This is a genomic window from Pseudoalteromonas sp. NZS100_1, assembly GCF_015864285.1.
GTDB classification, from domain to species: Bacteria; Pseudomonadota; Gammaproteobacteria; order Enterobacterales; family Alteromonadaceae; genus Pseudoalteromonas; species Pseudoalteromonas arctica.
On record NZ_JADYXN010000032.1, the window covers coordinates 1 to 51,550 of the forward strand.

A 51,550-nucleotide genomic window follows, 5' to 3' on the forward strand; every position below is an offset into this window, starting at 1 on the left:
GCGGTACACGAGGCTCGAACTCGTGACCTCGACCTTGGCAAGGTCGCGCTCTACCAACTGAGCTAGTACCGCATTTTATTTATCAGTTATTTGAATTAACACATGATGATTTATGTGAACATTCAGGTAACTGATTAATTACCGTTTTGTTTATCTCGGGGGCTATGCCCTCTCAACACGGACGCATTCTACAGAGATTATTAAACGCGTCAATACAAAAAATGCTAGTTTTGAACTGTTTGCTTGTTTTTTATCTAAAACGGTGCGTTATTATACATTTAGAGTTAATTTTTAGTCAATTCACCCCATGCTGCACGTAAATATTGCATCATAGAACTCAAGGTTAAAAAGGTCGCAATGTACAGTAGTCCAAAACTTAAATAGTTCATCCACGTATCATATTGCCAAATCAAACCGATAATGGCTAACATTTGTGCAGCCGTCTTTATTTTACCCATATTTGATACAGCTACATTACCACGCTTACCCTGCTCTGCCATCCATTCACGAAGTGCAGATATGATAATTTCACGGCTTATTATAATAAGAGCAGGTATTGTCATATACATTGACTGGTACTGATCAGATAACGCTACAAGTGCAGCACATACCATTACTTTGTCAGCAACAGGATCTAAAAAAGCACCAAAAGGAGTTGATTGCTCAAGCTTTCTTGCCAAATAACCGTCTAATATATCGGTGATCGATGCAAGCCAAAAAATAAAGGCGGCAGCAAAAAAAGCCCAGCTATAAGGCAAATAAAATATCACCAAAAAAACGGGGATAAGAAAAAGTCTAAATGTTGTGAGTGTGTTTGGAATATTCCACATAACTACTTGGATATGTCTTTTTTGCTATATTCGCATGTAGGGCTAGCCCTTATCATGCAAATGGTTAAATATCTTCTCAGCCATGTCAGGGCTGATCCCAGGAACTTTCTTTAACTGTTCTATATTAGCAGCTTTTACACCCTGCATGCCCCCTAAATATTTTAATAATGTTTGGCGACGCTTAGAACCTACTCCATTTATTTCTTCTAGTAGTGATTGTGTACGTTGTTTTTGTCGTTTATTACGATGCCCTGCAATAGCAAAACGGTGAGACTCATCACGTATATGCTGAATCAAATGAAGCGCAGGCGCATCTGAATCCATCGGAATGGTTTTGCGTCCACCGTCAATCAATAGTGTTTCAAGACCGGGTTTACGACTCGTTCCTTTTGCAACACCGACTAATAAAGGCATTTTAGTGTGCGGCCAATTAGAAAAGTACTGCTCAGCGCGTCCTAACTGCCCCTTACCGCCATCAATAAAGATAACGTCTGGAATTTTGTCTTCGTCTACTAACTTGTTATAGCGCTTGTTAAGTGCAAATTCCATTGCAGCATAATCATCGCCACCTGTAATACCTGTTACGTTGTAGCGCCTATACTCTTTTGTATTTGGGCCTTGTGAGTCAAATACAACACAACTTGCAACGGTGTTCTCCCCCATGGTGTGGCTTATATCAAAACACTCCATTCGGGTAATATCGTCAAGTCGCAGTGTTGCTTTTAATTGTGCATAACGTTTATTAATAGAGTCTTGGGTACTTTGTTTAACCGCAATACTGTTTAATGCATTTTTATTGGCCAGTTGTAAGTATTGCGCACGCTCACCACGAGTGACCACTTTAAGGATTACTTTGCGCTCACTTATTTGTGTAAGCGCTTCGCCGAGTGCCCCGCTCTCTTCTATTTCAAACGGTAATATGATTTCTTTTGCAATACGCCCTGTTGCTCCTGGCGCTAAATAGTACTGTCCTAAAAATGAAGTCAATATTTCTTGCTCACTCGAATCTTTAGGTACTTTTGGAAAATAGGTTTTACTACCCAGTACTTTATGATCGCGGATCATTAATAAATGAATGCCGTTTAACCCGTTTAAATGCGCAAAACCGACAACATCCATTTCTGCAAAGTTACCAGAAATAGACTGTTGCTCCTGCATTTTACGAAGTAGCATTATTTGGTCGCGAACTTTTGCCGCCAATTCAAAGTTTAATTGCAGGCTGGCTGCTTCCATTTTTTTTATTAAATCAGCAATAACTTCGTGAGATTTACCCGTTAAAAATTTACGAACATAGTCAACTTGCTCACTGTAATCATCATCAGTTACTTTATTTACACATGGAGCTGAGCAACGTTTAAGTTGATATTGCAGACACGGGCGACTTCTTGCGCGGTAATAAGCATCTTCACATTGACGAACAGGAAATATTTTTTGCATTAACCGCAAGCTTTCAGATACCGCTCCTGCGCTTGGGAAAGGCCCAAAGTACTCACCTTTAATTTTACGACTGCCACGATGAAATGCTAAACGAGGGTGTTTATGGCTAGTGAGTAAAATATAGGGGTACGACTTATCGTCGCGTAATAATATGTTGTACCGAGGCTGATATTTTTTTATTAGATTATTTTCTAGCAGCAGCGCTTCGGTTTCAGTATTGGTGAGGGTGACTTCAATGTTACAAATATTACTCACTAAAACGCGTGTTTTGCTATCGGTAATGTTACTTCTAAAGTAACTGCTCACACGCTTTTTTAGATGCTTTGCTTTACCAACATAAATAACTTGGTTGTCACTATCAAGCATGCGGTATACGCCCGGCTCACTTGATAGCGTTTTGAGAAAATGTACGTGATCGAATTCAGACATAAATTATAGTTAGTACGAAACGTCTATATCAATCATTTTATGACGAATAGCTAAATGGGTAAGCTCAACATCACCACCTACATTTAACTTTTCAAACATACGGTAACGATAGCTATTTACTGTTTTAGAGCTTAGATTTAAGCGTTCAGCTATATTTTGTGCTTTTTCACCTTTGGTGATCATAAGCATAATTTGCAGTTCGCGCTCAGATAAACTCTGAAAAGGGTTTTCATCTGTGCGGCCTGTCACTTGTGCAAGCGCTATCTGCTGTGCAATTTCAGGTGCAATGTAACGCTGACCAGCATGAACACAACGAATGGCACGAACCATTTCATCAGAACCTGCACCTTTAGTTAAAAAGCCATGTGCACCAATTTGCATTACCTTGCTCGGAAACGGGTCTTCACAATTAACAGTAAGCACAATAATTTTTACATCTGGGCAGTAACGACAAATCTTTTTAGTCGCTTCTAATCCGCCCATGCCTGGCATATTCATATCCATTAATACTATGTTTGGCGCATGCTGACGACAAAACTGTACAGCCTCTTCGCCAGTTTTAGCTTCGCCAATTACTTTAAACCCTCGTACGTCATCAAGAATACGCTTGATTCCTGTTCGTACAAGTTCATGGTCATCAACTAAAAGTACATTAATCAATGGAACATCCTCACTTACCTAACAACATGCAATTTAATTAAATTAATTTGCCACAGTAACATACATAAAGCGAAACAATAATTAATATTATTGCCTCGCTCTAATAGTTTAAGATGACGATTTTTCGCTAAATCTGTCAACCCATAACGCAATGATACCATCACCCGTTACATTACACGCAGTACCAAAGCTATCTTGTGCTAAATAAAGTGCAATCATTAATGCAACAGCACCTTCATTAAACCCAAGCATGCTTGTTAATAAACCAAGCGCCGACATGACTGCACCACCTGGCGCACCCGGTGCTGCAATCATTACTACACCTAACATCATAATAAACGGTAGCATACCCATTAATGAAGGAACTTCCATGCTTGGCGATAAAAACATAACAGCCATTGCACAGGTTACTATAGTGATAGTTGAGCCAGATAAGTGAATAGTCGCGCAAAGTGGCACTGTAAAGTTAGCTACATCTTCTTTAACGTTATTTGCTTTACTTGATTGAAGCGATACTGGAATCGTTGCTGCACTTGACATAGTACCTAACGCTGTAAAGTAAGCTGGTAGCATATTTTTAACTAATTCGATTGGATTACGTTTTAACAATATACCTGTCGCTATATATAAAACGCTTAACCATAACCAATGCATAACAAGCGCTGCAATTAGTACTACACCAAATGTTTGCAACGTATCTACCACAGTGCCTGCCACCGTCATTTCGGCAAATACGCCAGCAATGTAAAATGGTAAAGCTGGAATAATTACTTTCGATAATAACCCGTCCACTACATCACGACCCTGATCAGACACCTTTTTAAGCGTATCAAGTTCTAGTTGGCTCATGCCTATACCAAATACAAAAGCAGTCACTAATGCGGTCATTACACCCATCAGAGGTGGTATTTCTAAATCAATAAAACTACCTATTTCAGTAGCAACTTCTGTTTCAAATGTAATGCCACCACTTAAAAAAGGTATAACAGCACTTACTAATAAAAATGCAAGCGTACCTGCAATAATGGTAGAGCTGTAAGCAAACCCTACTGTTTTACCAAGTAAGTGACCAGACCCTTTTGGTAGGCCAGCAATACCCGATGCAATAAAAAATAAAATGATAAGAGGGATGGTAAAGGAGATAATTTGACCAATCAGCTCTTTTACTGTAAATAAAAGTTCAACACCAGTTATAGGTACATACAGTCCGACTAAGATACCGGCCACAATACCGGCAATTAATTTTAAGATTAACTTCATTGTGATTGCTTAATTGAATTTAGATACGTGTTTTTATCATGTTTTAGACGCATTGTGTGATAAAACTATTCAAGTTACATTCATATGCACAAATAACGAACAAATACAGCTTGATCCAATGCTCTTTCGAACATTTTTTGACTAAACGAGTTTTTACTCTTTAAATTTCAAATTAAGCCCGCACCTATAATAACTAAAGCACCGTTAATAATTGATTTTTATTTCGGCTGGTTATAAGCCCAATAGATATATGTTATAGCCAAACTTTACTTTAGTTTTTTTAAACTCACAGTAAAGTGTGTTTATATAGTTAGTAGCAAAGGCTATTAACACGTTGATCAGATTGCATCCAAAGGAACATTATGTCTACTATTTTTGAAGATAACTCACTAAGCATCGGTAATACACCGCTGGTAAAACTTAACCGTGTTACAGGTGGGAATGTATACGCTAAAGTTGAATCTCGTAATCCAAGCTTTAGTATCAAATGCCGCATTGGTGCATCGATGATTTGGGAAGCTGAAAAATCAGGTCAGCTTGTTGAAGGTAAAGAACTTATAGAACCAACATCGGGGAACACCGGTATTGCACTTGCATTTGTTGCAGCAGCACGTGGTTACAAGTTAACACTTACTATGCCAAACACCATGAGCCTAGAACGTCGCAAGCTATTAAAAGCATTAGGTGCAAATCTAGTGCTTACCGACGGTGCTAAAGGTATGAATGGCGCAATTGAGAAAGCAAAAGAAATTCAAGCAACAGCACCTGATAAGTATATTTTATTACAACAATTCGAAAACCCTGCAAACCCAAAAATTCACTTTGAAACAACAGGCCCTGAAATTTACGATGCGCTTGACGGCAAAGTAGACTTTTTTGTAGCAGGTGTAGGTACTGGTGGTACTATTACAGGTGTTAGCCGCTACCTTAAAACAGAAAAAGGTTTAAACGTTAAGTCTATTGCTGTTGAGCCAACTAACTCTCCTGTTATTAGCCAAACGCTTGCCGGTGAAGAAATTAAACCTGGCCCTCATAAAATCCAAGGTATTGGTGCAGGCTTTATCCCTGGCAACTTAGATATGGACTTAATTGATGGTGCCGAGCTTGTATCTAACGAAGACGCAATTGCAATGGCGCATCAGTTAATGAAAAAAGAAGGTATTTTAGTCGGTATTTCGTCAGGTGCTGCGGTTGTTGCAGCTAAGCGAATTGCTGAAAAACCTGAAAACGCAGATAAAAATATTGTTGTTATCCTACCTAGTGCAACTGAGCGTTACTTATCAAGCCCAATGTTTGATGAAGAATTTAGTGAGCAAGAGTTAGTACAATAAGTAATTTTAAGATTTTTAAAAGGATGCTTTAGGCATCCTTTTTTATTATTTATTATCCAATTTTCTATTTATTGCCCCCCATACCTTTACATCTTCCTAGATAAACCACACACTTTAAAAAAACTAATTAATAATAACTAATATGAAAAAAATCACGAGTTTATTAAGTTTGGTTATCTGTTTATTTTTATCAGCCTGTGGAGACGATACCAAAACACTTGGCGACACTCCTGGCGATACAGCAACCGCTTATTTTGATGCGCTTTATAACCAACAAGACCTTCAAAAAGCCAGCACCATGGCAACACCCAATCTTACGCGCATCATGAAATCCTACGGCACTGCAAAACAGTTTTCCCGTAACTTAGTAAATATGCAATATGATGAAGTAACCATTGAAGTTGATATGACCAATATGAGCATCCGTGAACAATACGGTGATAACGCCAAAATAAACCTTATTTTTACCGGCTATTTAAATGGTGATAAAATTGACGAAATGCGCAGTGTAAAAATGCTTCGTAAAAAGGGCAAATGGTACATAGATAAAATAGTTGCCGACCCTTACGCTCGTTAAAATAAATGAATTAAACATAAAAAGGCCTTACATTTGTAAGGCCTTTTTCGCTTTAGTTAGTATTTAAAGTACTGCGCTACAGCTCACCTGGTTGAAAATTATCAACTGCGATGGCTTTCTTTCGTAACTTATTAGCGTGATGCATTGCATCTGCATCAGTTTGCTCTAATAACTTATTTTCAAGCGCATAATTTATAGCACCTTCAATATCAAGCGTTGCAGGCACACTGCCCTTACGCTGCCATTGTTTTAGATCTTTAAACTGCGCTTGCATATCATGCATAGCTAAAAATGCGCTTTCCATGACCCCTGTACCTGCATTTTCATCTACATAACATAAATGCGTTAAGCGGTTTCTAAATACACCCGGTTGAGTCATACGCTCACAAATACTTTGTGCAATTTCATCACTTGGTCTGTGGTAATGGTTTCCAAGCGGGAATACGATACGTTTAAGGGTAAAATTAACAACCGGATTTGAAAAGTTTTTAAAGAAGCCATTAAACGCTTGGCCAATTTCAAATAATGAGTTCTCAATAGCATATTTTACAAATGGTAAATCAGCTTGTTGGCGCCCTTCGTCTTCATAACGTTTTAAAACAGTTGATGCTAAGTACAAATGACTTAATACATCACCCAAACGTGCCGATATCATTTCTTTTCGTTTAAGCTCACCGCCAAGCATTAACATAGCCACGTCTGTGCAAATAGCTAAGCCTCGGCTCATTCTGCTCAGCTGCTTATAATAAACAGCCGTTTCACCACCTACAGGCGCTTTAGCAAAATAACTACGTGTTAAGCCATGCACAAATGCCATACCTGCATTACTTGCTGCAAATATTATATGGTTCATTAATAAACCATCAAATTGTTCAAGTGCTGCGTCGTCATCTTCCATTGCAGCGGCTTCCATTTCTTTTAAAACAAATGGATGACAGCGTGTTGCACCTTGGCCAAATATCATTAAGTTACGCGTTAAAATATTCGCGCCTTCAACCGTAATTGATACTGGGATACCCATATAGCCATGTGCCAAATAGTTATTAGGCCCTACTTGAATTCCTTTACCTGAATGAATATCCATTGCATCATTCATTACCGTACGACCCATTTCAGTCATATGGTATTTAGCAATCGCTGTTACAACCGACGGGCTTAATTTTAAATCAATCGCACCTGCGGTCATTAATCTGCACGACTCAAGTGTGTAAGTTAAACCACCAATACGTGCAAGTGCCTCTTGCACACCTTCAAACTGCCCTATTGATACACCAAACTGCTGGCGTACCATGGCGTATGCCGATGTCATTTTTGAAGCTAAATGTCCAGTTGCTGCACTTAATGCCGGTAGTGATATACCACGCCCTGCACTTAAACACTCAACAAGCATTCTCCAGCCACGCCCTGCACACTCTTGCCCACCAATGATCCAGTCCAGTGGTATAAATACATCTTTACCGTAAGTGGTACCATTCATAAAGGCCATATTAAGCGGATAATGACGCTCACCCGTTTCGACACCCGGATGATCGGTTGGTATTAGAGCACATGTAATGCCTAGCTCTTTCTTATCACCTAATAAAGTATCAGGGTCATACATTTTAAATGCTAAGCCGAGTACAGTAGCCACTGGTGCAAGTGTAATGTAACGCTTTGACCAATTTAAACGCAGGCCCATTACTTGCTCTCCATTGTGCTCACCCATACACACCACGCCCGAATCAGGAATGCTGCCAGCATCAGAGCCCGCCTCTGGTCCCGTTAATGCAAAACAAGGAACATCTGTACCATTAGCTAAACTTGGCAGCCAACGATCTTGCTGCTCTTTAGTACCATAGTGAAGAAGTAACTCGCCCGGACCTAAGCTATTAGGCACCATAACAGTGACTGCGGCTGTTAAGCTTTTAGTCGAAATTTTTGATACTATCGTTGAATTAGCAATTGCCGAGAACTCACGACCGCCAAATTTTTCAGGAATGATCAGCGCAAAAAAACCTTCTTTTTTTAGGTAATCCCACACTTCTTTTGGTAAGTCTTTGTCTTTTTGTACAATTTGATAATCATCAAGCATCGCCAATAAGGTTTCTACTTGGTTAGCCATAAATGCGTTTTCTTTATCGCTAAGCTCTGGTTTAGGAAAGCGGTGCAGTTTTTGCCAGTCTGGGTTACCACTAAATAACTCACCATCCCACCAAACATCACCTGCTTCCATCGCCTCTCGCTCTGTTTGCGATAATGGCGGAAGCACCTTTTTGAACATTTTAAACGTAGGACGACTAATCAAGTTTAGGCGAATATCTTTAACCGCAAAAATAACCACCACCACGACCAGCAATATTATAAATATTAACATGCGCACATTCCTTACACATTGAATGAAAATAGTAACTTAATTATGACCCATCTTAATTTAAATACAATCATTGAACGACGAGTCGAGAGCCTTAACGCATTCATTTTATTGTTTTAAACATCACTGCTATTATCAACGTTTTAATAACAATAAATTAAAGGAATAGCATGACCCCCTTTCGATTTAAACTAAGTATGAGCGCCTTAATGGTAGCAAGTACTCTTGCTTTAACGGCCTGCGATGCAGAAGTAACTATAGACACTACCGATTCAGCACACACTAAAAAAGCTGTAACAGCTAAAGATGCAAAAACATTTATAACAAACACAGAAAAAGAACTAAGTGCACTTTATTTAGAATCGAGCCGTGCAGAGTGGATTTACGCAAACTTTATTACTCATGATACGTCGGCTCTATCGGCTGAAGTTAACCGTAAAATGACAGAAACAGTCGTGCGTTTAGCAAATGAAGCTGCAAAATACGACGAACTAGAGCTTGATTACGATGCTCGCCGTAAGCTTGATAAACTAAAACTAGCACTTACACTTCCTGCCCCACAAGACGCTGATAAAACAGCACAACTTTCACAAATTGTCGCAGAGCTTGGCGGGCTATATGGTAAAGGTAAATACTGTAAAGAAGACGGCACCTGTTTAAGCCTTGGCGACATGACTTCAAAAATGGCCACCAGCCGAGATTACAACGAACTACTTGATTTATGGCAAGGCTGGCGTGAAATATCAAAACCCATGCGCCCACTTTACGAGCAACAAGTAGCACTTACCAACGAAGGTGCAAAGGAGCTTGGTTATGCCGATACGGGCGCTATGTGGCGCAGTAAATACGATATGCCTGCTGATGACTTCACCACTGAGCTTGACCGTATTTGGGGCCAAGTTAAACCACTGTATAACTCGCTACACTGCCATGTTCGCGCAAAGTTAGGTGAAAAGTACGGCACCGACAAAGTACCTCAAGATCAGCCAATACCAGCGCACTTACTTGGTAATATGTGGGCGCAAGCATGGGGTAATATTTACGATGTAGTTGCACCAGAAAACGCCGATCCGGGTTACGACGTAACCGAGTTATTAGCTCAAAATAATTACGACGAACTTAAAATGGTAAAAGGGGCTGAAAACTTTTTTACCTCAATGGGTTTTGACGCACTACCAGAGACATTTTACGAGCGTTCACTGTTTGTAAAACCAAAAGACAGAGATGTGCAGTGTCATGCATCAGCATGGAATATCGATAGCAAAGACGATTTACGCATTAAAATGTGTATTCAGCGCACAGGCGAAGAGTTTTCAGTTATTCACCATGAATTAGGTCATAATTTTTATCAACGCGCATACAACAAGCAGCCTTTATTTTATCAAGAAAGTGCAAACGATGGTTTTCATGAAGCCATTGGTGACACCATTGCCTTATCGGTTACACCGGGTTACTTAAAAGAAATCGGCTTACTTGAACAAGTACCTGATGAATCTAAAGATATTGGTTTATTAATGAAAATGGCACTTGATAAAGTCGCCTTTGTGCCGTTTAGCTTAATGGTTGATCAGTGGCGCTGGCAGGTATTTTCAGGGGAAGTAGCACCGGAAAATTACAATAAAGCATGGTGGGAACTACGTGAAAAATACCAAGGAGTGCAAGCGCCTATCGCACGTAGCGAAAATGATTTTGATCCGGGTGCTAAGTACCACGTTCCGGGTAACACGCCTTATACACGTTACTTTTTAGCGCATATTTTGCAATTTGAGTTTCATCGCAGCTTATGTGAAATTGCCGGTAACGATAAAGCCATTCATCGCTGCTCTATTTATAACTCAAAAGAAGCAGGGGATAAGCTAAACGCTATGCTTGAAATGGGTTCGTCTCGCCCTTGGCAAGAGGCGCTTGAAACTGTAACAGGTAAGCCGCAAATGGATGCAACAGCAATGCTCGATTACTTTGCACCATTACAAACTTATTTAGATAAACAAAACGAAGGCCGCAACTGCGGCTGGTAAATAGCGCTGAATAAAAAGCCCGCTCAAATGAGCGGGCTTTTTATTCATATTCTAATTTTCTGTTAAATTAGAACTGTAAGCTTACATTTGCAAAGTAGGCATCATAATCAGAATCATCCCAGTTATTGCCGTAACCTGCTTTTAAACCAACATTGTTGTTGAAAAAGTGTTGAGCACCAAGAGTGTAATCATCATTTTTATTAACTGTAACAAAAACCGATGTTGCTTTGCTGAAATAGTAGTTAGATGCTAATTCCCAGTTACTTGAACCGCCATCAACATCTTCAAATTTACCTTCAACAGTCAAGTAGTTACCTTGCTGTAAATCAACAAAGTACTTAGCTGCTACTGCACGGTAATCAAACTCATCATCTGCTGTTACTGTAAAGCCAATATAATCAGTGCTGTTTAACTGGTGGTTATATGCCAAATCAAACACAAACTGATTGTCAGCATCTTCTACATCAACAAACGTAGCTTTTAATACAAGGTTTGGATTAAAGAAGTAACCCGCTGAAAGTTCAATTACATCCGTGCTTGAGCCAAAATCACTATCGAAATTATTGTACTGTGCACCTAATACAAAATCTTCTACAAAATACTCACCGCCAACGCTAGTAACATCTCCAAGATCATTATCACTGTATGCACCATAAACATTTGTTTGCTTATTGATGTATTCAAATTGATCATAAGGACCTAAAGTCGCTTTTGGAGAAAAATAATATGTTGAGTCAACACTTACTGTGTCATCACCATCTACGTCCACATATCCTACATGGCTGATTGATTGGTAAGTATCTGCAGCTATTGCAGTGGTTGCAGCACTTGATAATAAAATGCTCGAAATGATAACGGCTAATTTTTTCATTTTAAATTCCCTATAAATATTACTTTTTATGCCTCAGCTGTCTAGCCAAAGTCGGGGCGCATCCTAACGCCAAAAAAATGAACAAAAACTGAATAAAAGGTCAGATTAAACCCAGTGGAGTTGTAATAATTTATACGTAAATGTAAATACAAAGTATCTTCCAAATCTACAAGACAATATCATGTCATCATTTAAATTTAAAAAGTAACAAATACGGTACAAACTGTCGCTAAATTGAACACAACTTAATTATTCGATAAACCTCATCAATATAATTTCCTCTCACTAAATTTTTTTAATTTCTCAAAAAAATTACTCTGTTTAATTCATTATTTCTGTATTTATAATGAAAAATAGGTTTGTATCAGTGCATATTTTTATCTGTTTTTTTCCAATAACCATTGTTTACTAGCAAAAACAACTCCAATACTTACTATTTTATAGCTATTATCATCGACCGCACTTAATGACTTTAATAACAATTTAGCCATTCATGGCGACTCTATTTATAACTCAAAGGAGTTATTTAGATGAGCATAATAAAGGCCGTAATTATGACTGGTAAAAGTTTATAGTTAAAAGCTCAAACGTTTAAAAACGACAAAGCCCGCTAAATTTAGCGGGCTTTTTAATATTACTTTTGTATTAACTAAGTACGGGACTTAATTAAAACTGAAAACGCATGTTAGCAAAGTACGCATCGTTATCAGAATCATCAGCGTTGTTTTCGTAACCCACCTTTACACCAATATTTTTATTGATGAAGTGTTGAGCACCAAAGCTATAAGTATCTTGCTTATTGTAGTTAGCAAATACAGATGTAGCTTTTGAGAAGTAGTAGTTAGTTTCTGCTACCCATTGGTTTTCTGCATCATCAATGCTTTCGTATTTACCTTCAAAAGTAAGGTAGTTACCTTGCTGTAAATCAATAAAGTATTTAGCAGCTACTGCACGGTAATCAAAATCGTCGTCTGATGTAAGTGTAACACCTACGTAATCAGTGCTGTTTAGCATGTAGTTGTAAGCTAAATCAAATAATGCGTAATCATCGCCGTCTTTGTTTTCAACTAGTGTTACTTTTGCAAGTAAATCAGGGTTGAAAAAGTAACCACCCGTCAGTTTATAAAGCTCACTGTTAGAACCTGAATCTGGGTCTAGGTTTTCGTAAGATGCGCCAACAACAAATTCATTAATGAAGTATTCACCACCAACTGATGTTAAATCGCCAAAGTCGTCATCAGCGTAGCCACCATATACGTTAGTTTGTTTATTGATGTATTCAAACTGATCGTACGGACCTAACGTTTTTTTAGGAGATAAGTAGTAAATAGAATCTACAGCAACGGTGTCGTTGTTATCGCTATTTTTATAGCTTAGGTTACTAATTGAATTATAGCTGTCTGCAGCAGCCGCAGTGCTAGATAATAAAATGCTCGAAATAATAACTGCTAATTTTTTCATTGTAAGACTTCCCTATGTACATTGCTTTTTATGCTCTAGCTGTATTGCTAAAGTCGAGGCACATGCTAACGTTAGGAAACTGAATGAAAACTTAACTAACCAGTTGTATTTATTAAGTTAATTGTAAGGAAGTGTTGTAAACTGTAAAATTAAAGTAGTTGCAACATCTAGTCAACAACTACTTAAAACATGTACCGTATTAAAGCGCGTGTTGGCTAATAATACGATAAACATCGTTAATATTATCGCCAGACTTAAACTCTTTACTAATTGGTGTTGGATCTGAGCCAACCCATATTTTTAGCTCGGCATCTAAGTCAAAATGGCCTGCACTTTCTTTACTAAACTTGGTAATTTTAGAGTAAGCAATACTCACCATTTCCATTTTAGAGCCGGTCATACCTTGCTTATCAATTAAGATTAAGCGCTTATTAGTAAAAATAAACATATCACGTACTACTTTATATGCCTTTTCCACTTGCTCGCCGTCAATTAATGTATTGGCGAGGATTTTCTCTAAATCAGAATCGTCAACTTCGCTTGCATTACCCATAAGTCCGCTAAGTAAACCCATTATACTTTCTCCTGTTTAAATATTTGATTCTCTAATGTGTGACCATTAACTAACTGCCTGTACTGCCAGTGTTGTTGATGACAAAAATTCAGTAGTGCAATATCAAGTGGATCGCTCGTTGGTTGATACTCAACAACATATTCTTTATGCTGGCTCATATACACTCGGCTCACCCCTGCAATTGCTTGAAGCTGTTGCTCAACATTTTGATAAGCTTCGCTTAGCATTAATGTATAAAAGTGTTTATCAGTATTATTTGTTTTTGTTTGATGCTCGCTTAGTACGCCTTTATCTAAATGAAGCACCTGTGAGCATAGTCGTTCAAGCTCAGTTAAATCGTGAGAGCTTAAAATAAACGTAGCCTGTTCACTTAATTCAGATACTAGCTCGCGTACTTCTCTGGCATGAATCGGATCAAGCCCTGCGGTTGCTTCATCAAGCATTACAATTTGTGGCGCGCCAATAAGTGCTTGCGCTATCGTAACGCGCTTGCGCATACCGTGCGATAAATCCCCTGCACGCTGCTTTGCAATTTCTTTTAAGCCAACCAAGTCAAGTACACGTAGCGCCTCAGTTTGGCTTTGCTTAGCGCCCATACCTTGCAGTTTTGCATAAAAGGCGAGTTGCTTATCTATATTAAAACGAGGGTCAAGTTGTGCGTCTTGCGGTAATGCACTTACTTTATTAAATAAAGCAGCGCTCCCTGGCTTATGCCCTAATATTTCAAGGCTGCCTTTACTTGGCGCTATATAGCCGCACAACAAACTAAATAAGGTGGTTTTACCCGCACCATTTGGCCCAACAAGCGCCACTGGCGCGCCTTTATTAATCTCAAAGTCCACATTATTAAGCGCAAGTTTTGCACCATACGATTTACTCAAACCGCTGGCTGTAATTAATGGTCTCATAGTGAGCTCCTTGCAAAAATACATTGAGCAACGCTTAGTAACACCGCAGTTTGCACAAGGGGAATAGCCACAGCGCTTAATAATGGTAAATTTTGCCCCGCTAATAACTCTATTTGCACACCCGGAAATAAATAATCAAGCAAGCCTAATGCGGGTATTTGCCATTGCAATATACCAACTACAATACCGCCTGCTGCAAAATATAAAATTGCCAATACAATAGATAAACGCGATGAGCGAGCAAAGGTATTTATTAACGTCATAAGTGCTACAAATGGACACAGAGTAATCACTAATATTAAAAATATAGAAAGCGCACGGGCAAAACCACCAGCCAGTAAACTTGGATCTCTAAACCCTAGTACAGCAAGCGTAGCCACAAGAGTAATGCCCACTAAGCAGGCTAATACCGCTAATTGCCCTAAAAAACGACCAAACAGTATTTCAAAGCGAGTGGAGCGCAGTGATAAAAACCTTAGTGTGCCGCGCTCTCTATCGCCTACCGTTTGGTCGCTACAAATAAATAAACCAAAAACGGGAAAGCTATACAGGGCTATTAACCAGTACATAGCAAATTCGGCCTCAGGCCAATCCAATAATTTACTTAAACCAATAGAACCTGATATATCACGGGCTATTTGCTCAAAATCGGGCGCACTTACAATGCCTACTGCCTGCCCTATTGGGTAGCGCAGTATTATTAGCCACACCAATGCAAAGGCAGCTAATGCAATAAGTCCACGTTTAGTTAAAAACATACGTACAAGCTCAAATCCCGCTATTTGCGTTAATCGCCCTACGTTTATCGGTAATGGTGTTGCCATTGACTATCCTTAATGACTTTTTATTTTCTGTGTATTTATCCACACTAAGTGTAAACACCTTGAATTACCAGCAAAAAAAAGCTCACCTATAGTGAGCTTTGTAACAATACATTTAAATGTAACAGCATAAATTGCGATATAAATTATAAATGCTGCTTATAAACCTCAAGTGCTTGGCTTAAATCGCTAATTAAATCTTCAACATCTTCAAGGCCAATATGCAGGCGAATAACCGGGCCTAAATCCCAACCTGTATTTGAACGCAGCCCTTTCATAGTTAAATTAGCCGTTACTAAACTTTCAAAACCGCCCCACGAAAAGCCCATTTTAATATGCTCAAGGCTATCTAAAAATGCATCAATCGCTTTTTGATTACCGGTTTTCATCACAAATGAAAACAACCCATTACTGCCATCAAAATCACGTTTAAAAAACTCATGCCCTGGGCAGGTTTCAAATGCAGGGTGGCGAATATGATCAACAAGCTCATGTTGTTCAAGCCATTTAGCTACTTCTATTGCTGCTTTTTCATGTTGATTCAAACGCACACCCATTGTACGCAGGCCTCTAAGCGCTAAATACGCATCATCGGCACTGGTACATTGCCCTAGTAAGTACGAGTTTTCGCGCAAGGTTGGCCAGTACTTTTTATTAGCAACAGCCACACCCATCATCACGTCTGAATGGCCGACAATATACTTCGTTGCAGCCTGAATACTAATATCAACACCGTGCTCTAGCGGACGATAATGCAAACCGTTGCCGTAGGTATTATCAAGTATGGTCATTACGCTATGCTCATTGGCTACTTTTACCATAGCAGGCACATCTTGCACTTCCATCGTAATAGAACCTGGAGATTCTAAAAACAATACTTTGGTATTTGGCTGAATGTAGTCTTTAATGCCTGCGCCAATGGTTGGCGGGTAGTAGGTTGTTGTAATGCCCAGCCCCACTAAAATTTTATCGCAAAAATCGCGAGTTGGTTCGTACACGTTATCAACCATTAAAATATGATCACCGGTTTTTAAAAACGATAAAAATACTTGGCTAATCGCCGCCGCGCCACAAGGGTATAGTGCACACCCTTCGCCGCCTTCAAGTTCTGTAATCGCTTCTTGTAGCGCAAAGTGTGTTGTTGTTCCCCGGCGCCCATAAAATAACGTTTTATCGCCACGGGTTTTAGCAGCTTCTTTTAAATCTGCTACAGTATCAAATACAATGGTAGATGCACGCTGTACAACGGGATTTACTACGCCATGTGTATAGGCTTTTTTGCGCCCTGATGATACCAGCTGAGTGTTTTTATTACTTTTACTCGACATTGTTAATCCTTAAGGGTTTGTGCGCCAATGCTCAATTAAATAACGAGAGATAGAGTCGGTTCTAGGCAGCTTTAAATGCTCCCCTTCTTCGTGCCAATTACCAAATTGCTCTAAGTCTTCACGACTAAACCATTTTGCATCGTCTAGCTCTTCTTTATCTACGTTAATTTCCTCAGATGTCGCCTCTGCAAAAAAACCAAGCATAATGGACGATGGGAACGGCCATGGCTGAGATGCAACATAACGTACGTTATCAACCTCTATACCTGCCTCTTCTTTAACTTCACGCGCAACCGCTTGTTCTAGTGTTTCACCTGGGTCAACAAATCCAGCAAGCGACGAATACATACCAATAGGCCACGCGGCTTGGCGACCTAATAAACAGCGTTCTACTCCGTCAGCAAAGACTTTAGTAACGACCATAATTACCGCAGGATCGGTACGCGGGAATGTAGGATGCTTACAGTTTTCGTTTTCACATACACGAGAATGCCCTGCTTCCACTGAACGGTTTTTACTACCGCAGCGCCCACAAAAACGGTGCGTGGCATGCCAATAACATAACCCTCTCGCAAGGGCGGCTATTGAGGCATATTTAATGGTTACTTGAGGCCCATATTGGCGAATATCAAAAAATTGAGCGCCCTCTATTAAAGGCGTAAGTACGCTTTCATCCAGATCAGATACATCCAATGCAAACACACCATGTTTAGCATTATTTAAACCAACAAAAATAGCACTCGTTAAATCTAAATGCGCCACTTGTTGATACGTTAAATAGCTTACTTTAGGGGTATCTTTAATAAATAGGGTTTGATTATTTTTAACTAAAACCCATTTACTTTGCGCCGACATTTGCGCTTTAAGCCACGATGGGTCTTTACGAAAATTTGAGCCTCTGTCTAGTGGCATGTTGCTATAATGAAGCATGTAAGTCCTTGGTAACTCGTTATGCTTTAAAATTACCATAATCATTTAGCAAACCCAATTGATTACAGTAATAAAAAAAGCCTATATAAGGCTTAATTCATCTATTACGGCTTTGTATTAAAAACTCTCATGTTGCAGGCACTTAGCTTGCACTTTTTTAACTATTTTTTACTGTTAAAGTAGCAAAGTATTATCAATTAAATGAAATTGCTCTGCGCTTTGTTTTAATACCTCAGCGGTTAACCGGTCAGCACCGTATACATCGCACGGTACATTATATTGATTTTTTAAATGCCCAAGTAACAAAGCAAAGTCACCATCGCCAGAGAGCAAAATAACCTTATCAAGGCTTTTACCCTGCTCTAACATGTCTATTGTTATACCTACATCCCAATCGCCTTTAGCACTTCCATCACGGCGTTGAATAAATGGCTTTAGCTTTACGTCAAAACCAATCGCACGCAAAATATTTTGAAACTGATTTTGCTTTTCATCACCTCGATAAATAGCGTACGCAAAAGCACACTCAATATTGTATTGCGCCTGCATTACCCGCCAAAACGCATTGTAGTCAAAGTTTTTTCCGTAACTCTCGCGGCACGTGTAATAAATATTTTGCACATCAACAAAAATACCTACGCGTGGTTTCGTGCTTTGCTGCTCGTTTTGTAAAGTCATTTAGTGTCCTAGTGAGGATTAATAGCAATAAAAGTAACGTTATAAAATAAGTGTACCTTGCAATTTATATTTAAGTAACCTAAATTAGTTACATACCCTTATGTAACCAATATTGGTTACATATTAAAAAGTAACCATTTTGAGATTTTTATGATTGGTGTGATCAGCGGCGATATTATTAAATCGCAAACAATCCCTAAGCAGCAATACGATGCCATGCTTTATCAACTAGAGCAAAGTTTGCGAAACATTTCGGGGGAGCAAACACTTTGGAATATATACCGAGGCGATGCCTTTCAGTTACAAGTTAATAATCCTGAGCTCCTTTTTAAAAATGCCATACTTGTATATTTACACCTTAAATCGTCAGGTTATGAGCTACGGCAAAGCTTGGCACTTGGGCAAATAGATAACCCACGCAGCGATATAAAAACAGCAACCGGTTCTGCTTTTACCCTTTCGGGGCAAGGCCTTGATAAAATAGGTAATCAACGCTTTGTTTTTAATATTAATGAGCAGCAGCTTGATGAAAGCTTAAATCTTAATTTAGCCTTTGCCGACGTATTACTCACTAAAATCACGCAAAAACAAGCAAATGCCCTGTATGTCTATTTAACATCATCAGACAACAGCCACGCGGCACTGGCTAAAGAGCTTAAAACAAGTCGCGAAAATGTAACAAAACTACTAAATTTAGCGCACTACCAACTTATAGAACGCTTTATTAAGCACACACAACACGTTATAAAAAATATAATTAAAGGAGGTGAATAATGGAGTTTTCACTTTTACTGGTCGCGCTTATTATTGGCCACTTACTCGCTGATTTTTACTGGCAACCTATGAGTTGGGTAAACGACAGAAACACCCGTCACTTTAAAGCCAGTAAGCTTTATTTTCATGTACTTGTGCATGGTGTAACAAGTGCACTCATTATTACCGTGTGGGAATACACATTCGGGTGGCAACAACTAAGCAGTGTTTTAATTGCCACGGCGAGCATTATGTTGAGCCATTACTTTATTGATATAGCTAAATCGTATTCTAATAAAGGCGTGGTGCCTTTTTTACTTGATCAAATAGCGCACATACTCGTTATTATTGCGCTCAGTATTTGGCTAACTGATAACAATAGTTTTATGGCTGCAATTAATAATATGCTCACTGATCCCAAAATACTGTGGGTGGTATGCGGTTATTTAATTATTTTAAGTCCTAGCGCCGTATTTATAAGAATGATGTTAGAGCGTTTAACAAGTAACTTTTCAAGTACTGGTAGCTTACCACTTGCAGGGCAAAGCATAGGTATGCTTGAGCGCGTACTTATGCTGAGCTTTATATTGCTTGACCAATTTGCAGGGCTTGGCTTTTTACTTGCGGCAAAGTCGGTATTTAGGTTTGGCGATTTAAGTGCAAGCAAAGATAAAAAACTTACCGAGTACGTTATGCTCGGCACACTACTTAGCGTAAGTGTTACTTTATTTGTCGGCTTGGGTATTAACTATTTAATCAGGTAGGCAATACAGTAAGTACAAATTACAGGCAATAAAAAACGCGCTGCTTCTATTTATTCAAAAGAAGAGAGCGCGTTTTTTGTATCAGCCTTTAACCAAGTTCTAAATTAATTAAACGCCAATATGATCATTAATCGTTATTTGTGCGACGACGGCGTTGGCCACTACCGCCAACAGATTCACGCTTTGCCCATGGGTTTTGCGCGCTGTCATCTGTTTTAGCAGCTGGCTTTTTAGAACCACCACGGCGTGGGCCGGTACCATTACCACCATTATTTGGCTTTTTACTGTTAGGCTTGCTGCTATCAGATTTAGGCTTATTAAAAGGCTGCTTTTTCTTAGGCTTTTTAGACGGCAGTGGGCGAGCATCTAATGCGCGCTCTGCTACTGGGTTAATAGGCTCAAAACCGTCTTCTTCAGCACGTGGGATAAGCTCACCAATAAAGCGCTCAATACCGTATAAATCAACAGCATCTTCTGTTGTTACAAACGAAATCGCATGACCCGACGCACCGGCACGGCCTGTACGGCCAATACGGTGAACGTAATCTTCATATACATTTGGTAAGTCGTAGTTAACAACATGCGGTAATTCAACAATGTCTAAACCACGTGCAACAATGTCTGTTGCTACTAGTACGCGTACTTCACCACTTTTAAAACCATCAAGTGCTTTAACACGTGCGCCTTGTGATTTATTACCATGGATAGCCGCGCCTACAATGTCATCGCGCTCTAGTTGTTTAACTAAGCGGTTAGCACCGTGCTTTGTGCGGCTAAACACTAATACTTGTTGCCAATCGTTAGCGCGAATCAAGTGGCTTAGCAATGCTGTTTTACGTGTTTTATCTACCGCATAAACACACTGAGTAACACTTTTTGCAGTAGTATTTTTTGCAGCAACTGAAATTTCAACAGGGTCATTAATTAACCCTTTTGCTAATGCACGAATTTCGTCAGAAAATGTAGCCGAAAACATCAAGTTTTGACGTTTAGCAGGCATTTTAGCAATTAAGCGTTTAATGTCGTGGATAAAGCCCATGTCTAACATGCGGTCAGCTTCATCGAGTACAAGCACTTCAACGCTATCAAATTTAACTGCATTTTGATTATGTAAGTCGATTAAACGACCCGGCGTTGCTACTAAAATATCAACACCTTTACGAAGACGCTGCATTTGTGGGTTAATTTTAACGCCACCGTAAACTACAAATGAGCTCACATCTGAATGCTTAGCGTACTCTTCAACGTTTTCGCTTACTTGCAAAGCAAGCTCACGTGTAGGCGTTAAAATAAGTGCACGTACGTGGTTACTTTTAGCTTTAGGGCCTGACGACAAACGCTCAATAAGTGGTAATGTAAAACCCGCTGTTTTACCTGTACCTGTTTGCGCTGCTGCCATAACATCACGGCGTTCAATAATTGCAGGAATTGCTTGAGCCTGAATCGGCGTTGGCGTTTCATAGCCCTTTTCTAAAACCGCATTAACCAAAGACTGTGATAAACCTAAACCTTCAAAACTCATATAAACTCTCTTTTAAATTAGGCTACGTTAGCCAGTTGCGCGCATTATACCTGTAGTAGCTAAGAATGCATGCCATTATTTACGTTGCGGGCAATTGAGCATAGCTTAATAAAATTAAACCGGTGATCAAGTTGCTTAAAAATGCAAAAAACGGCCATAGGCCGTTTTATATTTATACTTAATTACTTTAAGTATAAGAGTTACTTAACACCTAACTCGCGTAAACGCTCTTGCAAGTAGCTATCTGCCGTGTAGCGCTCTGAAAGCACAACATCTGGATGCGGATGTAAAAATAACGGTAGTGAAATACGCGATTTAGTAGATGCTTTACCCGTTGGGTTAATCACGCGATGAATTGTCGATGGGAAATACCCGCCCGACGCTTCTTGTAGCATGTCGCCGATATTAATAATTAAGCTGCCAAAATCACATGGCACGTCTAACCAACCGCCATCTGTTTTTTGAACTTGTAAACCAGGCTCATTAGAAGCTGGTAATACCGTTAATAAATTAATATCACCGTGAGCAGCAGCGCGAATAGCACCTGGCTCTTCATCACCCGTCATTGGTGGGTAATGTAGGATACGTAACAATGTTTGCTCAGAACCGGCAATCATGTCTTTTAAATCAATCGAAAATTTAGCGCGAACATCAGCTGGCGCTTCAGCCTGAACCCAGCTTAGTAAAGTACCAGCAAATTCACTCGCTAAACGGTAGTATTCACGTACATCAGCTTCGAGCTCTGCAGGAACACGGCCTTTAGGATACACATGAAAGTACTCTTTAATGTCTTTTATTGTAAAGCCTTTCGCTACTTCAGATACTGAAGGCGGAAAATAACCATCTTGAGTTTCTTTAGAGAATAAAAAGTCCTGCTTTTGCTCTGAGTTAAAAAAGTCTTGCCAATTTTTGTAAATAGATTCAACTAAAGACTGTGGAATTGGGTGGTTTTTTAAAACGCCAAATCCAGTATTTCTTAACGATTCAACAAAGTGTGCAGCCGCATCGGGAGCTTTATAATCAACAGTAGGTAATTGCATTGTACGTTCCAGTGAATAGGTTGTGTGAAGTGAACTGCTTTAATAGTAGCAAATTGCCAAGATAAAGTAGAAAAGCCTTCATTATAGCGCTGTGCGAGGATAGACAAATGACCTCAAAAAAATAAGGACATATGTCCGCAAAGTAACGTTTCCACCATTAGGCTTGATCAAGATCAACTTATAAAAAAACGTTGAATTTGCAAGGTTTAGTACTTATATATGGTCTACTAGGGCGTGCTGACCTTTGGTGGGTGAATTTGTAGCAGACTGTTTGGTATTTAAGCAAGGCAGAGCCTGTGATGTGTGGTTGTTCCCCATAAATAGGCGATAACGCAGCATAAATGCCAAACATGCGCTACCCTTTGGGTTCTTTCTAGGGACGATTAACTCTTTGTTGCTCGGTTTTTACTTAGTCCACTAGGTTACAAACCTCGCGCCGCGATTAAATCGCCCCTAGATTGAACAAATTTCAATCCACAACGGTCAACACGCCCTAATATATTTTATTTGTGTAAATAAGGCTCCCCATGCGACAAAAAGTATCTTTTAAAAGCGGCGATTTAGAACTTGCCGGCCAACTAGAACGCCCCGCCGGCGACATAAAGTTTTATGCGCTATTTGCACACTGCTTCACATGCGGAAAAGACATAGCAGCAGCCACACGTATAAGCCGTGCACTTACGCAGCAAGGCATAGCCGTACTGCGTTTTGACTTTACGGGTTTAGGTAATAGCGATGGCGACTTTGCTAACAGTAACTTTTCATCAAACATTCAAGATTTAGTTTCAGCGGCTGATCATCTGCGTGAGCATTTTGCAGCGCCGCAATTACTTATTGGCCACAGTTTAGGCGGCGCTGCGGTACTTGCTGCTGCTGAGCACATTCCTGAAGTATCGGCTATTACAACCATTGGCGCGCCGTCAGATGCACAGCACGTAGCCCATAACTTTGCAGCACACCTTGATGAAATTAACGCAGCCGGTGAAGCAAAGGTAAGCCTAGCAGGCCGAGAATTTACCATTAAAAAACAGTTTATAGACGATATAGCCAAGTACGATAAAAGCCACATTAGTAAACTTAAGCGCGCATTGTTAGTAATGCACTCCCCTATTGATGCGACGGTAAATATTAGTGAAGCCGAAAAAATTTACGCATCAGCTAAGCATCCTAAAAGTTTTATTAGCCTAGATAACGCCGATCACTTACTTACTAATAAAAACGATGCCGACTACGCTGCAGAAATCATTGCAACGTGGGCTAATCGCTACGTCAAATATGACAAAACTAAATACGCCGCAAGTTTAACGGGTGGCAATGTACTTGTTGAAGAAAAAGACCATGTATTTACTCAGCACGTAAGCACTAAAGATCATACTTGGCTTGCAGATGAGCCAATAAAGGTAGGCGGTAAAAACTTAGGCCCCGATCCGTATCATCACTTATTAGCGGGGCTTGGTGCTTGTACAGCAATGACACTACGTATGTACGCTACACGTAAAGATTTAGCGCTAGAGCATGTTAAAGTAGAGCTTGATCACACTCGCGATTACAACAAAGATTGCGACGATTGTGAGCAAACCGGTAACCTAGAAGCCATTACCCGTAAAATCACTCTAGTCGGTGATTTAACACAAGAGCAACGCCAGCGTTTGCTCGAAATAGCCGACAAATGCCCTGTGCATAAAACACTACATAACAACCCTGTTATTGTAAGTGAACTGGTAAAGTAACTAGCATACAAGCAATATAGCGCAGCTAACACTGCGCTATGCTTTAACAAAACTAACTATTTACTATCTAAAAATTCTTTTACTTCTTTACTCATTCTATCCACCAGCCATTTTGGCCCGCCATCGTACATATCGTTATGACGAGATTTTTCTATTAGTGTTTGTGTAACAGGAAACTTATCCAGCTCTGAATCGTTTAACAACACATTCGCATCAGCTGGGTAATCACTACCACGTAGTGTAAACACGCGAATGTTTTTATTACGAGGGATCAACATACGACGATGATCGATCGTAATAATAGTGCTTACTTCATTGGGGTAAATAGAGCCGTATAATACCGAAATATCACCGCCGTTTGAATGCCCAAATAAGGCGAGTTTTGTAAAGTCGTACGCTGGGTATTTACTCGATAACTCATTAACTAAAAACTTAAGCGTTACCACACCACGATGCCAGTTTTCCATACGAGTGGTTAAGTAAGGCTGTTCACGGTTTAGGTAAGGGTCGGTTTTTAGTTCATGTGCAACGGCTACTGTTAAGTATCCGCGTTGATTAAACGCATTACTGGCAAACGTATACTTGTTATGACTAATACCGTAGCCCGCATTAATAAATGCCACAGGGCACTTTGCTTGCTCTGTACACTTAGCATTGTTACTTGGTAATGTAATATTGATAGGAATAGTGCGATTGCGGCTTTTATCGGTTATAACGTCGTCGGTTGCATAGCTTGTAGTGCTTATTATTGATGTAGTTAAGGTGAGTGCGCTTAACATAAAAAGCTTTTTAAGTGCTTTTTGCATATTTAAACTTATATAAATTATTGTTTTTAATTAAAAATAACTTTTACTTTATAGGTTTGCATTCTCTATTGTCAAACTATGCGATAATAGTCGCCATTGTTTTAATATATTTAGTAAAAGATCCAATAAATGAAATCATACAATAGCATTCAAGAACGTATAGAAATCCTAGAAGACAAACTAACTGCAATACATGACGAAATCGAAACACTAAAAGCACCTGCTAAAAATAACAATGAACGTATTATTTTTAAGTTCATCGAAACAGGCAGCACTGGTAAAACGAAGGATTTTGTACGTGAGTTAGGTATTAAATCACCACGTGACGGTTTGTTTTCATCAGGTGACGTTACAAAACTAATTAAAGATGGCGCTGAAGATATTTCACCTGCGTTATTAGAAATCGCAAGACAGCTTGCCAGTGCACGTAATAAAAATGGCCCAAGCCGTTAATTACCCAGTCACGCAGTATCTAGAAGCCCAGCCAAGCTGTCGCTTCTAGATATGTAATTATATTAAACTAAATTAATCACATAGTTCTATATTAAGGCTGGTAAGCAAATTAAGTGCTTCGAAGCGATCAAACTTAGCATTCGCTAAGATATTATTATTCAAATCTATATTAAACGCTGTAGCACCTACAAAATCACATTTTGTTAAGTTAGTTTGAAAAAACTCACTATCGCGAAAATCTGTTCCTGTAAATTCACTACTGCTTAAATCAGCGTGTCTAAAATCAACATTTTTGGCAAAGCAGTGTGTTAGTTTGAGGGCTTTGAGGGTTAATTCAAAAAAAGAGCTATTACTGAGCTCACAATAATTAAAACTCACCGGTGCGTTAATACTAAGCGCTGGCCAATCTACATCAGCCCATTGCAAACTATTTAATTTACAGTGGCTAAAACTTACATTTTCAAGCGAACTGTAGTTCCATTTAAGTGACGATAAATTACAGTTTTTAAAACTACATTCTATAAATCGGCAATTTTTAAACTGCCCCCCTGAAAAGTCGCAATCGATAAATATACATTCTTCAAACTCAGAGTTTTCAGTTAGCTGCTCTGCGTACTGCAAAGCATTAAATTGCTCATCAAAATACTGTTTATTGTTACTTAACAACACAATTTACCTATTAGATTTAACCTGCGTAGCCATTATTTTTAGGTAAATCTTTTTTAAGAGCAAGCACTGCAATAAAAATTAAACCAAACAATGGAAATAGCGCAAAACAGCCACCCACAAACGCTAAAACACCTGGCATAGTACTTTTACGCTTACCTATTTTGTAGCTAATTACAGCAAAAATAGGGATGCATAATATAATAAAAAAAGCTAAAAACTCACCAAATAAGGTTAGATGAAATGACATAAGAACTCCTTTTCAATATGGATAATAGCAATCGGCACAAACCTTTAAACTGCTTTAAATTTAACCACAAAAAAACCCTTAAGCATATAACTTAAGGGTTTTTAAATTTAGCTTAAAAGCTAAGCAAAAATTACTCTTCGCTTGATACTTCTTTTTCTACAACACTAATTGCAAGCTCAGCTAACGAATCGAGGTTAGGTTTACTTGGCGCGTTAGTTAATAAACACGATGCTTGTGTTGTTTTAGGGAAAGCAATAACGTCACGAATGTTATCGGTACCACATAAAAGCATTGCTAAACGGTCAAGACCAAATGCTAAACCTGCATGTGGTGGTGTGCCGTATTTAAGTGCATCAAGTAAAAAGCCAAACTTGTCTTGTTGCTCTTGCTCGTTAATACCTAAAATTCTAAATGCGGTTTCTTGCATATCTGCATTATGAATACGCACCGAACCGCCACCCACTTCGTAGCCGTTTAATACCATGTCGTAGGCATCTGAAATTGCTGCTGCTGGGTTTGCTTCAAGCTCACTTGCAGTAATATCTTTTGGTGCAGTGAATGGATGATGTACAGCATGTAATGTGCCTTCGTCATCTTCTTCAAACATTGGGAAATCTACAACCCAAAGTGGTGCCCAGCTATTAAGGTTAGTGATTTCTAAATCAACACCAATCTTAACGCGCAGTGCGCCCATAGCTTCATTTACTGTGTTGCGCTTATCGGCACCGAATAAAATAATATCGCCCGACTGTGCATTAGTACGCTCAAGCAATTTAGTAATTACGTCTTCGTTTAAAAACTTAGCCACTGGTGATTGAACGCCTTCAGCGCCTGCAGTGTGGTCGTTTACTTTCATCCACGCCATGCCTTTAGCGCCGTAAATACCAATAAACTTAGTGTAATCGTCAAGCTGTTTACGAGAAAGCTTAGCGCCACCCGGTACTGTTAATACAGCAACACGGCCTTTTTCGTCGTTAGCCGGACCTGAAAAAACATTAAACTCTACGTCTTTCACTAAATCAGCAATATCAACTAATTTCATTGGGTTACGTAAATCAGGCTTATCAGAACCGTAAAGGCTCATTGCCTCGCTGTAAGGCATGATTGGGAAATCGCCTAAATCAACGTTTAACAATGTTTGCCACATCTCACGGATCATTTTTTCAGTCATACCACGTACTTGATCAGAGCTCATGAACGAGGTTTCTATATCTATTTGGGTAAATTCTGGTTGGCGATCCGCACGTAAATCTTCATCACGGAAACATTTAACAATTTGGTAGTAACGGTCAAAACCAGACATCATCAACAATTGCTTAAACAACTGCGGCGACTGCGGTAATGCGTAAAAGCTACCTTTATGAACACGGCTCGGTACTAAGTAATCGCGCGCGCCTTCTGGCGTTGCTTTAGTAAGTACTGGCGTTTCGATGTCTAAAAAGCCGTTTTCATCTAAAAAGCGACGAACAAAGCTGCTTGCTTTAGCGCGTAATTTAATACGGTCACTCATTTCTAGACGACGTAAATCTAAGTAACGGTACTTTAAACGACGCTCTTCAGAGTTTACTTGGTTAAAATCTAGTGGAAGCGGCTCAGAGCGGTTAATAATATTAAGCTCTTTACCTAAAATTTCGATCTCCCCTGTTGCCATGTCTTTATTTACTTGGCTGTCTGGGCGTGCGCGAACAACACCTTTTAACTGAACACAAAATTCTTGGCGAAGTGTATTAGCTGAACTCATTAATTCTTCAATGTCAGAGTCGAATACAACTTGTACTAAACCTTCTCTATCGCGTAAATCGACAAAGATAAGTCCACCAAGGTCACGTCGTTTGTTGATCCAGCCACATAGTTCAACTTCTTGATCTACGTGAGTTTTATTTAGCTGTCCGCAATATATAGAGCGCATAGTTTTCCTGTCAGATAAAAGGCTTAAACGGCTAAACTTATTTGTTTTAAGGCGTGTGATTTAAAAAACAGGTCACCACAATACAAATAAAGCCGCTAGCAATCTAAAAATAATCAAATTAAGCCCTGCATTATACTCAACTAACATTAAGATGCTAGGGCGTGTGCCGCTTTTGCCCCTGAATTTACAGCAGCTCGTTTTGTTATTTGCTACACTATCGCCACTTTATAATAAGGCGCTAGTTTGTATGTTATATATTGGATGCCCGCAGTGGTCGAGTAATGCATGGAAAGGCAATTTATTTTCAAGCCAATGTAAAAACGCCGATATGCTTAGCCAATACGCCCAACATTTTAATTCTGTTGAAGGCAACACCAGCTTTTACGCCGATCCATCGCCAAGCACCGTATTGCGCTGGGCAAATAACGTACCCGACGATTTTAAATTTACGTTTAAGTTTAATCGTCGCTTTAGCCACGAACTACACCTTACTAATATACAAACCGAGCTTACAGATTGGCTTAACTTGTTCTCCCCTATTTTAGAAAAAACCGGGCAAATCATGCTGCAATTACCTAAAGCATTTGGTCCTGGTGACTTACCCAAACTCGCACAATTTATTAGCCTATTACCAAAAGAGGTTAATTACGGTGTAGAGGTACGTCATACTGCATTTTTCAAAAAAGGTGAAGCCGAAATAGCGCTTAATCAGTTATTAATGGCAAACAACATAAATCGCATATCGATGGATACTCGCGCCCTATTTGCCGTAAAACCAACAACCGAGGCACTAATAGATGCACAGCAAAAAAAGCCACATTTACCAGTACATGCCATTGCCACAGGCTCGCAGCCTATGGCGCGCTTTGTAATAGCCGATTTGCAAAACGACTATAAACCCTTTTATAAACCGTGGCTGAGCAAAGTAAAACAATGGCTTGATGAAGGTAAAACACCGTATGTGTTTTTTCATACCGCCGATAACCGAGAAGCACCGTTATTAGCTCGCCAGTTTTGTAAGGACCTAGGTTATAATCACAAAGCATTAAACCCATTTACTGGCGAAAAAGAAGCCCACCAGCCGGCACTTTTTTAAATAATAAAATTAGAGAATATAAATGAGTGAATACGCACGTTATTTTACCGGCTACCCTGCAAACATTGTTGAGCAGGTATTAAGCCTAATTAACAACAAAAAGGTAAGTAACTACTTACTTAAAAAATACCCGCAAGCACATACCATAACCAGCGATAAGTTACTTTATAGCTACGCCACCGAACTTAAAAAACAATATTTAAAAAATGCCCCGCCGTTTGGTCGCGCTGCATTTAAAAAACAAGGCGACATGGTCACCAACGCACTTGGTACGCACACTTACCGTATGCAAGGTAAAACCCGTAAGCACGATTTAGCGATTAACAGTGATTTGCTGCGCGCTCCCGAGCCACTACTAAAAGCGTTAGTGGTTCATGAATTAGCGCATTTTAAAGAAAAAGACCATAACAAAGGCTTTTACCAACTTTGCTGCCACATGGAACCGAGTTACCACCAATTGGAATTAGATTTAAGGATATTTTGTGTGGTAGTGGCGATGGGAGAGAATCCGTATAGTTAAATATCTATTAATTTAATCTTTACTCATACAAAGCTTTGCAGTTAACTTAACGTTCTCAGTGTTTTACTTTAAGTTAAAAGGGAATTATTAAATGGATTTAAGAGAGTTAGGCCATTTTTTAGAATTTACATTAAAGCTCCAGCCGCTACTTTTTTTAATAATCAGTATCGTGGCTGTTTATTTAAGTTTTAAAATGCTTTCCAATGCAAAAGCATCTAGGGCGCATGAAGAAAGGATGAAGTTAGCAGAAGTAAAAATGAACATTAGATCCTTATTTGCAAAATCCATAGACAATCTTACTGAAATATATCACCAACATAATATTGCCTTCATGAAACTACAAACCTATTTTCCTAACTACTCCTCTGTAAATTTAAATAAGCAAAAAGAAATGCTTGATGTATCAAAAGCACAATTAGAAGAGTTTGAAGAAACATATAAAAATTATATCGAAAATATTGAAAGTTCAATTGCTTTAGAAGACTCAATAAAATTTCTTTTAAAAATGCAAGGGAGCTGCTTTGTTTCACCTAGAAATAGTATATCCACCGAAAAGATTTTTGATGATATTTTGCAAAGAGCAGAGGATTTAGAAAAGCAACTTTCGAATATTAAGAATAATCGTATTAGAGATAAAAGTGACTTTCATAATTAGTTATTTATAGTTAAATAAATACGCGATTTAAAATCGCGTATTTTTGATAGCAAAAAATTAATAGCTGAGCAAACGTTGGGTTTCGTTTCACTCAACCCAACCTACGTAAAATGTTACAGTCCTAAGCCTGCCATAAAGTCGTCATCGGCATCATCTTGCACAACGTCTTTAGCCTTTGCGCTTTCTTTTTCAGCTTTCTTTTTAGCTTCGTTTTCAATTATGTCATCTGGATCGAGCGCTTCTGCAATATCAAAGTCGTGTAATTTAATAAACTCTGTTTTATCCATCGCTAATTCCAAGTAAAAGATATTTTGTTTACTTGTGGTGAATGTTACGCGGCGTGCTTGCGGGCGATCCATTGTGGTATCTACCGATATTTGCACTTGCTTATTTATTGCCATCATTTTTGGCTGGTTTTGCGTAATAGACGTATGTAATTGCTCGCGCACTTTAGACGTAAAGTCGCCAACAATTTGATTCATCAACTCGCCTAGTACGTTTGATACGTCGTCTGATAAATGGCTATGCGCTATTTCATTCTCAGGCATACCCATATTACGCATATAATCGCCATAAATTTCCATCGCCGCTTGCGAGGTAAAGTTGGTAATTACAAGGCCGGTAAAACCGCCGTCAAATAAAACAAAGCAGCCAATATCTGGTCGCATACATGTACGCGTTATTTTTTGTACCATGGCAGAGTAGCTAATACCATTACCGCTGGCTGATGTGAGTACGCCTGTCACTGAATGACAAAGGGTTGCTAATATATCGTCTGTGCTGATGACCTTACTTTTGCTCATTTAATCTTCTCTTTTATACTTATTATTCATAATTCTAGTCAAGCTACTGAATTTATCACTGACTATCCAGTATAAAATGTTAAAATAACTCTATTATTTATAAAGAGACTGCCTTCGTGACCATAAAAGACAGTATTTATGCCTCTGAGCAACAAGTAAAAGATTTTAGCTTTGACCAAAATGTAGTCGAAGTTTTTCCAGATATGATTCAGCGCTCTGTACCGGGCTATGCAACTATTGTTAGTACAATGGGTAAACTTGCCGGTGAATACGCGCAAAGTAACTCAAATCTTTATGATTTAGGCTGCTCACTGGGCGCAGTAACGCTTAGCATGCGCCGTAATATTCGCACTGATAACTGCCATATAATAGCGGTAGATAACTCGCAAGCGATGGTTGAGCGTTGCAAGGTACATTTACAGGGTTTTAAATCAGATGTGCCCGTTACTGTTACTTTAGGCGACATTAATGAGCTTGAAATTCAAAACGCCTCAGTTGTAGCAATGAACTTTACACTACAGTTTATTCCGCATGCTCAGCGCCAAGCCGTGCTTGAAAAAATATACGCTAATCTAAAACCTGGCGGTGTATTACTGCTTAGCGAAAAAGTAAAAGCCGAAAACGAGCTATGCGATAATTTATTAATAGATTTACACCACGACTTTAAACGTCACAATGGCTACTCTGAGCTTGAAATAAGCCAAAAGCGTACCGCCATCGAAAACGTTATGCGCCCAGATACACTCAGCGCTCACTTTACTCGCTTACAAGATATTGGTTTTAGCCAAACTCAAGTGTGGTATCAATGTTTTAATTTTTGCTCAATGGTAGCAATTAAATAAAGAGAGTGACTTATGTCTCAATGGTTTAACCAATTTTACGCATCTATCGCACAAAGCCCTCTTAGCCACTGGCTAGAAACCCTGCCGGCACAATTAAAACACTGGCAAAACGAGGCAAGCCATGGCGATTTACCTAAATGGCAAAAAGTGCTTAAAAATTTGCCTGAAGTAGCAACTACGCATGTAGATGTCTCTACCAAGGTAGAAATAGGCGCGTCAGGGGAGATGAGTGATGGCGAACAAAAACAGGCGATGCATTTATTAAAACGTATGATGCCGTGGCGCAAAGGCCCATTTAGTGTTCACGGTATTGAAATAGACACTGAATGGCGCAGCGATTGGAAGTGGGATCGCCTACTTCCTCATATTGAGCCATTAAAAGGCCGCACTGTTTTAGATATTGGTTGTGGTTCTGGTTATCATTTATGGCGTATGCGCGGTGAAGGTGCAGAGTTTGTAGTGGGTATTGATCCGTCTGATTTATTTTTATGTCAGTTTCAGGCAATTAAACACTATAACCCAGACGAAAACGTGCATTTATTACCACTAGGCGTTGAGGCATTACCCGAGCTTAAAGCCTTTGATACGGTTTTTTCGATGGGCGTACTTTATCATCGTCGCTCACCTATCGACTTTTTAGCGCAGTTAAAGGCGCAGCTTCGCCCAGGCGGCGAACTTGTACTTGAAACGCTAGTAATTGAAGGTGATGAAAACACAGTATTAGTCCCTACCGACCGCTACGCTAAAATGCGCAACGTTTGGTTTATTCCAAGTACTGCAGCATTAAAACTATGGATGGAACGCGTTGGCTTTAAAGATGTGCAAATAAAAGATTGCGCTATTACCACGCTTGAAGAGCAACGCAAAACCGATTGGATGGAAAACGAATCGTTAATCGACTTTTTAGATCCAAACGATACAAGTAAAACAATTGAAGGCTACCCCGCTCCACTTCGAGCCATATTAACCGCAAAAGCATAGCTGTTAATTTAACGCCTTTAATACTAAAAAAACGCCTACGGGCGTTTTTTTGTTTATTTAAACAACAGACAGCGGACAAGTGTCCTTGTTAATTATTTCAAAATTACATTTGAGCTAGCCGCGACCTTGCAATTGTTGTAAAATACGCGCGTTTCTAAGCAACCCAAAACAACTATTTTGAGGAAAACCTGTGAGCGAACAAAAACAGTCTCTAAGCTATAAAGACGCGGGCGTAGATATCGACGCTGGTAATGCACTTGTTGAGCGTATTAAAGGCGTAGTTAAAAAAACTCGTCGTCCTGAAGTAATGGGCGGAATTGGTGGTTTTGGCGCACTTTGCGAAATTCCTGAAGGCTACAAGCAACCAGTATTAGTTGCAGGCACAGATGGCGTTGGTACTAAACTACGTTTAGCAATCGACTTAAAAAAACACGATACGGTTGGTATTGATTTAGTTGCAATGTGTGTAAACGACTTAATTGTTCAAGGTGCTGAACCCCTGTTTTTTCTAGATTACTATGCAACTGGTAAACTAGATGTAGACACAGCAGCTGACGTAGTTACAGGTATTGGCAAAGGTTGTGAAATTTCAGGTTGCGCCCTAATTGGTGGCGAAACAGCTGAAATGCCAGGTATGTATGATGGTGAAGACTACGACATGGCAGGCTTTTGTACAGGCGTTGTAGAAAAATCAAAAATTATTGATGGCACAAAAGTAGCAGCAGGCGATCAGCTTATTGCACTTGCTTCAAGCGGCCCTCATTCAAATGGCTTCTCTTTAATTCGTAAAGTACTTGAAGTGTCAAAAGCTGATACCAGCGCTGACTTTGAAGGTAAAACATTAGGCGAAACCTTACTTGAGCCTACTCGTATTTACGTAAAACCTTTACTTGAGTTATTCAAAAACGTTGACGTACATGCGCTTTCGCATATTACTGGCGGCGGTTTTTGGGAAAACATTCCACGTGTATTACCCGCTTCAGCAAAAGCTGTAGTTAAAGGTGATAGCTGGCAGTGGCCACCTATTTTTAACTGGCTACAAGAAAACGGCAATATTACTACACACGAAATGTACCGTACATTTAACTGTGGTGTAGGTATGGTTTTAGTAGTTCCTGCAGACAAACTTGAGCAAAGCTTAACAATGCTAAAAGACTTGGGCGAAAATGCATGGCACCTTGGTGAAATTCAAGATGCAGCAGCTGGCGAAGAGCAAGTTGAAATTGTAGGTGGTGCTAAGTAATGGCACCGACTCGTCTGGTAGTTTTAATCTCAGGTAGTGGCTCTAATTTACAAGCCATCATAGATGCCTGCGAACGTGGCGAGATAAACGGACATATAGCGGCTGTTATTAGTAACAAAGCAGACGCTTATGGCCTAGAGCGTGCAAAAAAAGCAGGTATTGCTACAAAAGTGCTCAGTCATAAAGATTTTGACTCGCGCGAAGCGTACGATGCGCAATTAATGAACGTTATCGACTCTTTTATGCCAAATCTAGTTGTATTAGCTGGGTTTATGCGTATTCTTACTCCTGGCTTAGTGCAAAAATATGTTGGAAAAATGTTGAACATTCATCCATCTTTGTTGCCTAAGTATCAGGGGCTGAATACCCACCAAAGAGCAATTGATGCAAAAGACGATGTTCATGGCGTAAGTGTTCACTTTGTTACTGAAGAATTAGACGGCGGTCCCGTTATTCTTCAGGCGCAAATACCTGTACTCAAGGATGATACAGCAGAAACATTAGCAAAACGCGTGCATGAGCAAGAGCATATAATTTATCCTTTGGTGGTCAAGTGGTTCAGTGAACACAGACTTACTATGGAAGCAGATTATGCAGTTCTTGACAAAAAACAACTTCCTGCACACGGCGCGCACTACTCACAATAAAAAAATAAGTGCCCTGTTGTTATGTGCGGGCGCTTTACTTCCAACTAGCCTAATTGCAGGCGAATTGACCCAATATCAAGCTAACTACGATATTTTACGCAAAGGTAAAAATCATGGTGAGGCTGTTCGTGAGCTCAAAAAAATGGGCGACGATACTTATGAACTAACATACCACAGCAATATTGAGTGGATGATTTTCTCTGATTCTCGTGAAGAAACATCAAAGTTTACCTTTAAAGATGGCAAGGTCACCCCGCATCATTACAATATGATCCGCACCGGTACAGGCCCTGATAAAGATTATAAAATTGATTTTGATACAACAAACAAAGTAGTGACTAGCAGTGCTAGCGAATACCCTCTTAAATGCGAATGGACTGATGACTTTCAGGATGCTATTTCGTACCAAGTACAAGTACGCGAAGGATTGAAAAAAGGCGAAACGAGCTTTTCATTCCCGCTTATTGATAAAAAAGGTAATCGCCGCGACTACAATTTTGAAGTATCTGGCACCGAGATGATTTCGTTGCCTATCGGTAATGTAGAAGCTATTAAAGTAAAGCGTTTATACGATAACGATAAACGCCAAGCAATTGCATGGTTTGCGCCAGAAATGGATTACATGCTGGTACGTATGTGGAAAGGTGAAAAAGGCATGGAGCAGTTTGAAGTTCAAATGAATTCATTTACTGTTACTGCACCTACAGCTGTTGCGCCTGCTATAGCACAACAACCTCAAGAAGCTAACTAGCTTTAAATAAATCAGTAATAAAATAGGTGGGCTAAATTAGCTCACCCATTTTAAACAATGCAAACTCCCCCGGCTCCATTTTTTGCCAGCGCTCATCATTTGTCAAAGGTCTTGTGGCTATTACTGTTACTACATCGTTTGGTGTGGTCTCTTGTTGAAAATCAACCACCATGTCGGCATCAATCAACGTTGCTTTACCAAATGGCGCACGGCGCGTTATGTAATGTAAGTTATTAGTGCAATACGCTAGAACAAACACCCCGTCGGTCAATAGCATATTAAACACGCCTTTTTCACGCAACGTATGCGAGAGCTTAGCGGCGTATCTAAAAACCGATGCCATATTACTTGGACGTTTTGGGTATTTTTCGCGAATTTTATCGAGTAACCAACAAAAAGCGAGTTCGCTATCGGTGTTCCCCACTGGACGATAGTACTCTGTTTTTAAATCATGATAATTTGATAGTTGCCCGTTGTGTGCATAGGTGAGCTCACGCCCCCACAACTCTCGTGTAAACGGATGGGTGTTTTCCAGACACACTCTACCGCGGTTCCCTTGTCGAATATGGCTAATAACCGATACACTTTTAATTGGGTATGCTTTAACGAGTTTAGCTATTTCAGATTGATAACTCGGCTCAGGATCTTTAAAGGTTCTACAGCCTTTACCTTCGTAAAACGTAATACCCCACCCATCTTTATGTGGGCCGGTATTTCCACCACGCTCTAAAAGGCCTGAAAAACTAAAACAAATATCGGTAGGCACGTTGGCTGACATGCCAAGTAATTCACACATTAATAAAATAACCCTTAAAAACCATACATTAAAAATAAATAGCGTTATATTTTTACATTAGGCGTACACTAATTTACAGCCCACTATGATTACTATACTTACTTAAAAAGTGTCATTTTGCTATTAGATTTATTTATTTTTACGTTAACAATACTTGCAGCTAACGCTTTGACTATACGATAGTAATTAAGCGTTCCTCTGTCGGGTAATTAAATATCGTATTTAAGTTACTTTCTACTACAATTTAACATCGTTATGTACTTGAAAATTACTGTTACTAGCGCTACTCTAAGTGAGGTGGTCTGACCTCTATTAAGGAATAAAAATGACACTCATATTTACACTGGTTCTAATCGTGTTGCTTTGCACTGCGATTTACCACAGAGCAAGTTGGAACACAGCACTTGGTGTTTCAGCTATTACTTTATTAATTGGTACCTTTGCGGGTGCTTTTGGTTTAATTAGCTGGTTGATCTTTTTGATCATCGCGGTTCCTCTTTCTGTTACTGGCATTCGTCAGCAATATATTATCAAGCCAATTTTTGCTATGTTTAAAAAAGTAACGCCAAGCATGTCTGATACTGAAAAATCAGCTATTGATGCCGGTACAACGTGGTGGGAAGCTGATTTATTTTGTGGTAACCCAGATTGGAAAAAGCTTCACCAATACCCAGTTCCTAAACTTACTATTGAAGAGCAAGCCTTTGTTGATGGCCCTGTTGAAGTAGTATGTAGCATGTTGGACGATTGGGAAGCAACGCACGAACTAACCGACCTTCCTCAAGATGTATGGCAATATCTAAAAGATAATAAATTCTTTGCCATGATCATCAAAAAAGAATATGGCGGTTTAGAGTTTTCTGCATTTGCACAGTCATGTGTACTTCAAAAACTAACAAGTAAATCAACATTACTTTCGTCAATTGTTGGTGTACCGAACTCTTTAGGCCCAGGTGAATTATTACAACACTATGGTACAAAAGAACAAAAAGATCATTACTTGCCGCGCCTAGCGAGCGGTCAAGAAATTCCATGTTTTGCATTAACGTCGCCAGAAGCGGGTTCTGATGCAAGCTCAATTCCAGACTACGGTGTGGTATGTAAAGGGCAATGGAATGGTGAAGAAGTTGTGGGTGTTAGTTTAACGTGGAATAAGCGTTACATTACACTTGCCCCAGTTGCTACCGTACTTGGTCTTGCGTTTAAGTTACAAGATCCAGATGGCTTAATTGGCGACAATAAAGAGCCAGGTATTACCTGTGCACTTATACCAACGGATACTCCTGGAGTTGAAATTGGTCGTCGACATTTCCCGCTTAACGTACCATTTCAAAATGGGCCTACTCGCGGTAAAGACATTTTTGTACCACTTGATTACATTATTGGTGGTCCAGATATGGCTGGTCAAGGCTGGCGTATGCTGGTTGAATGTTTATCGGTTGGTCGTGCAATTACATTGCCGTCAAACTCTGCCGGTGGCATTAAAATGATTGCTATTGCGACAGGTGCTTACAGCCGAATTCGTCGTCAGTTCCGTTTACCTATTGGTAAAATGGAAGGTGTTGAAGAGTCACTAGCTAAATTAGCTGGTTACGCTTACAGCTCTGATGCTGCGGTTAGCATGTCTACGGGTGCGGTTGATTTAGGCGAAAAGCCATCGGTTGTTTCTGCCATTATTAAATACCACCTTACAGAGCAAATGCGTGATGCAACTATTCATGCAATGGATGTACTTGGCGGTAAGGGCATCATGCTTGGGCCAAATAACTATTTAGGTCGTGGCTATCAAGGTGCACCTATTGCCATTACCGTTGAAGGTGCAAACATCTTGACCCGTAATATGATTATTTATGGTCAAGGTGCAATTCGCTGTCATCCATTCGTACTAACAGAGCTTGGTGCATGTGAAATAGAAGACCGCGAAGAAGCGCTTAATGTATTTGATAAAGCGCTAATGGGCCATATTGGTTTTACTATGTCGAACCTTGTGCGTACTAAGTGGCTTGCGCTCACAGGTGCTCGTTTTACAAGTGTGCCGTACAACGACGAAACAGCTGAATTTTACCGTATAGCGTCACGCTTTAGTGCATCACTTGCTCTTATGTCTGACATTAGCATGGCAGTATTTGGTGGCTCACTAAAACGTAAAGAACGTATTTCTGCACGTTTAGGTGACTTACTAAGCTACTTATACTTAGTGTCTGCAACGCTTAAGCGTTACAACGATGAAGGTCGTAAAAAAGAAGATTTTGCTCTAGTAAAATGGAGTTGCCAAGATCACCTTTACCATTGCCAACGTGCACTTGCTGATTTAATTAATAACATGCCTTCGGCTCCACTACGCGCCGTGTTAAAAGTATTGTTATTCCCGTTTGGTCGCCCGGTTCGTAAACCAACTGACCAACTTGAGCATAAACTTGCGCAACTACTACAAGTACCTAGCGAAACGCGTAACCGTTTAGCAAGCTATGTATACTTAACAAATGAGCCGCTTAACCTTGTAGGTCGTCAAGAGCAAACGCTTAAAGACGTCCTTGATGTTGAGCCATTATTTGAAAGAGTATGTAAAGAAAAAGGCCTTAAACTGCCATTCTTCCAGCTTGATAAAGTAGCACAAATGGGTCTTGAAGCAGGCATTTTAAGCCAAGTAGAGGCTGATAAACTAGCTGCTGTTGAGCAATCTCGTTTAGATGTTATTAACGTTGATGACTTTGACCCTGCTGATTTACTTGCAGGCAAAGCAGCCCGTAATAGTGTTAAAAAAGAAGCTGATGCCGCTTAATTAACTAAGTAAGCATTTGAATACTAAAAGCCAGCGCCTAATGCGCTGGCTTTTTTGTGTAAAATAAATTCTTATATATCAAATCGCACATCTCAAGCAATCAAATACTCGGCGATAAGTGTAAATTAACGCTTATTTATCAGTCGCTTCCATGCTAAAACTATGCCTGTATACACTAAAAAACATGCGAGCAATGATGCCAAACCAGCTAATGTTTGCCCTAAAAAACCAAAGTATTCACCGGTATGTAAAAATCGAGATGTTCCCCATGCTTGATCGCCTCGCGTCCAATCCGATTTTTTTAACGTTTTAATTGCATCACCAGTGCGAGTATCTAAAAATAATGAATACGCATATTCTTGGCGATTCCCAATACTGGTATCAATATAAAAACGTGCTTCGTGTTTTTTGTCACCTAATTCTAACCACATCGAATACCAATCAGCAGCACCATTATTAATTGCATGTACTTTAGCTTGTTGAAATAAAGCATCGTACAGTACTTCATCTGCCGATAAATCGAATACTGGTAGATGCTTTTCTCGCTCCGGTACACTTTGTCCAAATGCGCCGTACAGTGCCTTATTCGCCCAGTCAAAATGAAACAAAGTAGCCGTTAATGACAAAACGAGTAAAACCGGTAAACACCAAATTCCAAAAACTAAATGCCACTGCCTATTTCGATGATGTGATGATTTATAACTCTTTGCTAGTAATAAATATCCTTTTAATGCAGAGCGATTAAATCGCTTTGGTAACCACAGATAAGCACCCGATAGTAATAAAAAGATAAAAAATAGATTAGCGTAGCCATTTATATTTTTGCCAATCACTTGTGAAGCGCCATGCAGTAATAAATAACGATGTATATCAGTTACAACGTGAAAAAAACCAGCCGCTAGCCCCTCTCCTTCACGAATAACATCTCCCGTATAAGGGTGTAATAAGTAGCTATGTTTTCCCGCCCAGGCAGGAATAGCAGCCCCTTCTCGATTTACCCAACGAATATAAATATGTGATTGACTCGGATGCGATTCTTGCAAAATATCTACAACATCATCAGTCGATAGCCGCTGTTGAGCATAGGTGCTTTTTACAGTAAATCGCATTTCATCTAGCTCAACAATCTGTCGCTCATAGGTTAATAAAAAACCCGTGAACGACATGCTAAAAATAAATAAACCGGCGATTAAACCTATAATTAAGTGAGCCCAAAAGACCCACTTTTTAAACAATTTTAAGAACATAAAATAAGTTACTTATTCTTAAAACTGATAAGAAATCGATAAGCGAATATCGCGCCCAGATTCGTATGGACCAACAACAGTGTCAAATACTTCACTGTAATCACCCACACTTGAATGATCGATATATAACTCATTAAATAAGTTAGTAACAGCAACATTAAATAATAATGCATTTGTCACATTCCACTGCCCATATAAATCAACAGTGGTATAGCTTGGTTTATTTAGGGTATATAAAGAATCGGTCCAACCAAGGTCAACAGCTTGATGAAGAGTATTAATATCGAGTGAATCGACTTTAATTACACTAAAACCAACCTTTGCATCGGTGTTAATGTCGTAATCAACGCCGGCAACCCATGTATTGCCTCTGCTATTACCTAAACCGACAAACTCATAGCCATTAATATCAATTGCATCATAACTTACACTGTACAACCCATCACGTGGGTCAAGCTCTGTATCAGTAGCTGAAAATCCAATGAAGAAATCAAATGAATTTAAACGATATGCTAGGTCAAACTCAAACCCTTTAGTCTCTAACGTGCCTATATTGTTATAAACCGAGTTTCCTTCATACCCTTCAAATATCACATCATCTAAAGACGAATTATAAATACTTGCCTTAGCGGATAAATTTTCATTAGTGTACGTTATAGATGCTTCAATATTAGCTACGGTCTCAGGTACTAAACTTTCATCCGCTACTGGAATATCTGAACCGTCATATAAATATCCATCAATGGTAAAGCCATCCCCTATTTGTTTACCACGCGCGGCTTCAGCATACCCAAGCCCTACTGTCCAAGCATCATTAATATCGTATGCTAAACCGATATTAAAGCTCACTTCATTGTCGTCTAAACTCGATGCACTTTCTGTAATTGCAGTCCCATAATATTCATCTAATAGGATGTCTTGTTTAAACTTATAACTATCAAAACGCACTCCATAACTCAGTAAAAGTTGTGGAGTAATATCACTATAACCTTGTACATAAACACCCAGTACACTGCCTTTTTCTGAATTTTCTTTTGCACCAGCTGCAGACCCACTCGATACTTCATCGTTTCTATAATCAATGCCATAAACAAATTTATGTTCATCAATAATACTTGTATTACGAATACCTAAGCCATATGTGTCAATATCAGCAAGCCAAGCAAATCGGCCGCCATTAAAAGATGATTCGGTTTTGTATGCTGTCGCCTCTAAATACAATAAGTTATTATAAGAAAATATATAATTGGCAACGTAAGTCTCTCGCTCTGCTTCACTTGGGTACAAAGCATCACCTTCTTGTACCGCCCAGTTAGGGCGTGCTGAAAAATCCCCTTCTTCGTCGCGTTTTTCTATACTTACCGACAAATGATGATTATCTGCTAACTCACCACTGGCTTTAATAAACATCATATCTTGATCGGCAGCCGTACCATAAATAGTATCGCCATCACCATCTTCCATGTTCTCGCGATCCACAGTACTGAAATATCCTAGTACGCCCCATGTATCACTTAATTTACCGTATACACTAGTGCTTAAACGCGTACCGTCATTTGAAAAGTAACTTGCTTTAACACGTCCACCAAATTGTTCACCTTGATTAAGTAGGTCTTGCGCGTCTTTAGTTTTAAAGCGGATAGAGCCGCCAATCGCACCAGGACCACTTGTTGCTTCGCCGGCACCTGCTTGCACATCTATTTGCTGTAATAGGTCAGGATCTATTGTTACACGACCAATATGATGAAATAACGTTGATGTTTGCTGTGCACCATCAACCGTTATATTTAATAAAGAATCTTCAACACCACGAATATAGATCTTTTGTGCAACGCCTACCGAGCCGCCCACGCTAACAGAAGGTGAATGTCGAAAAATGTCAGCCAGATCACTTGCTTGATATTGTTCTATTTCTTCAGCTGTAATACTCAAATTAGTTGCAGAACCAACTACAGATATTTTTTCAACAGACGCTGTACTTTTAGTAAGTTCTTGCGCGTATATAGGTGAACTAAATGATGCACAAATGGCACTCATTAAGGCTAATTTTTTCAAGGGGGACGTTCCTTCTTAATTGCAAATAAGAAAGATTATCATTTTCTTTTAATGAAAAGCATAGCAACTTTACATTTGTTACATTTAGGACATATACAAAGACGCGTTAGGTGCAACCTACTTTAGTTGCCTAAAAATATGTAAGTAAGGGCGTGAACAGGACGAGAAAGCGTTGCTCAGTTTTTACAAGCACACAATATGAAATGTAATTTATACACCTTTAGGAACCGTTACAGTCATTACTAAACCACCTGCAGTATCATTTTTAGCACATACTGTTGCAGCAATCGCATGTAATTGCCTTTGTGCTAAAGCAAGCCCTAAACCAAAGCTATCACTGTTGCATGAGCGAGCTGAATCAATCCGGAAAAAAGGTCTAAAAATAGTATTTAAATGCTCTTTAGGTACTCCTGGACCTTGATCTGCAATAATAATTTGATATTCATGTTTATAATCAATGAGACTAACCCGTACTTTTTTATTAATGGGTGTGTAACGTAGCGCATTTCTAAGTATATTCTCAAGTGCTTGACCTAATGCTCTGTGATTACTGTTTTCAATATGGGCTTGATCCGGTAAGTCAGCAAAAATAAGTTTATCTGGGTACTCAAAACGCCCATCTTCAATGAGGATTTCGAGTAAATCGACTAAATCCAAAGATTCGATGCGCAACTGAGGTGACTCGTTATCTAACCAAGATAAAGTAAGCGTGTCATCCACTAACTTACGGATGTGCTGTGACTCTTTGTGAATACGCTCTAATTTGATTTGCGTGTCTTCTACACCCTTTTCTCTGTGAGTGAGTAAATTGTCAGTTGCTATATCTAAACGTGTTAAAGGTGTTCTTAACTCGTGAGACAAGTCAGTTAATAATACACGTTGATGCATAATTTGATCACTGATCCGCTCTGCCATTAAATCAAATGTTTCAGCTAGCTGAGATAGTTCATCATTGCGTGAGCCCAACTGCTCCCGAACTCTGACACTAAAGTCTCCTTTGCTAAATGCCCTACTTGCTAAGTCGAGTTCTTTAATAGGGTGCATAATATGGCGATATAGCACAATCGATAAACACACCAATATCAGCATTGGCAATAAAACTTGTAACGACAAACGTGTTAAATTCCAAAGTGATCCTGGGTGCATTCTTTGCGGCAACTGCACAACAAGGCTAGTTGCACCATCTTTAAAGGGTAATTGCATAACGGGTGCATGCTCAAAATACAGATGGATTTTCCAATCAATACTTCGCCCCAAGTTATACCCTGTATACTCATAACGATGAGAACGATTACCTGCTAACTCAATCACATTGGCTTTAGCAATTACAGCCCAAATACTCTCTTGTTGTTGTAAATCATCAACCCAACGCTCAAGTTCGCTCATATCGCCTTGATCAAATATAACCTCAGCCTTTTTTTGCCAATTAATTAACTCTTCTCGGCTTGAGTCACTTAGCATGCTCATATCATTTTCAAAATGATTAACCGCGACATTAATTAAATAAAACATCGCAACAACACCAGTACCAATAATTAAGCACAGCTTCCAAAATAAACGTCGTGTCATTTGATACAGTACCCTTGCCCATGCACAGTGTGTAAACGGCTGCCATCCCAGCCGGCGTTATTTAATTTTTTTCGTATACGACTCATATGCATATCTAAACTACGATCGTACTGACTGAAACGCTTGTTAAGCGCCACTTGATATAAAAAAGGTTTTAACAGTATTTGTTCTTGGTTTTTCATTAAAATTTGCAGCAAGGCAAACTCAATAGGCGTAAAAGCTAATAGCTCACAATGCAGAAAAACTTGCTGGTGTAGGCTATCTATTTCAAGTCCATCAATATTAGCAATGTAAGGGGTATTTGTGTCTTGTTTAAAAACGCGCCTTAGTACTGAATCTACGCGTAGTAATAATTCTTGGCTATTGAACGGTTTTGCTAAGTAATCATCTGCACCGGCTGATAGACCTAGAATGCGCTCTTCTTCAGCATGTTTTGCCGATACAATTATTACAGGGGTGTTATTACAACTACGTAAAATATTAAGTACTGCTAAACCGTCTTTGCCCGGCAACATAACATCTAATAAAATAAGACTAAAACGTTGAGCAACCGCTAAATCAAGCGCTTGATTACCATCAAAACACTGTGTAACAGAGTATCCTTGATTGCCTAGTAATTCAGTAATTTGATCATTAAGTAATGTATCGTCTTCAACAACTAAAATATCAAAATCAGATTTGTTGCGTTGATAGGCCTGTAGTGCAGACATAGAAAGCCATAATTTTTATAGTATTAAAACAAATTAAAGCAAATGGTAATACAAATCAATATCAAAAGCAGTGTGTAGGAAGAAAGTTAATTTTTTAAGTGTTTTGAGTGTTTTGAGTGTTTTGAGTGTTTTGAGTGTTTTGAGTGTTTTGAGTGTTTTGAGTGTTTTGAGTGTTTTGAGTGTTTTGAGTGTTTTGAGTGTTTTGAGTGTTTTGAGTGTTTTTTAAACATAAACTTGTTATTGAAGAAATAACAAGTGGCGGAGTGGACGGGACTCGAACCCGCGACCCCCGGCGTGACAGGCCGGTATTCTAACCAACTGAACTACCACTCCATATTTCCGTTGCTGTTTAGGTCTCCCTGACAGCGGCGTGAATAATACGAACCAACCCCTATTTCGTCAAGGGCTTTTTTGTTTTTTTATAGGTTTTTTAGTCATCTGTCATCGAAAGGTTTAAAATTTCACCTGATCTGTCATTTTTTGAGCCATTTTTACCGACTTGATTTTTTTCTGTGTCGGCAACATCACCCTCACTTGCTTTCTTTTTCTTTAAAAAAGGTAGCTTCACTTTAAATTTAATCGGTTTTTTCTGCACAAAAATACGAATTGCTAACCAACCTAGTAATAAAATGAGCGTATTGCAGCCTACAATTAAACTAATAATTGTAGATGTGGCCATTTTTTCTTCAACAGGCTCACTCTCAATCATTTTATCTGGCGTAATAATCGTTGCCGGATCAATTTCGGGCACCGCTTCTATGGGTCGTTCTATCTCAAATTTATACGTTGGTAGCGTTGCCATAAATTCACGACCATTAATATTCGTGCCAAAAACAGACAGCTCAACACTATATCTACCCCAATCATAATTTTTTACACTAAGCTGGCGTGAGTCTTTAGCAGCAGCATCTATGGTAAACATTTGCTCTTCGTTATTAGGGTAATAAATTTTTCCCTGGATGATGACTGTTTCTGGCTTAACAATATTGGGGTCTATATTTATAATCAGTAAATGATCGTCAGTGTCTTGCTCTGCTAACGCGACCTCGGTTACAAAAGGCGGTTCGTGCACTTCTATTGTATTTTGCACAATACGGCGCTGTAGCAGCGGAGTTGCAACGTAAAGCTCTGGTGTCCATTCACCCGCAGGAAAATCTAAAGTAAACTCGCCGGTAAACACACCATCTTTAGGACGCTCATCAAATCCACGCCCATCGTCTTTAAATTCAGCGACTTCTTGAATGCCTGCGCCAAAGTTAGCAAAGCTTTCGTTGTTGGTGCTTACAAAGTCAACATTAAGGCTAACAACATCTCTAAATAGGTTTGTATTAATTGGCTCACCGTCGTTTAGTATTTTTCCGGTGATTTTTATTGTCTCCCCTCTAAACAACATTGAAGGAAGAGGCTCTGCCTCAAGAGATATTTCGCCTAATACAACTATTCGGCTGTCGGGTAAAATACTGCCTATCACTTGCCAAGGACCTGCCATTGGTTTTTTTATGGTGACTAAATCGTAGCTGAGTTCGTCAAACCAATCTAAATTAGGGTTTTTAACTGAGTCAGTAGCAAAGTACTTACTGCCATCGGGCCTGACTAAAATAACTGCAGGTGCGCCTGACTTTCTAAAAAAGAGCAGTGTTATTTCATCAATTTTGCTATCTATGCGAAAACGATTATCAAGTAAAGGGATCTCATTTTGATGCCCATCTCGCTTGAGCACTTCTACTTGTTTTACGCCATATGCATTGCCAGTAAATAAACTAGCTGCACATAACGCTGTTACAAAATACATCGTTTTCATTAAATTTCCTTATTCAGCGCGCCATATACATTGGCCGCCTTCTTTGTTTACAAGATCTAATCGTGCTTCGTGTGCGCTTTGCTCAGCGTCGCTTGCTCGTAATACAACTAATGGGGCTCTATCACTATTTAAACGCTTTATACCGCCCTTCTGTTGCTCGCTGCCGTCATCTTTATTTTGATTCAAGTTTAGCTTTGTTTGACCGCCCGTCATGGCAAGGTACACATCGGCTAAAATCTCAGAATCCAGTAGCGCGCCGTGAAGCGTTCGTTTACCGTTATCTACATCGTAACGACGACATAATGCATCAAGGTTGTTCTTTTGACCTGGATGCAAGTCACGCGCCATTTTAAGCGTGTCGAGAACTTGACAAAAAGTATCTGTTTTAGGATAGCCCTGATTAAGTAGCGCAAATTCGTTATCCATGTGGCCTATATCGAACGGGGCGTTATGAATAACTAACTCTGCCCCTTCAATATAGTCGAAAAACTCTTGGGCAATTTGATGAAACAACGGTTTATCACGTAAAAATTCGTTAGTGATACCGTGAACGTCAATTGCTTCTTCTTCGCTTGGCCGTTGTGGGTTTATATAAACGTGAAAGTTATTGCCTGTTAAACGGCGATTTACTAACTCCACACAACCAATTTCTATAATGCGGTGCCCTTGTTTAGGGTCGATGCCGGTGGTTTCTGTATCTAAAACTATTTGTCTACGTGCCATATCGAATTTAGCCTGATTCTGGTATCTTTCTATAATCACTTTATTGTACATAAGATCAAGGTAAAACAGTGCAAAAAACCGTAGAGATTTACACCGATGGCTCATGTTTAGGTAATCCAGGCCCCGGCGGTTATGGTATTTTTATGATTTATAACGGCCACGAAAAAGAAATGAGCCAAGGTTATAAACTCACAACGAATAACCGAATGGAAATGCTCGCGGCTATTGTAGCCCTAGAATCACTCACTCGAGAATGTGAAGTAAACCTAACAACCGATAGCCAATATGTTAAGCAAGGTATTGAATCGTGGATCACTAACTGGAAAAAACGTGGCTGGCTAACATCAGCTAAAAAGCCGGTTAAAAACGTCGATTTATGGAAACGCCTAGATAAAGCCTGTAGCGAGCACAAGGTGACCTGGAAATGGGTTAAAGGGCATAGCGGCCATAAGTACAACGAAATAGTTGACGATTTAGCACGCGATGCCGCTGGCAGTAAAGATTTACTAGAAGATGTAGGCTATCAGCCTTAACTATTATTTTCTTGGTCGCACGTTTTGTAATGCTGCTTAGAGGTTTGTCTAAGCCCAGCCCCTTTTACTGGTGCAAACTGCGGCCTTGCATGCCACTTAGGTTTTATTGGCGTAAGTGGCGCAACCCTTTTTCGTGCCACCAGCATATAAACACTGCCCATCGGTTTTAAATACTGCTTAGCAAAGGTACGCCAAAACTCAAATCTTGATAGCCTATTACCTCTTGCTAATGATGAATAAATAAAACGTTCATCACTTACAATTTCAAAACCAAGTAAGTTTAACCAGTCTTTAACTCGCGCGGGTGTAAAAAAGCGCCCTGTCCACGGTAATTTCTGACCACTAAAGGGCAACATTTGTGCAAGTCCGCACAAACTAAACGGATTAAAGCCAGTCACTACTATATAACCACCCGGAATAAGCGTGCGATGCGCTTCGCGTAAAATATGGTGTGGGTCTGAGTGATACTCTAAACAGTGGCTTAGTATGCAGGCATCAATACTGTGCTCGTAAAATGGCAGTTCATCTATGTCAGCCACTACGCCTGTATAAGGCCCAGGCTCTGCAACACACACTTGATGTTTAATCGTACTTATACTTGTGTTTAATTCGCCACTTAAATTACCCAATTTCAGCATATGATAGCCAAACATACGCGGCAGCCATTGCTCCATCTTTCGTTCGATGTCTGTGCGCAAATAATCCCCATGAGGAAACTGCTGCCACGACAGTGGTTTGGGTCCTTCTTGAAAACTAAGGGCTGGTTTCATTTTTTGAGCTCGTTATACTATGTGTTAACTGTCACTTTATAGAGCAATTTACCATGGTGCAAGTCAAAGCAATTAAAGCCTTTTCTGATAATTACATTTGGTGTTTAACTACCGATAACAGTAACCAAGCATGGGTAGTCGATCCTGGCCAAGCACAGAACGTATTAGCGCATTTAGCTGAGCATAACCTAACGCTCGGTGGTATTTTAATTACACATCATCACTACGATCATACCGATGGCGTAGCTGCATTAGTTGACGCTTATCCAAATATATCGGTTTATGGCCCTGCTAATAGCCCATTTAAAGGTATCACTCATTCACTTACTGATGGTCAGAGCATTAACGTACTTAATGTTAACTTTACTATTTTAGCAACTCCTGGGCACACGCTTGATCATATTTGTTATACAAATGATGAACTTGCTTTTACAGGCGATACATTGTTTAGCGGTGGGTGTGGGCGCTTATTTGAAGGCACACCGGAGCAAATGTGGAAATCTTTTAATAAACTAAGAGAGCTTCCTACAAGCTGTAGTGTGTATTGCACTCACGAGTACACACAAGCTAACCTTGCTTTTGCAAAAGCAGTTGAACCACGTAACCCTGAGTTACTCGCGTACAGTAAAAAAGTAGATGAATTACGCAGTAATGATCAAATCTCATTACCTACTTCTATTGGACAGGAGCTAAAAATAAATCCATTTATGCGTAGCGACTTGCCAACCATTACAGAACTAGTCCCGGAGAAATTTATCTCGGTTACAAAAAACAATGAACCTTGGGGAAACTTTGCTAGTCTGAGACAGTTCAAAGACAATTTTTAAGACATAGGTTTAAAAATCAATTAGAATCATTAACTTAAATTAAAGTGATGATTCTATTCCTGCGTTTAAGAAAGTCATTATGTGGCAATGTTAACTCATAACAGGTAGTATTCGCCGAGTTTTTTACCCGATGTATTGGTATTTATGAATAAATCTCCCCTATTAGTAGCCTTGGCGTTAGCGCTAAGTGGTTGTCAAACTGTGACAACTCTAGACTCAGACTCTCAAGTCGCCACGCAAGCAAATCAACAACTCGAAGGCGCAAGTCCAAACGACATTAACAATGCATTGATGGTAAACGCACAATATCAACAAGTTGACCCTGACGAGCAAGAAGCCCCTGTATTTGATGATGTATGGGAGCGAATTCGCTACCAACTTTCTATCGAAATACCGCAAAACCGCCCTGTTGTTACTGAACGTAATTATTACGCTCGCCACCAAAGTTACTTAGATCGTATTTCTAAACGTGCAGAACCTTACTTACACTTCATAGTTGAAGAAGTAGAAAAGCGCGAAATGCCAATCGAAATTGCACTACTGCCTATTGTAGAAAGTGCATTTGACCCGTTTGGTTATTCTAATCGCAGCGCATCGGGCATTTGGCAGTTTATGCCTGCAACCGGTGAGCGATTCGATTTAAAACAAAACTGGTGGTACGACGGTCGCCGCGACATTGTGCAATCGACTCGCGCAGCACTTGATTACTTATCGTATCTACATAAAACACTTGAAGGCGATTGGCTAAATGCGATTGCTGCTTATAATTCAGGTGAAGGGCGCTTGATGCGCGCGATTAAAAAGAATCGTAAAAAGCATTTACCTACCGATTTTTGGTCTCTTGATTTACCAAGTGAAACAACAGCCTACGTACCAAAGTTGTTAGCACTTGCCGATTTATTAAAACGCTCAGATGATTTTAACGTTACATGGCAACCAGTAATTAATGCACAAGTGGTTGAAGTGGTTGATGTAGGCTCTCAAATAGATTTAGCGCTTGCCGCTGACATGGCTGATATGACGCTTACTGAGCTATACAGATTAAACCCTGGTTTTAACCGCTGGGCAACTGATCCTAATGGCCCACATTCTTTATTACTGCCTGTTGATAAAGCAGAGCAATTTAGCCAAAAACTAGCAAACACTGATGTTAAAAACAGATTACGCTGGCAGCGTTATATTGTGGCTCGAGGCGACAGCTTATCGGTAATTGCCAAAAAGTTTACAACAAGCTCAAGTGCAATCCGATCGCTTAATAAACTCAAATCAAATACGATTAAAGTAGGCCAAGAGTTATTAGTCCCGCTTACTGATGGCGCTATAAATAGCGAGCATTTACCAAAGCAGATGCGTTTAGCTGCTAATAAAGCAACTCGCACAAAGCTTTCGCACACAGTTAAAAGTGGCGACACGTTATGGGATATTAGCCGCGAATATGACGTCACTATGGATGAGTTGGCTAAATGGAATAAACTAAAGAAAAACTCTGTATTGCGCCTAAATCAAAAACTAACTGTGTATAAGTCAGCTAATAAACCACAAGCAACGGCAAGCACCAACCGTACTATTACATACAAAGTACGCCGTGGTGACTCACTTGCACGTATTGCGTCTAAGTTTAATCTAAGCGTTAACGAAATTATTAAGTGGAATAATTTAGCCGGTCAAAAATACTTACAACCTGGCCAAAAGCTAAAACTTAAAGTAGATGTCAGAAGTAGTTAATTTATAAAACTATATTAAAAGCAAAAAGGAGCGCATGCGCTTAATGCCAGTCAGTTAAGCTGACTGGCATTTTTCTTTTTATGGGGATACTTAGATGGTTTTGGCTTAACCCATCGGG

47 protein-coding genes and 2 tRNA genes are annotated in these 51,550 nt (G+C 39.5%); 19 read left to right on the top strand and 30 right to left on the bottom strand.

Annotated features, from left to right (window positions below; translation table 11 throughout):
- The 5 genes from I6F66_RS17360 to I6F66_RS17380 all read right to left on the bottom strand — a co-directional run bounded on the left by I6F66_RS17360 (position 1) and on the right by I6F66_RS17380 (position 4,616).
- Positions 1 to 72: transfer RNA gene (locus tag I6F66_RS17360), tRNA-Gly, on the bottom strand.
- A 212-nt stretch (positions 73 to 284) separates the two neighbouring features.
- Positions 285 to 830 (bottom strand): CDP-diacylglycerol--glycerol-3-phosphate 3-phosphatidyltransferase, encoded by a 546-nt coding sequence (gene pgsA / locus I6F66_RS17365; protein ID WP_032827134.1) that lies wholly within the window; start codon positions 828 to 830, stop codon positions 285 to 287.
- Positions 831 to 872: 42 nt separating this feature from the next.
- Positions 873 to 2,696 carry an excinuclease ABC subunit UvrC gene (gene uvrC / locus I6F66_RS17370; protein ID WP_021032122.1) on the bottom strand — a complete coding sequence of 608 codons (1,824 nt, stop codon included), beginning with the start codon at positions 2,694 to 2,696 and terminating at the stop codon, positions 873 to 875.
- 9 nt (positions 2,697 to 2,705) lie between these two features.
- Positions 2,706 to 3,356, bottom strand: a complete 651-nt coding sequence (gene uvrY / locus I6F66_RS17375) for a UvrY/SirA/GacA family response regulator transcription factor (protein ID WP_002963136.1) — start codon at positions 3,354 to 3,356, stop codon at positions 2,706 to 2,708.
- Between the two features lie 108 nt (positions 3,357 to 3,464).
- Positions 3,465 to 4,616: a dicarboxylate/amino acid:cation symporter gene (locus I6F66_RS17380; protein ID WP_165729315.1), complete on the bottom strand. Its 1,152-nt coding sequence runs from the start codon at positions 4,614 to 4,616 to the stop codon at positions 3,465 to 3,467.
- A 362-nt stretch (positions 4,617 to 4,978) separates the two neighbouring features.
- Between I6F66_RS17380 and cysK the strand changes: the two genes are divergently transcribed.
- Entirely contained in the window at positions 4,979 to 5,947 is a 969-nt protein-coding gene (cysK, locus tag I6F66_RS17385; RefSeq protein WP_002963138.1) for a cysteine synthase A, read from the top strand.
- A gap of 142 nt (positions 5,948 to 6,089) precedes the next feature.
- Positions 6,090 to 6,524, top strand: coding sequence for a hypothetical protein (locus tag I6F66_RS17390; protein ID WP_007587009.1), 435 nt, complete (start codon positions 6,090 to 6,092; stop codon positions 6,522 to 6,524).
- Positions 6,525 to 6,600: 76 nt separating this feature from the next.
- On the opposite strand, the gene I6F66_RS17395 is transcribed toward I6F66_RS17390, so the two are convergent.
- The gene (locus I6F66_RS17395; protein WP_197160251.1) at positions 6,601 to 8,877 is read right to left on the bottom strand and encodes an acyl-CoA dehydrogenase; all 2,277 of its coding nucleotides are present in this window, start codon (positions 8,875 to 8,877) and stop codon (positions 6,601 to 6,603) included.
- A 167-nt stretch (positions 8,878 to 9,044) separates the two neighbouring features.
- Here I6F66_RS17395 and I6F66_RS17400 point away from each other — a divergent pair, with 167 nt between their 5' ends.
- Positions 9,045 to 10,892, top strand: coding sequence for a M2 family metallopeptidase (locus tag I6F66_RS17400; protein WP_197209518.1), 1,848 nt, complete (start codon positions 9,045 to 9,047; stop codon positions 10,890 to 10,892).
- 67 nt (positions 10,893 to 10,959) lie between these two features.
- On the opposite strand, the gene I6F66_RS17405 is transcribed toward I6F66_RS17400, so the two are convergent.
- The 8 genes from I6F66_RS17405 to I6F66_RS17440 all read right to left on the bottom strand — a co-directional run bounded on the left by I6F66_RS17405 (position 10,960) and on the right by I6F66_RS17440 (position 18,463).
- The gene (locus I6F66_RS17405; RefSeq protein ID WP_165729312.1) at positions 10,960 to 11,763 is read right to left on the bottom strand and encodes a putative porin; all 804 of its coding nucleotides are present in this window, start codon (positions 11,761 to 11,763) and stop codon (positions 10,960 to 10,962) included.
- Positions 11,764 to 12,429: 666 nt separating this feature from the next.
- Positions 12,430 to 13,224, bottom strand: coding sequence for a putative porin (locus tag I6F66_RS17410; protein ID WP_002962833.1), 795 nt, complete (start codon positions 13,222 to 13,224; stop codon positions 12,430 to 12,432).
- 199 nt (positions 13,225 to 13,423) lie between these two features.
- Positions 13,424 to 13,798: a PH domain-containing protein gene (locus I6F66_RS17415; protein WP_007377979.1), complete on the bottom strand. Its 375-nt coding sequence runs from the start codon at positions 13,796 to 13,798 to the stop codon at positions 13,424 to 13,426.
- A complete protein-coding gene (locus tag I6F66_RS17420) occupies positions 13,798 to 14,706 on the bottom strand; it encodes an ABC transporter ATP-binding protein (RefSeq protein WP_007377980.1) in 909 nt (302 codons plus the stop codon). The genes I6F66_RS17415 and I6F66_RS17420 overlap by 1 nt, the downstream gene beginning before the upstream one ends.
- The gene (locus I6F66_RS17425) at positions 14,703 to 15,530 is read right to left on the bottom strand and encodes an ABC transporter permease (protein ID WP_165729310.1); all 828 of its coding nucleotides are present in this window, start codon (positions 15,528 to 15,530) and stop codon (positions 14,703 to 14,705) included. The genes I6F66_RS17420 and I6F66_RS17425 overlap by 4 nt, the downstream gene beginning before the upstream one ends.
- 143 nt (positions 15,531 to 15,673) lie before the next feature.
- Entirely contained in the window at positions 15,674 to 16,855 is a 1,182-nt protein-coding gene (locus I6F66_RS17430) for a cystathionine beta-lyase (RefSeq protein WP_024608065.1), read from the bottom strand.
- 9 nt (positions 16,856 to 16,864) lie between these two features.
- Entirely contained in the window at positions 16,865 to 17,785 is a 921-nt protein-coding gene (gene nudC, locus I6F66_RS17435; protein ID WP_165722920.1) for an NAD(+) diphosphatase, read from the bottom strand.
- 174 nt (positions 17,786 to 17,959) lie between these two features.
- Positions 17,960 to 18,463 carry an NYN domain-containing protein gene (locus tag I6F66_RS17440; RefSeq protein WP_007586991.1) on the bottom strand — a complete coding sequence of 168 codons (504 nt, stop codon included), beginning with the start codon at positions 18,461 to 18,463 and terminating at the stop codon, positions 17,960 to 17,962.
- 150 nt (positions 18,464 to 18,613) lie between these two features.
- Here I6F66_RS17440 and I6F66_RS17445 point away from each other — a divergent pair, with 150 nt between their 5' ends.
- Together I6F66_RS17445 and I6F66_RS17450 are read left to right on the top strand one after the other, a co-directional pair.
- The gene (locus tag I6F66_RS17445) at positions 18,614 to 19,237 is read left to right on the top strand and encodes a hypothetical protein (protein WP_010555313.1); all 624 of its coding nucleotides are present in this window, start codon (positions 18,614 to 18,616) and stop codon (positions 19,235 to 19,237) included.
- A complete protein-coding gene (locus I6F66_RS17450) occupies positions 19,237 to 19,980 on the top strand; it encodes a DUF3307 domain-containing protein (protein ID WP_010555314.1) in 744 nt (247 codons plus the stop codon). The genes I6F66_RS17445 and I6F66_RS17450 overlap by 1 nt, the downstream gene beginning before the upstream one ends.
- A 127-nt stretch (positions 19,981 to 20,107) precedes the next feature.
- Here the strand turns inward: I6F66_RS17450 and I6F66_RS17455 are convergent, their stop codons facing one another.
- Both I6F66_RS17455 and I6F66_RS17460 read right to left on the bottom strand, forming a co-directional pair.
- Positions 20,108 to 21,502, bottom strand: a complete 1,395-nt coding sequence (locus tag I6F66_RS17455) for a DEAD/DEAH box helicase (protein WP_197209519.1) — start codon at positions 21,500 to 21,502, stop codon at positions 20,108 to 20,110.
- A gap of 200 nt (positions 21,503 to 21,702) precedes the next feature.
- A complete protein-coding gene (locus I6F66_RS17460; protein ID WP_024594124.1) occupies positions 21,703 to 22,542 on the bottom strand; it encodes an isopenicillin N synthase family oxygenase in 840 nt (279 codons plus the stop codon).
- A 527-nt stretch (positions 22,543 to 23,069) separates the two neighbouring features.
- On the opposite strand from I6F66_RS17460, the gene I6F66_RS17465 reads away from it, so the two are divergent.
- On the top strand, positions 23,070 to 24,272 hold the full coding sequence (locus I6F66_RS17465; RefSeq protein WP_197160248.1) for a bifunctional alpha/beta hydrolase/OsmC family protein: 1,203 nt from the start codon (positions 23,070 to 23,072) through the stop codon (positions 24,270 to 24,272).
- Positions 24,273 to 24,328: 56 nt separating this feature from the next.
- Here I6F66_RS17465 and I6F66_RS17470 read toward each other — a convergent pair whose 3' ends face one another.
- Positions 24,329 to 25,078, bottom strand: coding sequence for an alpha/beta hydrolase (locus I6F66_RS17470; protein WP_197160247.1), 750 nt, complete (start codon positions 25,076 to 25,078; stop codon positions 24,329 to 24,331).
- 129 nt (positions 25,079 to 25,207) lie between these two features.
- Between I6F66_RS17470 and I6F66_RS17475 the strand changes: the two genes are divergently transcribed.
- Positions 25,208 to 25,531, top strand: coding sequence for a hypothetical protein (locus I6F66_RS17475; protein ID WP_010555318.1), 324 nt, complete (start codon positions 25,208 to 25,210; stop codon positions 25,529 to 25,531).
- 72 nt (positions 25,532 to 25,603) lie between these two features.
- On the opposite strand, the gene I6F66_RS17480 is transcribed toward I6F66_RS17475, so the two are convergent.
- From I6F66_RS17480 to aspS, 3 genes are all read right to left on the bottom strand, one after another.
- Positions 25,604 to 26,200, bottom strand: coding sequence for a pentapeptide repeat-containing protein (locus I6F66_RS17480; protein WP_197120083.1), 597 nt, complete (start codon positions 26,198 to 26,200; stop codon positions 25,604 to 25,606).
- Positions 26,201 to 26,216: 16 nt separating this feature from the next.
- Positions 26,217 to 26,447: a hypothetical protein gene (locus tag I6F66_RS17485; RefSeq protein WP_165729303.1), complete on the bottom strand. Its 231-nt coding sequence runs from the start codon at positions 26,445 to 26,447 to the stop codon at positions 26,217 to 26,219.
- 130 nt (positions 26,448 to 26,577) lie between these two features.
- Positions 26,578 to 28,356, bottom strand: a complete 1,779-nt coding sequence (gene aspS / locus I6F66_RS17490) for an aspartate--tRNA ligase (protein WP_197120081.1) — start codon at positions 28,354 to 28,356, stop codon at positions 26,578 to 26,580.
- A gap of 247 nt (positions 28,357 to 28,603) precedes the next feature.
- Here aspS and I6F66_RS17495 point away from each other — a divergent pair, with 247 nt between their 5' ends.
- From I6F66_RS17495 to I6F66_RS17505, 3 genes are all read left to right on the top strand, one after another.
- Positions 28,604 to 29,452, top strand: a complete 849-nt coding sequence (locus tag I6F66_RS17495) for a DUF72 domain-containing protein (protein WP_197209520.1) — start codon at positions 28,604 to 28,606, stop codon at positions 29,450 to 29,452.
- Positions 29,453 to 29,474: 22 nt separating this feature from the next.
- Positions 29,475 to 29,972: a M48 family metallopeptidase gene (locus I6F66_RS17500; RefSeq protein WP_197209521.1), complete on the top strand. Its 498-nt coding sequence runs from the start codon at positions 29,475 to 29,477 to the stop codon at positions 29,970 to 29,972.
- A gap of 91 nt (positions 29,973 to 30,063) precedes the next feature.
- Entirely contained in the window at positions 30,064 to 30,627 is a 564-nt protein-coding gene (locus tag I6F66_RS17505; RefSeq protein WP_197209522.1) for a hypothetical protein, read from the top strand.
- A 113-nt stretch (positions 30,628 to 30,740) separates the two neighbouring features.
- On the opposite strand, the gene I6F66_RS17510 is transcribed toward I6F66_RS17505, so the two are convergent.
- Entirely contained in the window at positions 30,741 to 31,430 is a 690-nt protein-coding gene (locus I6F66_RS17510) for a DUF3334 family protein (RefSeq protein ID WP_165729298.1), read from the bottom strand.
- A 116-nt stretch (positions 31,431 to 31,546) separates the two neighbouring features.
- Here I6F66_RS17510 and cmoA point away from each other — a divergent pair, with 116 nt between their 5' ends.
- From cmoA to I6F66_RS17535, 5 genes are all read left to right on the top strand, one after another.
- On the top strand, positions 31,547 to 32,272 hold the full coding sequence (gene cmoA, locus I6F66_RS17515; RefSeq protein WP_197209523.1) for a carboxy-S-adenosyl-L-methionine synthase CmoA: 726 nt from the start codon (positions 31,547 to 31,549) through the stop codon (positions 32,270 to 32,272).
- A gap of 12 nt (positions 32,273 to 32,284) precedes the next feature.
- The gene (gene cmoB / locus I6F66_RS17520) at positions 32,285 to 33,253 is read left to right on the top strand and encodes a tRNA 5-methoxyuridine(34)/uridine 5-oxyacetic acid(34) synthase CmoB (RefSeq protein ID WP_197160239.1); all 969 of its coding nucleotides are present in this window, start codon (positions 32,285 to 32,287) and stop codon (positions 33,251 to 33,253) included.
- A 190-nt stretch (positions 33,254 to 33,443) separates the two neighbouring features.
- Positions 33,444 to 34,496: a phosphoribosylformylglycinamidine cyclo-ligase gene (purM, locus tag I6F66_RS17525; protein WP_002959993.1), complete on the top strand. Its 1,053-nt coding sequence runs from the start codon at positions 33,444 to 33,446 to the stop codon at positions 34,494 to 34,496.
- Positions 34,496 to 35,143 (top strand): phosphoribosylglycinamide formyltransferase, encoded by a 648-nt coding sequence (purN, locus tag I6F66_RS17530; protein ID WP_007586949.1) that lies wholly within the window; start codon positions 34,496 to 34,498, stop codon positions 35,141 to 35,143. The genes purM and purN overlap by 1 nt, the downstream gene beginning before the upstream one ends.
- Before the next feature lie 16 nt (positions 35,144 to 35,159).
- Positions 35,160 to 35,894: a DUF3108 domain-containing protein gene (locus tag I6F66_RS17535; protein ID WP_197120087.1), complete on the top strand. Its 735-nt coding sequence runs from the start codon at positions 35,160 to 35,162 to the stop codon at positions 35,892 to 35,894.
- A gap of 31 nt (positions 35,895 to 35,925) precedes the next feature.
- Here I6F66_RS17535 and I6F66_RS17540 read toward each other — a convergent pair whose 3' ends face one another.
- Positions 35,926 to 36,690: a class II glutamine amidotransferase gene (locus tag I6F66_RS17540; protein ID WP_165740353.1), complete on the bottom strand. Its 765-nt coding sequence runs from the start codon at positions 36,688 to 36,690 to the stop codon at positions 35,926 to 35,928.
- Between the two features lie 325 nt (positions 36,691 to 37,015).
- Here I6F66_RS17540 and fadE point away from each other — a divergent pair, with 325 nt between their 5' ends.
- Complete coding sequence (gene fadE / locus I6F66_RS17545; RefSeq protein ID WP_197176771.1) at positions 37,016 to 39,472, top strand: acyl-CoA dehydrogenase FadE; 2,457 nt, start codon at positions 37,016 to 37,018, stop codon at positions 39,470 to 39,472.
- A gap of 125 nt (positions 39,473 to 39,597) precedes the next feature.
- Here the strand turns inward: fadE and I6F66_RS17550 are convergent, their stop codons facing one another.
- From I6F66_RS17550 to dnaQ, 7 genes are all read right to left on the bottom strand, one after another.
- Positions 39,598 to 40,719 (bottom strand): PepSY domain-containing protein, encoded by a 1,122-nt coding sequence (locus tag I6F66_RS17550; protein ID WP_197209524.1) that lies wholly within the window; start codon positions 40,717 to 40,719, stop codon positions 39,598 to 39,600.
- A gap of 18 nt (positions 40,720 to 40,737) precedes the next feature.
- Positions 40,738 to 42,774, bottom strand: coding sequence for a TonB-dependent siderophore receptor (locus tag I6F66_RS17555; RefSeq protein ID WP_197209525.1), 2,037 nt, complete (start codon positions 42,772 to 42,774; stop codon positions 40,738 to 40,740).
- Positions 42,775 to 42,984: 210 nt separating this feature from the next.
- The gene (locus I6F66_RS17560; RefSeq protein WP_197209526.1) at positions 42,985 to 44,343 is read right to left on the bottom strand and encodes a histidine kinase sensor domain-containing protein; all 1,359 of its coding nucleotides are present in this window, start codon (positions 44,341 to 44,343) and stop codon (positions 42,985 to 42,987) included.
- Entirely contained in the window at positions 44,340 to 45,053 is a 714-nt protein-coding gene (locus I6F66_RS17565) for a response regulator transcription factor (RefSeq protein WP_197209527.1), read from the bottom strand. Before I6F66_RS17565 ends, I6F66_RS17560 begins: the two co-directional genes overlap by 4 nt.
- A gap of 256 nt (positions 45,054 to 45,309) precedes the next feature.
- Positions 45,310 to 45,386, bottom strand: a tRNA-Asp gene (locus tag I6F66_RS17570).
- A gap of 97 nt (positions 45,387 to 45,483) precedes the next feature.
- A complete protein-coding gene (locus tag I6F66_RS17575; protein WP_197209528.1) occupies positions 45,484 to 46,854 on the bottom strand; it encodes a TIGR03503 family protein in 1,371 nt (456 codons plus the stop codon).
- Positions 46,855 to 46,863: 9 nt separating this feature from the next.
- Positions 46,864 to 47,577, bottom strand: a complete 714-nt coding sequence (gene dnaQ, locus I6F66_RS17580) for a DNA polymerase III subunit epsilon (RefSeq protein ID WP_076924405.1) — start codon at positions 47,575 to 47,577, stop codon at positions 46,864 to 46,866.
- Between the two features lie 68 nt (positions 47,578 to 47,645).
- Between dnaQ and rnhA the strand changes: the two genes are divergently transcribed.
- Positions 47,646 to 48,110 (top strand): ribonuclease HI, encoded by a 465-nt coding sequence (gene rnhA, locus I6F66_RS17585; protein ID WP_165728592.1) that lies wholly within the window; start codon positions 47,646 to 47,648, stop codon positions 48,108 to 48,110.
- Here the strand turns inward: rnhA and I6F66_RS17590 are convergent.
- Complete coding sequence (locus tag I6F66_RS17590; protein WP_197209529.1) at positions 48,107 to 48,880, bottom strand: class I SAM-dependent methyltransferase; 774 nt, start codon at positions 48,878 to 48,880, stop codon at positions 48,107 to 48,109. The two genes, rnhA and I6F66_RS17590, sit on opposite strands and share 4 nt — an antisense overlap.
- A gap of 53 nt (positions 48,881 to 48,933) precedes the next feature.
- On the opposite strand from I6F66_RS17590, the gene gloB reads away from it, so the two are divergent.
- Both gloB and I6F66_RS17600 read left to right on the top strand, forming a co-directional pair.
- Complete coding sequence (gene gloB, locus I6F66_RS17595; RefSeq protein WP_197209530.1) at positions 48,934 to 49,707, top strand: hydroxyacylglutathione hydrolase; 774 nt, start codon at positions 48,934 to 48,936, stop codon at positions 49,705 to 49,707.
- Between the two features lie 144 nt (positions 49,708 to 49,851).
- Positions 49,852 to 51,432, top strand: coding sequence for a LysM peptidoglycan-binding domain-containing protein (locus I6F66_RS17600; protein ID WP_197209531.1), 1,581 nt, complete (start codon positions 49,852 to 49,854; stop codon positions 51,430 to 51,432).
- The last annotated feature ends 118 nt before the right edge of the window (positions 51,433 to 51,550 follow it).

Coding starts and splice junctions, on each gene's coding strand:
- I6F66_RS17440 (WP_007586991.1), bottom strand. CDS start 18,463: ATGACTTTACAAAACGAGCAGCAAAGCACGAAACCACGCGTAGGTATT.
- I6F66_RS17420 (WP_007377980.1), bottom strand. CDS start 14,706: ATGAGACCATTAATTACAGCCAGCGGTTTGAGTAAATCGTATGGTGCA.
- aspS (WP_197120081.1), bottom strand. CDS start 28,356: ATGCGCTCTATATATTGCGGACAGCTAAATAAAACTCACGTAGATCAA.
- I6F66_RS17470 (WP_197160247.1), bottom strand. CDS start 25,078: ATGCAAAAAGCACTTAAAAAGCTTTTTATGTTAAGCGCACTCACCTTA.
- I6F66_RS17410 (WP_002962833.1), bottom strand. CDS start 13,224: ATGAAAAAATTAGCAGTTATTATTTCGAGCATTTTATTATCTAGCACT.
- I6F66_RS17405 (WP_165729312.1), bottom strand. CDS start 11,763: ATGAAAAAATTAGCCGTTATCATTTCGAGCATTTTATTATCAAGTGCT.
- cmoB (WP_197160239.1), top strand. CDS start 32,285: ATGTCTCAATGGTTTAACCAATTTTACGCATCTATCGCACAAAGCCCT.
- I6F66_RS17510 (WP_165729298.1), bottom strand. CDS start 31,430: ATGAGCAAAAGTAAGGTCATCAGCACAGACGATATATTAGCAACCCTT.
- uvrC (WP_021032122.1), bottom strand. CDS start 2,696: ATGTCTGAATTCGATCACGTACATTTTCTCAAAACGCTATCAAGTGAG.
- I6F66_RS17390 (WP_007587009.1), top strand. CDS start 6,090: ATGAAAAAAATCACGAGTTTATTAAGTTTGGTTATCTGTTTATTTTTA.
- cysK (WP_002963138.1), top strand. CDS start 4,979: ATGTCTACTATTTTTGAAGATAACTCACTAAGCATCGGTAATACACCG.
- I6F66_RS17395 (WP_197160251.1), bottom strand. CDS start 8,877: ATGTTAATATTTATAATATTGCTGGTCGTGGTGGTGGTTATTTTTGCG.
- nudC (WP_165722920.1), bottom strand. CDS start 17,785: ATGCTTCATTATAGCAACATGCCACTAGACAGAGGCTCAAATTTTCGT.
- dnaQ (WP_076924405.1), bottom strand. CDS start 47,577: ATGGCACGTAGACAAATAGTTTTAGATACAGAAACCACCGGCATCGAC.
- I6F66_RS17540 (WP_165740353.1), bottom strand. CDS start 36,690: ATGTGTGAATTACTTGGCATGTCAGCCAACGTGCCTACCGATATTTGT.
- I6F66_RS17560 (WP_197209526.1), bottom strand. CDS start 44,343: ATGACACGACGTTTATTTTGGAAGCTGTGCTTAATTATTGGTACTGGT.
- I6F66_RS17450 (WP_010555314.1), top strand. CDS start 19,237: ATGGAGTTTTCACTTTTACTGGTCGCGCTTATTATTGGCCACTTACTC.
- I6F66_RS17500 (WP_197209521.1), top strand. CDS start 29,475: ATGAGTGAATACGCACGTTATTTTACCGGCTACCCTGCAAACATTGTT.
- I6F66_RS17590 (WP_197209529.1), bottom strand. CDS start 48,880: ATGAAACCAGCCCTTAGTTTTCAAGAAGGACCCAAACCACTGTCGTGG.
- gloB (WP_197209530.1), top strand. CDS start 48,934: ATGGTGCAAGTCAAAGCAATTAAAGCCTTTTCTGATAATTACATTTGG.
- I6F66_RS17565 (WP_197209527.1), bottom strand. CDS start 45,053: ATGTCTGCACTACAGGCCTATCAACGCAACAAATCTGATTTTGATATT.
- I6F66_RS17475 (WP_010555318.1), top strand. CDS start 25,208: ATGAAATCATACAATAGCATTCAAGAACGTATAGAAATCCTAGAAGAC.
- I6F66_RS17430 (WP_024608065.1), bottom strand. CDS start 16,855: ATGTCGAGTAAAAGTAATAAAAACACTCAGCTGGTATCATCAGGGCGC.
- I6F66_RS17600 (WP_197209531.1), top strand. CDS start 49,852: ATGAATAAATCTCCCCTATTAGTAGCCTTGGCGTTAGCGCTAAGTGGT.
- I6F66_RS17485 (WP_165729303.1), bottom strand. CDS start 26,447: ATGTCATTTCATCTAACCTTATTTGGTGAGTTTTTAGCTTTTTTTATT.
- I6F66_RS17425 (WP_165729310.1), bottom strand. CDS start 15,530: ATGGCAACACCATTACCGATAAACGTAGGGCGATTAACGCAAATAGCG.
- pgsA (WP_032827134.1), bottom strand. CDS start 830: ATGTGGAATATTCCAAACACACTCACAACATTTAGACTTTTTCTTATC.
- purN (WP_007586949.1), top strand. CDS start 34,496: ATGGCACCGACTCGTCTGGTAGTTTTAATCTCAGGTAGTGGCTCTAAT.
- fadE (WP_197176771.1), top strand. CDS start 37,016: ATGACACTCATATTTACACTGGTTCTAATCGTGTTGCTTTGCACTGCG.
- I6F66_RS17445 (WP_010555313.1), top strand. CDS start 18,614: ATGATTGGTGTGATCAGCGGCGATATTATTAAATCGCAAACAATCCCT.
- I6F66_RS17460 (WP_024594124.1), bottom strand. CDS start 22,542: ATGCAATTACCTACTGTTGATTATAAAGCTCCCGATGCGGCTGCACAC.
- I6F66_RS17380 (WP_165729315.1), bottom strand. CDS start 4,616: ATGAAGTTAATCTTAAAATTAATTGCCGGTATTGTGGCCGGTATCTTA.
- I6F66_RS17550 (WP_197209524.1), bottom strand. CDS start 40,719: ATGTTCTTAAAATTGTTTAAAAAGTGGGTCTTTTGGGCTCACTTAATT.
- I6F66_RS17505 (WP_197209522.1), top strand. CDS start 30,064: ATGGATTTAAGAGAGTTAGGCCATTTTTTAGAATTTACATTAAAGCTC.
- I6F66_RS17495 (WP_197209520.1), top strand. CDS start 28,604: ATGTTATATATTGGATGCCCGCAGTGGTCGAGTAATGCATGGAAAGGC.
- I6F66_RS17415 (WP_007377979.1), bottom strand. CDS start 13,798: ATGGGTTTACTTAGCGGACTTATGGGTAATGCAAGCGAAGTTGACGAT.
- I6F66_RS17455 (WP_197209519.1), bottom strand. CDS start 21,502: ATGAGTTTTGAAGGTTTAGGTTTATCACAGTCTTTGGTTAATGCGGTT.
- I6F66_RS17575 (WP_197209528.1), bottom strand. CDS start 46,854: ATGAAAACGATGTATTTTGTAACAGCGTTATGTGCAGCTAGTTTATTT.
- I6F66_RS17465 (WP_197160248.1), top strand. CDS start 23,070: ATGCGACAAAAAGTATCTTTTAAAAGCGGCGATTTAGAACTTGCCGGC.
- I6F66_RS17400 (WP_197209518.1), top strand. CDS start 9,045: ATGACCCCCTTTCGATTTAAACTAAGTATGAGCGCCTTAATGGTAGCA.